Annotated in this window: 49 protein-coding genes; 6 read left to right on the top strand and 43 right to left on the bottom strand. The window is 36.4% G+C overall.

The annotated features are described in order from the left end of the window. Window positions 1-295 precede the first annotated feature (295 nt). The 12 genes from HCO57_RS14510 to HCO57_RS14460 all read right to left on the bottom strand — a co-directional run bounded on the left by HCO57_RS14510 (window position 296) and on the right by HCO57_RS14460 (window position 9,715). Window positions 296-589 carry a type II toxin-antitoxin system RelE/ParE family toxin gene (locus tag HCO57_RS14510; RefSeq protein ID WP_167989624.1) on the bottom strand — a complete coding sequence of 98 codons (294 nt, stop codon included), beginning with the start codon at window positions 587-589 and terminating at the stop codon, window positions 296-298. Next, the gene (locus tag HCO57_RS14505) at window positions 576-818 is read right to left on the bottom strand and encodes a type II toxin-antitoxin system ParD family antitoxin (RefSeq protein ID WP_136951633.1); all 243 of its coding nucleotides are present in this window, start codon (window positions 816-818) and stop codon (window positions 576-578) included. Before HCO57_RS14505 ends, HCO57_RS14510 begins: the two co-directional genes overlap by 14 nt. 127 nt (window positions 819-945) lie before the next feature. Further along, a complete protein-coding gene (locus HCO57_RS14500; RefSeq protein WP_167989623.1) occupies window positions 946-1,242 on the bottom strand; it encodes a type II toxin-antitoxin system RelE/ParE family toxin in 297 nt (98 codons plus the stop codon). Beyond that, on the bottom strand, window positions 1,235-1,486 hold the full coding sequence (locus HCO57_RS14495) for a type II toxin-antitoxin system ParD family antitoxin (RefSeq protein ID WP_167989622.1): 252 nt from the start codon (window positions 1,484-1,486) through the stop codon (window positions 1,235-1,237). The genes HCO57_RS14500 and HCO57_RS14495 overlap by 8 nt, the downstream gene beginning before the upstream one ends. A gap of 916 nt (window positions 1,487-2,402) precedes the next feature. After that, window positions 2,403-3,290, bottom strand: coding sequence for a cation diffusion facilitator family transporter (locus HCO57_RS14490; RefSeq protein WP_167989621.1), 888 nt, complete (start codon window positions 3,288-3,290; stop codon window positions 2,403-2,405). A gap of 3 nt (window positions 3,291-3,293) precedes the next feature. Further along, window positions 3,294-3,656, bottom strand: coding sequence for a DUF3703 domain-containing protein (locus HCO57_RS14485; RefSeq protein ID WP_136950343.1), 363 nt, complete (start codon window positions 3,654-3,656; stop codon window positions 3,294-3,296). A 54-nt stretch (window positions 3,657-3,710) separates the two neighbouring features. Then, window positions 3,711-4,127 carry a Fur family transcriptional regulator gene (locus HCO57_RS14480; protein ID WP_136950342.1) on the bottom strand — a complete coding sequence of 139 codons (417 nt, stop codon included), beginning with the start codon at window positions 4,125-4,127 and terminating at the stop codon, window positions 3,711-3,713. 2 nt (window positions 4,128-4,129) lie between these two features. Beyond that, a complete protein-coding gene (locus tag HCO57_RS14475; protein WP_167989620.1) occupies window positions 4,130-6,316 on the bottom strand; it encodes a TonB-dependent receptor in 2,187 nt (728 codons plus the stop codon). Between the two features lie 43 nt (window positions 6,317-6,359). After that, window positions 6,360-6,677, bottom strand: a complete 318-nt coding sequence (locus tag HCO57_RS16785) for a DUF6660 family protein (protein WP_136950340.1) — start codon at window positions 6,675-6,677, stop codon at window positions 6,360-6,362. A 366-nt stretch (window positions 6,678-7,043) separates the two neighbouring features. Continuing rightward, entirely contained in the window at window positions 7,044-7,334 is a 291-nt protein-coding gene (locus HCO57_RS14470; protein WP_167989619.1) for a hypothetical protein, read from the bottom strand. 243 nt (window positions 7,335-7,577) lie between these two features. Beyond that, window positions 7,578-8,048 (bottom strand): hypothetical protein, encoded by a 471-nt coding sequence (locus tag HCO57_RS14465; protein ID WP_167989618.1) that lies wholly within the window; start codon window positions 8,046-8,048, stop codon window positions 7,578-7,580. A gap of 11 nt (window positions 8,049-8,059) precedes the next feature. Then, on the bottom strand, window positions 8,060-9,715 hold the full coding sequence (locus HCO57_RS14460; RefSeq protein ID WP_167989617.1) for a hypothetical protein: 1,656 nt from the start codon (window positions 9,713-9,715) through the stop codon (window positions 8,060-8,062). Between the two features lie 483 nt (window positions 9,716-10,198). Here HCO57_RS14460 and HCO57_RS14455 point away from each other — a divergent pair, with 483 nt between their 5' ends. The 3 genes from HCO57_RS14455 to HCO57_RS14445 are packed head-to-tail and all read left to right on the top strand — an operon-like array spanning window position 10,199 to window position 12,982. Then, entirely contained in the window at window positions 10,199-11,995 is a 1,797-nt protein-coding gene (locus tag HCO57_RS14455) for a carboxypeptidase regulatory-like domain-containing protein (RefSeq protein ID WP_167989616.1), read from the top strand. Beyond that, window positions 11,962-12,426, top strand: a complete 465-nt coding sequence (locus tag HCO57_RS14450; protein ID WP_167989615.1) for a hypothetical protein — start codon at window positions 11,962-11,964, stop codon at window positions 12,424-12,426. The genes HCO57_RS14455 and HCO57_RS14450 overlap by 34 nt, the downstream gene beginning before the upstream one ends. 16 nt (window positions 12,427-12,442) lie before the next feature. Continuing rightward, entirely contained in the window at window positions 12,443-12,982 is a 540-nt protein-coding gene (locus tag HCO57_RS14445; RefSeq protein WP_167989614.1) for an outer membrane beta-barrel protein, read from the top strand. Between the two features lie 918 nt (window positions 12,983-13,900). Here the strand turns inward: HCO57_RS14445 and HCO57_RS14440 are convergent. The 11 genes from HCO57_RS14440 to HCO57_RS14390 form a co-directional block, all read right to left on the bottom strand. Beyond that, window positions 13,901-14,857, bottom strand: a complete 957-nt coding sequence (locus HCO57_RS14440; RefSeq protein ID WP_167989613.1) for a hypothetical protein — start codon at window positions 14,855-14,857, stop codon at window positions 13,901-13,903. A gap of 221 nt (window positions 14,858-15,078) precedes the next feature. Continuing rightward, window positions 15,079-15,582 carry a hypothetical protein gene (locus HCO57_RS14435; protein ID WP_167989612.1) on the bottom strand — a complete coding sequence of 168 codons (504 nt, stop codon included), beginning with the start codon at window positions 15,580-15,582 and terminating at the stop codon, window positions 15,079-15,081. A 53-nt stretch (window positions 15,583-15,635) separates the two neighbouring features. Further along, window positions 15,636-18,635 (bottom strand): type I restriction endonuclease subunit R, encoded by a 3,000-nt coding sequence (locus tag HCO57_RS14430; protein ID WP_167989611.1) that lies wholly within the window; start codon window positions 18,633-18,635, stop codon window positions 15,636-15,638. Beyond that, window positions 18,632-19,864, bottom strand: coding sequence for a restriction endonuclease subunit S (locus HCO57_RS14425; protein ID WP_167989610.1), 1,233 nt, complete (start codon window positions 19,862-19,864; stop codon window positions 18,632-18,634). Before HCO57_RS14425 ends, HCO57_RS14430 begins: the two co-directional genes overlap by 4 nt. Further along, the gene (locus HCO57_RS14420) at window positions 19,865-20,722 is read right to left on the bottom strand and encodes a nucleotidyl transferase AbiEii/AbiGii toxin family protein (RefSeq protein WP_167989609.1); all 858 of its coding nucleotides are present in this window, start codon (window positions 20,720-20,722) and stop codon (window positions 19,865-19,867) included. Further along, a complete protein-coding gene (locus HCO57_RS14415; protein WP_167989608.1) occupies window positions 20,697-21,713 on the bottom strand; it encodes a type IV toxin-antitoxin system AbiEi family antitoxin in 1,017 nt (338 codons plus the stop codon). The genes HCO57_RS14420 and HCO57_RS14415 overlap by 26 nt, the downstream gene beginning before the upstream one ends. 104 nt (window positions 21,714-21,817) lie before the next feature. Next, complete coding sequence (locus HCO57_RS14410; protein ID WP_167989607.1) at window positions 21,818-23,395, bottom strand: type I restriction-modification system subunit M; 1,578 nt, start codon at window positions 23,393-23,395, stop codon at window positions 21,818-21,820. A gap of 145 nt (window positions 23,396-23,540) precedes the next feature. Continuing rightward, on the bottom strand, window positions 23,541-24,149 hold the full coding sequence (locus tag HCO57_RS14405) for a recombinase family protein (protein ID WP_167989606.1): 609 nt from the start codon (window positions 24,147-24,149) through the stop codon (window positions 23,541-23,543). A gap of 194 nt (window positions 24,150-24,343) precedes the next feature. Then, a complete protein-coding gene (locus HCO57_RS14400) occupies window positions 24,344-25,189 on the bottom strand; it encodes a glycerophosphodiester phosphodiesterase family protein (RefSeq protein WP_245167608.1) in 846 nt (281 codons plus the stop codon). Further along, window positions 25,138-25,344 carry a helix-turn-helix domain-containing protein gene (locus tag HCO57_RS16695; RefSeq protein WP_167989583.1) on the bottom strand — a complete coding sequence of 69 codons (207 nt, stop codon included), beginning with the start codon at window positions 25,342-25,344 and terminating at the stop codon, window positions 25,138-25,140. The genes HCO57_RS14400 and HCO57_RS16695 overlap by 52 nt, the downstream gene beginning before the upstream one ends. 339 nt (window positions 25,345-25,683) lie before the next feature. After that, a complete protein-coding gene (locus tag HCO57_RS14390) occupies window positions 25,684-26,913 on the bottom strand; it encodes a hypothetical protein (protein WP_167989605.1) in 1,230 nt (409 codons plus the stop codon). Between the two features lie 263 nt (window positions 26,914-27,176). Here HCO57_RS14390 and HCO57_RS14385 point away from each other — a divergent pair, with 263 nt between their 5' ends. Continuing rightward, window positions 27,177-28,070, top strand: a complete 894-nt coding sequence (locus HCO57_RS14385; protein ID WP_167989604.1) for a hypothetical protein — start codon at window positions 27,177-27,179, stop codon at window positions 28,068-28,070. Between the two features lie 5 nt (window positions 28,071-28,075). Here the strand turns inward: HCO57_RS14385 and HCO57_RS14380 are convergent, their stop codons facing one another. The 9 genes from HCO57_RS14380 to HCO57_RS14340 form a co-directional block, all read right to left on the bottom strand. Beyond that, window positions 28,076-28,384 (bottom strand): hypothetical protein, encoded by a 309-nt coding sequence (locus tag HCO57_RS14380; protein ID WP_167989603.1) that lies wholly within the window; start codon window positions 28,382-28,384, stop codon window positions 28,076-28,078. 184 nt (window positions 28,385-28,568) lie between these two features. Continuing rightward, entirely contained in the window at window positions 28,569-29,825 is a 1,257-nt protein-coding gene (locus tag HCO57_RS14375; protein ID WP_167989602.1) for a serine hydrolase domain-containing protein, read from the bottom strand. A 214-nt stretch (window positions 29,826-30,039) separates the two neighbouring features. Further along, window positions 30,040-32,082 carry a prolyl oligopeptidase family serine peptidase gene (locus HCO57_RS14370; RefSeq protein ID WP_167989601.1) on the bottom strand — a complete coding sequence of 681 codons (2,043 nt, stop codon included), beginning with the start codon at window positions 32,080-32,082 and terminating at the stop codon, window positions 30,040-30,042. A gap of 365 nt (window positions 32,083-32,447) precedes the next feature. Beyond that, window positions 32,448-32,978: a DUF6933 domain-containing protein gene (locus tag HCO57_RS14365; RefSeq protein ID WP_167989600.1), complete on the bottom strand. Its 531-nt coding sequence runs from the start codon at window positions 32,976-32,978 to the stop codon at window positions 32,448-32,450. 383 nt (window positions 32,979-33,361) lie between these two features. Further along, complete coding sequence (locus HCO57_RS14360; RefSeq protein WP_167989599.1) at window positions 33,362-34,759, bottom strand: pyridoxal phosphate-dependent decarboxylase family protein; 1,398 nt, start codon at window positions 34,757-34,759, stop codon at window positions 33,362-33,364. Window positions 34,760-34,805: 46 nt separating this feature from the next. Then, complete coding sequence (locus tag HCO57_RS14355; protein WP_136952032.1) at window positions 34,806-35,108, bottom strand: ArsR/SmtB family transcription factor; 303 nt, start codon at window positions 35,106-35,108, stop codon at window positions 34,806-34,808. 1,417 nt (window positions 35,109-36,525) lie between these two features. Beyond that, window positions 36,526-37,077 (bottom strand): LysE family translocator, encoded by a 552-nt coding sequence (locus tag HCO57_RS14350; RefSeq protein ID WP_245167607.1) that lies wholly within the window; start codon window positions 37,075-37,077, stop codon window positions 36,526-36,528. Between the two features lie 332 nt (window positions 37,078-37,409). Beyond that, window positions 37,410-39,077 carry an RluA family pseudouridine synthase gene (locus HCO57_RS14345; protein ID WP_167989598.1) on the bottom strand — a complete coding sequence of 556 codons (1,668 nt, stop codon included), beginning with the start codon at window positions 39,075-39,077 and terminating at the stop codon, window positions 37,410-37,412. A 182-nt stretch (window positions 39,078-39,259) separates the two neighbouring features. After that, complete coding sequence (locus HCO57_RS14340; RefSeq protein ID WP_167989597.1) at window positions 39,260-39,757, bottom strand: hypothetical protein; 498 nt, start codon at window positions 39,755-39,757, stop codon at window positions 39,260-39,262. 166 nt (window positions 39,758-39,923) lie between these two features. On the opposite strand from HCO57_RS14340, the gene HCO57_RS14335 reads away from it, so the two are divergent. Next, a complete protein-coding gene (locus HCO57_RS14335) occupies window positions 39,924-40,124 on the top strand; it encodes a CsbD family protein (protein ID WP_167989596.1) in 201 nt (66 codons plus the stop codon). Between the two features lie 65 nt (window positions 40,125-40,189). Here HCO57_RS14335 and HCO57_RS14330 read toward each other — a convergent pair whose 3' ends face one another. The 8 genes from HCO57_RS14330 to HCO57_RS14295 form a co-directional block, all read right to left on the bottom strand. After that, window positions 40,190-41,215 carry a hypothetical protein gene (locus tag HCO57_RS14330; protein ID WP_167989595.1) on the bottom strand — a complete coding sequence of 342 codons (1,026 nt, stop codon included), beginning with the start codon at window positions 41,213-41,215 and terminating at the stop codon, window positions 40,190-40,192. Window positions 41,216-41,311: 96 nt separating this feature from the next. Next, entirely contained in the window at window positions 41,312-42,604 is a 1,293-nt protein-coding gene (locus HCO57_RS14325) for a glycoside hydrolase family 117 protein (RefSeq protein WP_167989594.1), read from the bottom strand. Window positions 42,605-42,651: 47 nt separating this feature from the next. Next, entirely contained in the window at window positions 42,652-43,782 is a 1,131-nt protein-coding gene (locus HCO57_RS14320) for a glycoside hydrolase family protein (protein ID WP_167989593.1), read from the bottom strand. A gap of 18 nt (window positions 43,783-43,800) precedes the next feature. Next, window positions 43,801-45,537, bottom strand: a complete 1,737-nt coding sequence (locus tag HCO57_RS14315) for a glycoside hydrolase family 2 protein (RefSeq protein WP_167989592.1) — start codon at window positions 45,535-45,537, stop codon at window positions 43,801-43,803. A gap of 24 nt (window positions 45,538-45,561) precedes the next feature. Then, a complete protein-coding gene (locus HCO57_RS14310) occupies window positions 45,562-48,801 on the bottom strand; it encodes a glycoside hydrolase family 2 TIM barrel-domain containing protein (RefSeq protein ID WP_209066177.1) in 3,240 nt (1,079 codons plus the stop codon). Then, window positions 48,761-50,245, bottom strand: a complete 1,485-nt coding sequence (locus HCO57_RS14305; RefSeq protein ID WP_167989590.1) for a sulfatase — start codon at window positions 50,243-50,245, stop codon at window positions 48,761-48,763. The genes HCO57_RS14310 and HCO57_RS14305 overlap by 41 nt, the downstream gene beginning before the upstream one ends. Window positions 50,246-50,255: 10 nt before the next feature. Then, window positions 50,256-52,541 (bottom strand): FAD-dependent oxidoreductase, encoded by a 2,286-nt coding sequence (locus tag HCO57_RS14300; protein WP_167989589.1) that lies wholly within the window; start codon window positions 52,539-52,541, stop codon window positions 50,256-50,258. A gap of 4 nt (window positions 52,542-52,545) precedes the next feature. Next, window positions 52,546-54,189, bottom strand: coding sequence for a sodium:solute symporter family transporter (locus HCO57_RS14295; RefSeq protein ID WP_167989588.1), 1,644 nt, complete (start codon window positions 54,187-54,189; stop codon window positions 52,546-52,548). Window positions 54,190-54,445: 256 nt separating this feature from the next. Here HCO57_RS14295 and HCO57_RS14290 point away from each other — a divergent pair, with 256 nt between their 5' ends. Continuing rightward, window positions 54,446-55,462, top strand: coding sequence for a GntR family transcriptional regulator (locus HCO57_RS14290; RefSeq protein ID WP_167989587.1), 1,017 nt, complete (start codon window positions 54,446-54,448; stop codon window positions 55,460-55,462). Window positions 55,463-55,516: 54 nt separating this feature from the next. Here the strand turns inward: HCO57_RS14290 and HCO57_RS14285 are convergent, their stop codons facing one another. From HCO57_RS14285 to HCO57_RS14275, 3 genes are all read right to left on the bottom strand, one after another. Continuing rightward, window positions 55,517-55,906: a VOC family protein gene (locus HCO57_RS14285; protein ID WP_167989586.1), complete on the bottom strand. Its 390-nt coding sequence runs from the start codon at window positions 55,904-55,906 to the stop codon at window positions 55,517-55,519. A 61-nt stretch (window positions 55,907-55,967) separates the two neighbouring features. Further along, on the bottom strand, window positions 55,968-56,408 hold the full coding sequence (locus tag HCO57_RS14280) for a GNAT family N-acetyltransferase (RefSeq protein WP_167989585.1): 441 nt from the start codon (window positions 56,406-56,408) through the stop codon (window positions 55,968-55,970). 63 nt (window positions 56,409-56,471) lie between these two features. Beyond that, on the bottom strand, window positions 56,472-57,413 hold the full coding sequence (locus tag HCO57_RS14275; protein WP_245167606.1) for an alpha/beta hydrolase: 942 nt from the start codon (window positions 57,411-57,413) through the stop codon (window positions 56,472-56,474). Window positions 57,414-57,671 lie beyond the last annotated feature (258 nt).

Genomic DNA, 57,671 nt, shown 5'->3' with positions numbered 1-57,671 from the left:
ATAGGTGTATGAATAATTATACTCGTTGTTTTTAAAGTATGTTTATTTATATTTCTTGGAAGTGATAACATATTTAGCTTGAGTGCCATGTTTCATATCAATGATGTCTTTTACATCAACTGTATCCGATTTGGGCAATATTTCAATTTGATAAGTGATTTCCCCACTGAAATATTGGGGATGGCATATGACTGGAAAGATTATTAAAAATAATACTAAGTTCTTCATCTATTGATTGTTGTTTTACTGTTTTGAGCTACTGTCTATGTTGGTCTATTTACCCTTTTTTTTGAACTCATAGGTGCTCTTCGAAATTCATTCTTTTCCCTAGAATCCTTACCACGTATATTTCGCCTGCATTATCAAATGAATAATAAATTACATGACCTTTGAAATTATAGAACTTTAATCCGTTGGCAATTGGTGAGGCATCTCTGGCGAGCTCCGGGCGTTCTGCTAGTTCTTCCAGAAAATCCTCCAGTCCGGTCAAATAACCAACAGCTTGCTCAATACCGAAATACTTTATCCCGTACTTATAAATTCCAATAATATCAAATTGCGCCCTAATGGAAAGATTATAGCTCCCCATCATCAACCTTCTTGATGATATCGCTTATTTTTAAAGGGCTTCGGCCGCTTTGCAAACCTTCATCTATGGCTTGCTTCAGTTCCAAGAGTTTCATATTCTCTGCCTGGTCTTTTCTGACAAGCTCACGGATATATTCACTGTCGTTGGTAAAATCCCCGTTTTCAACTCTTAGCTTAATCCATCTATCCTGTTGGGCCGTGAATGTTATTGATTTTCTGGTAGTTTGCATAAATATAAATTACGGTGCAATATAGTAATTATTCGCACCACATTATATTTATTTTACGTTTCCGTGAACTTTGTTTCGGGATTACACTACCCTAAAAAGGGGATTCACCCATACTTTTTTTGAACTTTTACGTAAGATGCTTCGGAAAATCCATTCGACCACCTAAGACCCTAACTATAAATATTTCATTCTCCATTAAATAATAGAAAATTACGTGGGCCTTGTAACGATAACGTAGTAACATTTTATCCTTTATAGCTACATATCTTCTACCAAGCTCTGGATTTTCTGCCAGTTCGGCTAAAACACTTTTTAGACCTGTTGCATATTTTAAGGATTGTTGCTCCCCAAATTTTAGAACCGTGAATTTGGCAATTGCTTTGAAGTCCGCTCTTGCCTTGGCACTAATAATGTATTTATTCATTGGTATTGTGCTCTTTTATGGCCTCTTCCCAAATACTATCTATAGTTGCATCTGTAGGGCCACTCTCAATACCTTCAATAAGGGCTTCGTTCAAATCAACAATCCGTTTTCTACGTTCTTGATCTTGGCGAATTATATCTCTAATATATTCGCTATCATTTGTGTAAAAGCCTTGTTCTATCAAACTTTTCACATAGGCGTCTTGCTGCTCCGTAAAGGTGATGGATTTTCTAATTACAGCCATATTGAACCAATATTATTATTTATGATTCAATTTAAGCATATATTCTGGTTTTTACAAAATCCTTTTTTTGAACTTTATATCAAATAGCACCTTATTACAAATTTTCATAGGCAACCTTACTGTAATTTGTCCATCTAATATAGAAACAATAATGAGAAGGTTACTATTATTACTCGTCATTACAACTATTTGGTGTTCATGTTCACGTTCCAGCGAATCGGACGATTTTGGAATGGAACTGTATTATGAACTCACTTCTTTGAATTCCGGAATGTCTGGGAAAATATTGGAGAAAGAAGAATTGGATTTTCGAGAGTCTATCGAATTTTTCCCCGATAGTACCTTTATCAAGCAAAGAGTATATCAAGATAGCACTTTCACTGCCTCGGGTAAATACGGTTCGTTTATTTCGGATGGAAATGATTATCTTAAGTTGAACTATTCCAAAGATAGTTACCTTATCCAAACCTGTGGAAATTCCATAGTTGAATACTTGCGTATTCTTAGCGAATCAGAAATTTACAATGGTGGATATTTACCCTGCGACGGACCAGGGTATTATTATACGAGAACTAGGAAGTAGCTCCAATTTGAACTTTTTAAATGCCACACTTCGACATTGTGTTAATCCTTTTTTTGAACTTTCAACGGTCTTGTGTATGATCAGTAGCAGATTTTTAGCAACTACTTTTCAGTTTATAATATACTTTAATTTAAGAAAATTAGCATCGATAAAGCACTCAAACTGCTATTGCTTATACACGTTGTTGTGCATAGTGCTTTTCATGTTCAGCTTGGGTTTCCGATGTTTGTTTTTAGTTCGGATTTGAGTGTTGGCAAGACATACTCTTTTACAGTTTTGGTGGTGCGCTGGCTTGAGCGACTGTAGATGTGTATGGCTTTCGGCGTTGGCATTTCAGTTGTCATCATTTAATTCGCATGTTTCTGCGTCAAGTTCCGTTTCAATGGTGTAGTGATGGAATTTGTATTCTTGCAAGATGTTTTTTACTTCTTTTTTAACCGTCAGTATCTGGTCAAATTCGGTAATGTTCTTCAATTTTATGTGTGTCGTAAAAACGTGGTTTTCGCCCTCTTGCGACCATAAGTGTGTATGATGTAATGATGCAACATTGTCCAATTGCAGTACGCTGTTTTTAATGGCATCCAGGTCAATGTCTTTTGGAACACCTTGTAAAAAAACAAATAATGTCTCTTTTAAGCGCTTAAATACATTGAACAAAATATAAAGTGTAATAAGCAATGATAATGCTGGGTCGAGGTAATTGTTATCATAAAAGTATAAAACAATCGAAACGATAAGCACAGCTACCCAACCCAAGACATCTTCAAGTAAATGCAAGGAAACTACTCGTTCATTCATAGATGTTCCTTTGCTCACTTTCCAAGCTCCATAACCGTTTACAGCTACACCAACAATAGCAAAAAGTATCATTCCCTGTGCATCAGAATGTTCAGGTTCTATTAATCTTTTTACAGCCTCGTAAATAACATATGTCGAACCAATTAAGAGGACAATACTGTTTATCAACGCTCCAAGTAGCGAAAAGCGTTTGTAGCCATACGAGAATTTATTGTTCGCGCCTTTTTTCGATTTTTGGTCCAAATACCACGATGTTCCGAGCGAAAGACTGTCGCCCAAATCGTGAACAGCATCTGAAACAATAGCAATACTATTTACGTACAAACCACCAATAAATTCAAAAACGGTAAATCCTAAATTTAAGAAGAATGCAATTTTTAAATTTTTTGATGAATGCTGGTGATGCGAATGATTGTGCGACATAGATTATTTGTTTTGAAATAACACTTCAATATCACTTGGAATCGGCATTTTTCTCAATGGTGGTACATTAGCACCACCTGTGTTACCAAGAGGAACGTGATTAATAAATGATTTCCAACCGCCAATAAGCAACCTAATAATTTGACCTATAATTTCTTTGAAATCTTTCTGTCGAAATCCAAATTTTAGCATTAACCAATGGGAATAGGTATGCTCTACTGGGTAAGATTGACCAATAATATGACTTCGCTCTAAATGATGCCAAGCACTATTATAGTCTCCATTTCTCAAATTGAACCTATAGATTTCTAACTCGCTTGAATAAGCCTGCTTTAGGTTTTTCGGAATAATGGTATTAAATTTCATAATTTAAAATTATTGTACTAATGTAAATTGAAATAAGATGCAATGGAAGTGCATTTATAGCCCGCTACATTTATGGCAAATACCTTTAACAACCAAATTTATATTTTCTGAAACAAAACCTTTCGGAACTTTAATCTGCGGTATTTTATGCTCGGTTAAGCAAACAGTTTCGTTGCAATTGATACAATGAAAATGAAGGTGCAAATCGTTTTCAATTTTACAATTACAGCCTTTTTCACAAAGTGCATATTTAGTAATTCCTGTTCCATCGTCTATCTGGTGTACGATTGCTTTTTCTTCAAAAGTTTTTACGGTTCGGTATAAAGTTGTCCTGTCAGCTTTCTCGAAATTGTTTTCAATATCACTTAACGCAACTGCGATTTCTTTTTCTGCCAAAAATTTATAAATCAATAAACGCATTGCAGTAACGCGGATATTTTTACTTTCTAAAATTTGCTCTATCTTTTTCATATTTAATCGTGGTCTTCTTTTCCAAAAGGTTTTATGATTACGCCAACGCTAAAAATAAATCCATCCGTTGGTGCGTAAATTTCAGGGTATTCTGGATTTTCGTGTGGTGGCAAAACCAATGGCGAAAATCTGCTCTGTCGTCTATCGGTAAAGTTTTCAAAGTTTACGAAAACACTACCAAATTTAAAGTTTCGCATCGCCAATAAGCCCATTGTTACAAAATCTGTTGTTTCTATTCCGTTGGATAATCTTTGCTTTCCTGTATAGAATGTTTCGTAACCAATACGCCATTTGTCAGATTCATACATTAATACACTTCCTGCATTGTGCCTTGCAGTTAATGGTTTTTGTGGGTTACCTGCTAAATAGTTCAATTTGGTATCTATAAACGCATAATTTAAAAACCATCTGAAATCTTTGTAAGTGAATTTGATGTTTGTTTCTGTACCTTTGCTTAAAATCTCTTCTGTTGCATTTTCATATTCGAAAAAGCCATCATCCGTCCTATTTAGCAATAATCCATTATTGATTGCAGTCACATAAAATAATTGATTAACCGAAAAGCCTATAGTTTCAAATAATCGAGTTTGGTAATTGAAATCAAGATTTACACCGTAAGAACGTTCTGCTTTTAGCTCTTCTTTATCGATTGCAAGGATATTTTCAAAATTGATTAATTCTGCCTCTTCGGTAAAAATATCTGGAATTTTGTAACCCAATCCGCCACCTATTCTGCTCGAAAATTCGCTATCGTTTTTATATAATAATGAAACTCTCGGAAGTGGAAAAAAACCAAAATCGGTATTGTAATCTGCTCTTAAGCCAGTTTCTAATATCCAACTGTCTGAAATATCGTAGATATTATTGGCAAACGCTCCGTAGGTTACATCGGTTTGGTCACGCTGTAGTCGTGCATTTTCGTTTTCAGCAAAATTTGAAGTGTATAAATTTGCACCGAAAATCCAGTCTGCTCTTGAATTTTCCTTTTGATATGAAATCTCCGTAAATGAATTGATTTGTTTTCCGTCAAACATGAAATCTGGAATGGTCAAATTTCTATCAAAAAACGATACGCTATTTTTAATGTTGAAAGAACTCACTGAATCTAATAGCGTTTTGTAAACCGCTTGACTGCTCAATCGTTTCGAAGTGTTTTCTTCGGTATATTGATGGATTCCATTTTTGCCATGCTCTATTTTTGTGATGTCGCCACCAATTCTGTCGTCATATGTACCATTAAGTCCAATCCAAAATGTAGTTTTTTCAGACGGATAATAAAAGAACTTTGGATTGAATGAGATTGATTTGGTTTTCGGCAAGTTACTGAAACCATCATCTTCTGGGTCATACGCTTTTTGATAATGACCAGAACCGTACATCGAAACACCAAATTTCTCGTTGCGTTTGCTGTAGAACACATTTGCTGTACTACCCAACGCTTGTGTTTGGGTCAACATAATGTCCAAAGCTGGTTCTTCGTTAGGTGTTTTTGAAACCATATTTACCAAACCTGCAATTGCACCACCACCATATAGGGTAGATGAACTTCCTTTTATGATTTCAAATTGTTGCAAGTCCAAAGGTGGAATCTGTAAAATGCTCAAACCGCTTGAGAAACCACCATAAAGTGGAAAACCGTCTCTTAAAAGCTGTGTGTAACGACCATCAAGACCTTGAATTCTAATATTTGTGTTTCCGCTACTTAAAGAGGTTTGTTGCATTTGGATTCCTGTGCTTTCCCGAAGCACCATTGAAATATTAGTTGGGTTCATAATGGCTTTTTCGCCCAATTCTTCTGCACCAATAAATTCTATTCTTGTTGGGATTTTCTTCACGGTTCTCGTATTCCTTGAAGATTGTATAACAACTTCATCGAGTTTGTTACCGCCTGCTTCGAGCTGAAATGTAAACGCATATTGCGTTTCTACTTCAATACTTGTATTTATGGATGTGAAACCAATGTATGAAATTTTAAGTTTCTGCACTCCATTTGGAATTTCTCTAAAAGTTGCGATACCATAAAAATCAGTTACCGCTCCTTTTCCCAATTCCGGGAAATAAACTGTTGCTCCCAGTAAAGGTTCGCTATCAGTTTTTGAAACTACTTTTATTTGTATATCAGATGTTTGTGCTTTTGTATTAAAGCACGCTATCATTGTGAGCATTAAGCTCAATATGTATTTATTCATTGAAAATGTAAAATTGATTAACTAAAAAATTTGGGCTATTTTTTTAGCTATTCAATTGTGGCGGTTGCCAAATGTTGGAAAGAAAATCGAAACGATAGTTCGATTGATAATTTGAAAAAACCTCTGTTGAGATTTTTTCGTTTAGATTCAACCTGAATGTTTTGACTGGCACGTAGGATATAGCCATTCCACAGCAATTGCAAAGACAAGTTATTGGGCAGGAATCATCATTATCCTCTTGATGGTTGTGATTTGCGCTTATTTCGTCTTTATGTAAATCTTCCGCATTGTTTCCATCTGAACAAGGTTTTATAGATAGAACAAGAAATAGAATGGATAATAAGACTGCGATGTTTTTCACTTATGCAAAGGTAAAATTTTTTACGTGCAATGGTGTTGCAAAAGTCGTTTCCTAATTTTTTTATTCTGTTTTTGAGCGTTGGCAGAAACAGCTCTTTTATTTTTTAGGCGTTGGCTCTTTGTGGTTAGAAAAAATAAATGTGCTGTTTGTGCGGTTGGGATATTTTGTTCTAATGTTGAATTTCAGTACGATTATCGCATTATGCACAACAATTGGATATCCGTAATAACGGATATCTCTTTTGTATAAAACTACTAAATCTTAGACGAGCAGAAAATCCTTTTTTCGAACTTTATCCTAAGTTACTATTTCTTAATTATCAATTGTAGAAAACGAAGAAGGTTACGTTTTTAGGGAAGGCTTCATTTAAATTTGATTTAATTGTGAGTCCACGGTAAAGCAATCAAAGCAAACGAATTGGTGGATAACCATGCAATCTGCTAAGTCAAAATCATCTCCGATTGAGTCGATTTGAGCGTAAAAAGTCATTTTCTCATCACAATCTTTACATTTTGGATAATCCGCCGGGGAAATTCCGTCCGCATCTCCTCCGAGTTTATGACGAAATCCAGCTTTTTCATTCCATTTGTATCCGACTGCCGATTTTGCTTCTTCAGTTTCGGGAGTTGGGGTAAGTTTTATTTCTGGTATTTTCATTTTATAAATTGTAACGAACAATTAAATTACCGTCTTGTGACGCATAGCTCTTTCGTATAAAACTACTAAATCTTAGACGGGTAGAAAATCCTTTTTTTCAACTTTCAGCAGCAATGTATAAACGCAATGGCGGGGCTTTACAGGTTTAGCCTTTCAATTTAGTATAACGGCTAGCTTTAAAACAAAGCGGCTCGGTTTAGCACCGGAGCCGCTATTTCGTTTATACCGTGTTGGCAAAAGTGTTTATTCGCAATTTCCGTTGCAGTCCTCCGCATTTTCAAAATCACTTTCGTTGATGGTGAATAAAAACTTGTCTCCACCTATTGACGTATAATCTGTATCTCTAAGCAGATTTCTTTCTGTTGGAGAAAAAGTCAGGGGAATATATGTTATTTTGTAAGTTATGATTTTTTCGTTATTAAATATTAATCTAACAGAATCTGATTCAAATGACGCCGATGGTCTATCCAATAATTGTTCAGAGCTTAAATCTGTCCATGGTCCTCCGCTTCTATCAAGTTCTAAACCTGCTATTCGTTCTTGATTTTGAAGCAGTATAGTCTCAAACCCCAAGCTTAACGACCCGTCTCTATAAAATTGAAGTTCGACTGGAACACCTGTACCATTTTCGATTACGTACTGCCTTTGGAACATCTCGGCTTCTGGGCCACAAGAGGCCAAAATCAAAAGTAATAGATAAACTATGTATTTCATGTCTTAATTATTTAATTGGGCCAATTGTCAAAAAGCTCGTTCAAATTACCTTCTGTTGAATTTGTATAACGGTTCCTTATGTTGTCTCGCCAGCCCCACCAAGACCTTGCGCCTTTTAAGGCCTGTTCCAATTGAACAATAGTGTAACCACTAACCCTATCAATTGGAAAAGCAGCTCCATACACCGTTCTTTGGTTTACATTATCAATCATGTCCCAACCTGCCGAAGTATAGTGGTTTTCATCTGCAATTCTTTGATTTTGAAGGTTATTTAGGTCATATCCATAAGTAGTTCTGCCAAATTTGTTTCTGTATCTATGGGTTGTAAACAAAATCTCGACTGTAGTAGGCCATGTTTCCAACAATCTACGATTGTTGTTCCCTGTAGGGCCTAAGTTTTGACAACCGTTGAACGAGGTACAAGGCCCAGTATAGGCATCCCAAACCACATCGTTGTATGCGTTCTTGTCCACTTGTCTATGGGCTGCATGCGCAAGTTCATGGATAATTGTGCCATATACCCGGTCAGAACGCCTGTTCCATGCTTGGAGCGAAATGTCCGCACCGAACCAAATCCGTCTCGCTTTAACGTATGAAGATTGTCCGTTTTCTGTTCTTGCAGCTATTTTTAACTGTCTCTTTAAAAATGCGTTACGCGGTGGTGAGGTAAGTCCAAACCTACCACCATAGTAGTAATCCAATGCCCCTTGATGGATTAGGGCATAATATTGTTGTTTGTCATTTACAATCGTACTTGTACTGCTCCCTAAATCTTTATTCCAATCTCCTCTTCTTTTTGGACCGTTCAAGGTAGCCTGACCGATGGTTCCCGAACGTATGCTATATTCATACCTGTCCCATTTTATACTGTAGTTTGCATCCCTTCTGAACCGGCCATCGCAGGAATACCTTCCGTTGTTGTCGGTAAAGCCTTTGTGGGTGGTGAACCACCTTCTTGCCCTGACCTGCACACCTGAAACGCCCACGAACGACCTTGTTACGTGGTCATAAACTCGTATCGTTCCTGCAGGTCTCCATTTGCTCTTTGCCGTTAAAGAACTTCCAATCTCATCATTCTTAAGGTTGCCAGTCAACCTCAAAGATTCATCAACAAGTTGGTAAATGGTCTCTTTGGAAGCAAAGTTCTTCGAGGTTTCTTCATAATCTCCATCCTCATCGGGTATAAAGAGTTCTTCCAATATTTCATATTCCACTCCCGAGGGCAGTTCCTTTTCTATGGGTATTGCGGCATATTGGTACGTGGGTCGGTCTGTAGGTACTTCGGGGTCATGGTAGAAATCTCCGTTTTCATCTAATTCAAAATCCAATGGAATTTCGTAAAGGACAAGGGTAGAGTCTCTTTTGAGTATTCCAAGTTCTTCTTCGCTTTTAGGGCTGAACTTTATGTAAAGGTGGGTTGTTTCAATATTTCCGTTTTTGGAAACTTTGGAGCTTGCTTTTAGACTTTCCCAAGCCTTTCTCATGTTGGTAACGGAATATGGATTTTCAAGTCGCTTACCAAGTTTGGTCATTCCCGAAAGGTCAATTTGTTCCGTTTCAACCTGTTCTGTTTCAATCTGCTCGGGTTCTTCTTTTTGACAGGAGAAAAAGATTCCGATTAACATGGTTGCCAATAAAATTGACCGATAGTGTTTAAAATGCTTCATGCCAATGCTTTGTTTAAATTTTTTTCCAAATGTAGCTTGCTTCTTGTTAAACAAACGTTATGTCAGTTTTGCATTTTTGCTAACGGTCTCGTGTAACCATAAGTTTCGGGTTAATATCCTTTTTTTGAACTTTTGATTACCTCAGTTCTTTATTGTGTGTAGTTTTTTCGTGCTATTTTCACCTTTCCTCATTTGAAATATAGCGAATAAAGTTAGGGTTCATCATCCGATATCTATTAGTGAGGGTCAATCCGTAATAAGTGAGAATTGAAAGAAACTCCTTTATTTGAACTTTCAATATAAGACATCAATAAAAGCAGAAATCAAATAGTGCCGAAAAAGGTTCGTTTTAAGACACTATGAAAATTAATATCTTAAATATTTATTAAAACTTTACAGTTATTTAACACGTATTTTCTTTTCTAAAGAGATGATTTATTACATTTATCTACATAAGCTTCACTAACAACTAAACCAATAACCATGGAAAATTTCCTTTTAAAATTAAGATTTTTTGCCCTTGCTGTTTCAGTTCTCCTTGTTCAAAGTTGTGCTAAAGATGACGACTATCTTAACAAACCAGAAGAAAGATCGGCGGATGAAGAACAAATCACATTAACAGGCAATATTCTAGAAAATCCCTATGAGATTTCGAATATGCGCAAAGCATATATAAAGGTTTTGGAAAAACTTGAAAATGAGGATTTTAAGGTTGGAAAGGGATTTAGGTTATCTTCTAAGGGGGATACAATGGAAATCGAACCAAATTATCTCTATATTCGTTTCGACCCCAAGAACAGAAACCAGGAGCACAGACTAAAGGAGAAAAAAAGGTTTACGGTAGTTGATTATCCTCTTGAGTACGAAAACCCTGAAGATTATAGAAAAAATGTGAAGAGAAATGAGGAAGAAATACCTTCGTATTGGACAAGCGTTCCGATTGACAAAAAAATGCCGAAGAAAATACCTTACGAGATTCTTCAGGAAATGTACATTCCAGAAAAAGACCCCAAATATGACAATGCTGAAGGGGAAGGTAAGACGGCCAGAGGAAAGATAAATGACGAAATTGATTTTATGAATCATTTATTGGAAGAGGCCTATGCGGCAACAAATAATGAAGATTTACTTCCTGAAGCTCCTAAAGATAAAAAAGGTGAGAGCTGTGAAACCTGCTTTTTGGGCATTAATCTTAGAGGAAAATGGAATCCTAGTGGAAGGATTCAAATTTGGGATGATGAAGTCGGTCAAACAACCACAACAATAAGAACAAATTGCCGAACCGTTCAAGTACCTGATTATTCCACTTGTGGTACTGGTGGCCCTTGCCCAACCTATAGAAGCGAATGGCGATGTGATGAAGAAACCAGAGTGATAAGGGGGAGCTATGTCCCACTAGTGGGAGCGCAAATTTTGGTTAGAGACACGTGGACCCTAGGTAATGCAATAACCGATAATAACGGTAGATACAGATTTAGCAGTGTAAGAGCCAAAGTACGATACTTGATACAATGGGAACGTTATCAGTATAGCATTCGTGATAATGGTGGTTTATTTCAGGCGGAAGACAAAGGACCCAAATACTATAAAAAGGAATGGAACCATAGTATTAGTAGCGGTAGAGAAAAATACAGAGGTGAAATCCACAAGGCCGCCCACAATTATTACTATGGAAACATAGTGGGATTACGCCGTCCGCCGAAGAATTTCACCAATAGACAGACCAAAATCAGAGCTAGGGAAACCTGTTGTGATGGAACCAACGAGTTTTACCTTCCCTATCTTACCTCTGGTATATGGCCAACAATAACTATAAAAGAATATGGAGCACCTTCAAGGGATGTGTTTGCCACAACAACACATGAAATCGCACATTCAACCCACGCTGCGAATTCAGTCGTAAACTTTCCTTTAGCTACAAAACGCCACAGGGAAAGTTATGCAGAATTTATCGAGACTGTTTTGACAAATAGATATTACCAAAATCTTACTGGTAATGCTAACTATGAAATAAACGGTTTTAGACAAGGGTTTACTCGCGCTGAAGAAAATGTTTACACTTCTTTTTTTATAGATTTGTGGGATGATTTTAATCAACGACAAAGATTGGAAGACAACGCCCTTCCCAACGATTTGGTTGAAGGATATACTTTTCGTCAAATTGAGGACGCGGTATTCAAAAGAACCGATTTTTCTGGAGTTGTGAGGGAATTGCAAAAGTTGAACAATCCAACTGAAAACAGATTATGGGAATTAAGAAATCATTGGGGTTCCAACTAATAACAATTATTGCTTTACTCAGTTCCTGTGGCCCTGATTACAATGAGGAATTTATCGATTTTGTAATAATTAACGAATCAGGCGTTGATATTGTCTTGAATCCAAACCCACCTGTGGGTGAGCAATTTCCGAATAATGAAAGGTCTTCGCTGATGATTGAAAATAACGATGCTTTTTCCGAGTTGATGGAGATAAGTACCAGAAATGCCAATTTTTCATTTCAAACTTTTTTTGGAACAAATAATGTCGAGGTGATATTCGGGAACGAACGAAGAACGCTTTATTCCTGTGTGAATAGCGACCTTAACAACAATTGCGATAATCCGAGAAATATATTGACTTTTAGAGCTGATTCAGATAACCGAGCCGAGTATACTTTTATAATAAGTGACTTTGAATCGGCAACGCCTTGTGACGGCCCTTGCAACTAAATTTAAATAGCCAAAAATGAGAAAATATTGGTACTACGCGATATTCATTTGTATATTTTCAAATCAAAATTTCGCACAGGATAAAGATAGTTCGCCAAAGTTTGGAGTACATTTGGGTTATGCCCTGCTAGACATTAATTCCAATGTTTTTGTTGGAGACACACAATCAGGATTCTTTCTAGGAGCTTCATTGGACTTTAATCTTTCAGAAAGTTTATCGCTTGCTCCAAAGGTTCTATACGCAAATTATAGTGATGTGGGTTTTTTGCATGTACCCATATTTTTGAACTATAATTTGAACGAGCAAGTCTATTTCGGAGCAGGCCCTCAAATGACCTTTGTTTTAGATGACCCTTTCAACGTAAACAAAGAGCTTGGTATTGACTTGGGAGCAGGATTGGGATACAATTTTTCTGAGAAAGTATATATTGAAGCCAGATATGCGATTGCTCTTACAAATAGAATCAATGAGGATGTAGATTTTGATGAGGAAGCCATAAGCGACCCAGATTTAAAATACAATGGATTTATGCTAGGGTTTGGATACCGATTTTAAATCAAACTTTATTTTTGAGTAATTCCTTCAAATTGGTCTAATCGACTTAAGGATTTGATTATGCTTTTTATGGAATACGTTTTTAAGTAGCTCATTAACCCTTCTTGTGGTTGTCTATATTTTCAAATAAAAAACTTGAGTTTCAAAAAACGGCCGTTTTACGAAACTACCTAAGGATTCTGAACAAGAATCAATCACCAGTTCCATTTCCCGTTCTTATTAGTAGTTTCATTAATTGACGGTTTATGGGACTAATAATGGTTGTTAATTCCAACTCTTTTGGAAGGTTGTGTTACGGCAAATTGGGTAGGAAGGAATCACCCATAGCGTAATTACTATATAATCACATACCAATACTCGCCTAAACGATAATAACTGACATTGGATAGATATTTTCCAGCAAGTTGAGGGTTAGGAATATGCAAGCCTCTTTGTTGAAGCTGCTCAATTTGCTCTATTATGGTAAGTGCCTTTTTGCTGAACATCTTTATTGTAGTATTGTATTACTAAAAACAAAAAGGGCAATAAAGCAAAAGACACACCCTGGGACGCTGTTCTTAAGGGTAGCGTGGTGTGTACTGTTATGTCTAAAACTACATATTTTACTACTTATTATATTACTTTTTAAAATATTTTATTTGTGAGACTATTCAAACATCTGTTGAAACAAGCCTTTTTATTGGTTTTGGTATGCTCTAATTTACTGGATTTTTCATCCTTTTTTTAAACTTTCAACGGTTTAGCTATGAACAGTACGGGAGCAAACTAGCGTTTGCTTTCCGCCATGCACATAGCGAAATCTTTTTGTTTTGATATATTTTTTCTTATCCAGAGCAAAATCCAAAAGATTTTGCGGACGTTATAAAAATATAAAAACCTTGAATTAAAGCCCAAAACCCGTATTGTTTATAGGTTTTGTTATATGCTGCCTTTTTTTAGCTCTGATATTTGATTTAAAAGTTTAATAGTAATTTCTCCTAAACGAATTGAGTCAGAAGGTTTAATTATGATGCGTTCTCCCACTTGATATTTGTTGTCTCCAGTTTTTTCGATATACTTTGAGTCTACAATTCCACCTTTGTGTTCTAACAAATGTCTTTTTTGTGTGTAAAAATGGAGATGCTTTATTTCAGATTGTGTTAACCAATCCTTGTAACCCTGTCCAAGCAACGAAACCCATAGTTTATTGCTTTTTTCAACATTCTGAAATGCATTAAATGGAGCATTTTTTTCCGATAATGAGTTGTAGATTGACTCACTATAATTTTGGAGAGTACCTACTATTTCTGATATGGATTTTTCAACAATAGACTTGGTTATAATTGTTGCTTCATCTTTATTCAAGCTCGTCTCCAGAGTTTCTTGGATTATTGCTATGTTATTAGCATTTGATATTATTTTTTCAATAGCTTTTCTAGCATTAACTTCAATATTATTATCCCCACAAGATGGACAAAAATAGGCAGAGCCAACTACTGAGTATCTGCAATTACATTTTTCACATTTTATGTTTAATTCAAATTCGGGTCTTGGTTTTATGGAAATATTTTTTCCAGTTGTTGAGTAGCCATAATCCCAAAGTTCTTTTATTGATTTTTTTAAATCGCCAATTACTTCATTGTTTTGTTCAATAGTTAAATAGCTTTTAGCCTCTGAGTTATTCTTGCAAAAAGGACAAAAAACCTCTTCATCTCTTACAATGTTTAACCAATCTTCTTTGTGTATTTTAAAAAGAGATTCACATTCACTTTTGGGACATTGCCTATCAATCATTCCATTTTTGTCAGGGGTAATTGGGATTGATATTTTGGATATATTTTCAACGTCTTGTTGAAACCTTTCCAATTTTTTTAGCATATCCTTTATTGTGCCCATTTTCTAATTATAGTTCTTTTTTTAGGTTGCATATAACAATTGAATATCTGTCACATAACGGATATGTACTATTATTTCTGGATACCAGTAATAACGGATATCTCTTTTGTATAAAACTACTAAATCTTAGACGGGCAAAAAATCCTTTTTTGAACTTTCCTTTAACTTACGATTTATGAATTAGCATTTGTATAAAATGGAAAGGTTCCAATGATATTCTCTTAATGAAGAGAGATAATTCTATTAATTTTATCAATATCCCTTTCGTTAAAGGATACATCATCTCTTTTTAATAAAAAAACATAATCTAGTAGTTCATTTACAGTCAAAATCATGGGCTTTGAAACATGACTTCCAGTCATACCCATAATCGAATAATTTTCCCTGACAGTAATTGCAATGAAAAATCCGTTCCTGGTTTTATGAATCTTAAGACCGTTTCTCTTAGAAGTAAAAACGGTCATATTGTTAGGAGCATTAAATTTATCTTCAAAATCAAAAACTTTTAAAAGCCATTCTTCAGTCAAAACCGGTATTCTAAAATTTGACTTCTTTTCTGGCTCAACAAGTTCTGATTTAAGAATTTCTCCTAATAATTCATGATCTACAAGTCTGATACTTTTGAGTAATAAATCATAAACTAAATGTCCTAATTTGAGTCTTTTAGAAATATTGTTGTAAAGACCCCAAGGATTGGTATAGTTCTCAATTTTGTAATTCTCCATATATATGGCTTTCGTGAGTTAAAACAACGATAAAATATTTTGCAAATCCAGTACTACCCCAACAAAGGCCATTCCGCATACTGCCCTTCCGCTTGTTCTATAACTTCTTTTAAGAGCTTATCCAATTCTGAAAAGGGTACTTTTCCTCTAAGTTCTTTTTTGACTGCTAAACGTATGGCGGCTTTAGCATCTTCTTTCTTGGTCCAGTCTAATTGCAAATTTTTCTTTACGGATGCCACTACAGTATGTACCAAATCCTGTATTGGCCCAGCCTGATTAAGAATGGCCGCATTTTCTGAAAGCAAATCGTAGAAAGCGAGTTCGTCTTCGGTAAGCCCTAGTTCTTTTGTTCGCTTATCGTCTTCTTTCATCTCATTAGCAATATCTAGCAAATGCTTTATGGCGGCGATGGAATCTAAACTGTTCTTATGATATTTGCCCAATACTTTCTCTAGCTCCTCCTTGAGCTTTCTACCTTTTTTGATGTTTTTGCTCGTTCGTACTTTCAACTCATCATTAATGATACGGCGTAATAATTCTATCTTAATATTTTCTCCGCCCTTGTCTTTTACAATGGCTTGGAAAGAATCATCTACGATTGAAATATCAATCTTATCTAAATTGTACATTGCCGCTAGGTCTACAATGGCTTGCGATTCCAATGATTTGCTGATAAGGTCTTTGATACGGTCGTTTTTGGTACGTTGTGCTCCTGGCGGATATTTTATCTTTCGTATTTGTTCCCTGAACTTTTGAATAATAGCTACCTCTTCTTGAATCTCCCAAATCCTTTCATCTGAATTGGTCATTGCCATTAGTTCGCTTAATTTTCTTTCTTCTTTTAGGTAGCCCTCTGTTGTAGCATCATCTTTTAATAACCCATTTAAGACGCTGGTGGTCCATTTCATTTTCTCTGTTTCCGGCATGTCATTAATGTCATCCAATTCAAAACCACCTAATAGCGATTTGACTATGCTCAGTTGTTCCAAACATAACTCTACTGCTGCATCTAAATCTATAGTGGGTTTTCCTGCTCCACCACTACCGGTATATTTTTTTGTGGCTTCTGCCAAAAAGCCAGATATCCCAATAAAATCAACTACCAGTCCATTTGGTTTCCCTTCAAAAACCCGGTTGACACGGGCAATGGCTTGCATTAAATTATGACCTTTCATAATCTTATCCACATACATGGTATGGGCACAAGGAGCATCAAATCCTGTGAGCCACATATCTCTTACAATTACCATCTTCAGCGGGTCTTCAGGATCCTTAAATCTTGACTTTACCGCCTCCATAGCATCTTTGGTCCGCATATGGGCGTTCCATTCTTTAGGGTCTTTACCAGGGTTGCTGGTCATAATTACCGCAATTTCAGGGCAATCTTCTAAAGCTGTCAAAGCATCGTACATTTTAACGCAATTACGGCGACTCATACAAACCACCATAGCTTTGCCATCTAAAGTTGCCGTACGTGCTATAAAATGTTCTAAAATATCCTTAGCCACCGTCTTTACACGGTCTTCGGCACCTGCTGCATCTTCCACGGCTGCCCAAACGCCAACAGTAGTATCTTCTGCTTGTTCTTCAACTTCTTCTAGTTCTTGGGTGTATTTTGCTTTGATATTTAGCGGTACCATTTTTGGTTCATAGTAGATTGGTACCGTGGCACCATCTTCTACCGCTTGTTTAATATCGTACGTGTGTATGGTGGTACCAAAAACCTGTTCCGTATCGGCATCTTTGCCATCTACGGGTGTACCGGTAAAACCAATAAAGGAAGCATTTGGTAATGCTCGGCGAATGTTCTGTGCAAAACCGCCACTCTCAAAACCATATTGGGTACGGTGCGCTTCATCTGCCATAACAATTATGTTAGAACGTTCACTCAAAATGGGGTGTTGCACTTCTTTACCGCTTTCTAAATCTTTTAACCTGAATTTCTCAATGGTTGTGAAAATAACGCCTCCGCCATCTGTACTTAATAACCTTCTTAAATCATCTGTACTTTCGGCATGCTGCACATCACCTACTAAATCTTTGGCAAGTATAAAATTGTCATAGAGCTGTTGGTCCAAATCAGAACGGTCTACCTGTATAACAATAGTGGGATTCTTTAATTCTGGTCGCTGGCGTAGAATGCCTGTTAAAATTGCCATACTGATACTCTTACCAGAACCTTGGGTGTGCCAAATAACCCCTAAACGCCCATCCCCATTTGGTTTTATGTTCTTTAGGCTGCTTTCTACAGCACGGCGGATACCCCAATACTGGTGGTACTTGGCTCCTTTTTTTATAATCTTGCCATTATGGTCTTCATGAAAGATAAAATGCTGTAAATAATCTAAAAGCGTTTTTTTGGGGAATAGCCCTTGCAATAGGGTTTCTAATTGCAACTCTGCTTTTTGCTCGGTATCGTCACCATCCAAACTTTTCCATGGGGCGAACCATTCTAAAGCGGATGAATACATACCGTGTAACGCCTCTAGACCGTCTGATGCTATACAAATGGCATTGTAATCGAATAACTGTGGAATATCCAACACATAATTCTGTATTTGCCGATGTGCATTTTCTACCCCTACGGTGGAGTCAAACGGGTTTTTAAACTCAAAAACAATGAGTGGCAACCCGTTGATAAAGATAATGAGGTCTGCGCGGCGGCTGTTCTTGCCTATAATTTTTACTTCGTCTGAAACAATGAAACAATTGTTTTCTGGATGGACGTAATCTATAGGATATAGGTGCTTTGCCTTTTCATTGCCCTGTGCATCTTTCCAAGCAATGTCTATACCTTGGATTAATTTTCTATGAAAATCTTGATTGCGGTAGGCGACCTCCATACCTTCATGTTGGATAAACTGGGCAAAAGCCTCATTACGTGCGGTTTCTGGTACGTTGGGGTAGGTGTTTTTTAGAAAGGTTTTAAGCTCTTCCTCTAAAACTACCTTTTTAAGGTCTCGTTCTAGGGCATTGCCAGTAATATGGGTATAGCCTAAATCTTGTAACCAAGCTATGGCAGCATTTTGGGCGGTATGTTCGTTTAGGCTCATAAGGCTGCGGTTAATTTCTCCTCAAATTCTTTTAGGCGCACTTCTCCTGAAATAAGTTTGGGGAGTAAAGTGTCTCTTAATTGAGTTAGAGTTTCAATTTCTAAAAGATTACTTTCAATTCTTTTATAACTATTTGAAACTTCTAATTTATATTCCTTGATTTTAGCGCCAGTTAAAATTGGAAGTGCTCTAAAATTTGTTTTACTAATCTCTTTAAAAGTGCTTCCATTGGCTTTTGAAATAATTAAGTTCATATTATCAACTGCCCACCCGTGAAGTTGGTAAACACAAACGTTTTCATTTGGAATCATAGTAATAAAACCTTGATTAGTACAAGCTTCTTTTCTATTTATAGTAAGGGCACCAATTGTAGCTCTACTAGACATTAGTAAGGAGCCTTTTGGAAATAATCTTGCCGAACTTTTCTGAAGACCTAAAGAAGTTATTTTTTTAGCCGATTTATTCGAATATAGAGAATTACTCTTTGTTAAATCAGTTGGTGAATACCAATTAATTGTACCGTCTTCCCAATATTCTTTAGTTTTAGTTTTAGGAGTGCCGCCACCTACGGTATCTATTACATCTCCTATTGGCTTTACCTCCCATCCTTCAGGAATCAAGCCTAATTCAGAGTCGATAAACTTACCATCTTTAAATGGTCCAAAATCTACAAACCAATGTTTGTACAATGCCATTGCCATGTCTTCAAGCGTTTTGTTCATGGCAAGGTTGTTCTCTATTTTGTCATCTATAGCAGAGAGAATGCCGGCGATGGCTTTTTGTTCTGAGATGGATGGGATTGTGACTGTAGAATCAGTAATTACTTTTGGTCCAAAAGCTGGGTAAGCGCTACCAGTACAAGATTGAACTAAATATTCTATGTAATTGTCATTCGTAGTTAGATAATAGAGAAAACGTGGCTCAATTCTTTTAGGTGTTAAAACGGCGAAGCCTGTCGATGCGATGGCATTTTCGTCAAGGTTGTTGGCATAAAAGAATGACTTAAGATTTGGTCTTACAGAAGATATTACAGTATCTCCTTCCAGAAGTAATCTTCTTGCTCGCGATGGTGCATCCTTGAAATCAAGTTTTGTTGGGCTTTCATAATAGCCAGACCCAACTGATTTAATATCAATATAATGTATCCAATCTAAATCTCCTTTTCGAATTGAATTTGAATTAACTTCGACCAAATCACCAAGCTTATATGTTTTCCAGGTTTTGGGCATTTAGAGTGTATGGTTTTTGGTAATTCCTTTATGTATTGCTTTAATAATTTTTTGGACAAACTCAATATTTTGGTCCATGGCCTTGGCCATAGCTATGGCAATAGGTCCGGTTTCGGTTGCCAGTTCCGTTTCGAGCATATTTAATATTGCAGCTCGCAATGCTTCATTTAATTGTAGCACCTCTTGCATTTTTCTACCCATTACTTCGGCAGCTGCAGTACTGGTGTCAAAATCTTCGGCATCGAACAAATCTGCATATGCTGAATCTTCTTTATATAGTTCTGGTTCGTAAAGTGACCAGGCAGTTTCAAGCAATGCTGCAATATCACCAAGGTCTTTTGTACGAGACGGTTTTTCAGACCATGCAATGAATTTTAAAATAACCAAACCATGAGATGGGCTAACGGGTATACTAAAACCTTCTGGATGTTTAAATTCTTCAGTAGCGGTGGCAACTTCAGTCATGCCAACGCTAGATAGCACTATTTGCCGCTCTGTAAAAGATACGGTATGGTCCTGTGCAATTTGACCAAAAGGTAAAAGGTCTATAACGGTATTTGATTGGGTATGAAACAAACGGTAGGGTATTTGCCCCTTGGTATCTTCAAAACCGTGCTGCTTTATTTCTGTTTTTAGGGCTTCAAAACTGGCAAGGTCCGGTACCATTACCGCAAAATCAATATCCGCAGTTGCCCTACTAGGCTTAGCACCCGCTTTGTATAATGCTACATCCCTTGCGTTGGCACCAATGAGGTAATATCTAATGCCATGAGCAGCAAAAACGCCCTCCAAAATTTGGTACACCTGGCTATGCTGTGCAAAAGAATATGCTTTAAAGCTTTGCTGCGATGTGCTCATTATAAATAATTTGTGCGGTTTCTATATTTCTTGGGTCACCTGAGTAAGTAAGCTGCGCATAGATTAACAGGGGGTCTACGGTATTTTTACCATCCATAGTAATTACCTGTCCGTATTCCCAAAAAGGTTTATAAACGGTTAGTTGCCCGTTAGAGTCTGGAACTATTTTTAGGGTTTTTAAAATTTCTTGTTTATTGAGTGTGGTAAACAAAGTAAACTTCTCTGGATATAAGTAATCGGTTAAAAGGTGCGCTGCGGGTTCGCCAGCCCATAAAACGTTAGGAATCAAAAATTGGGTTTTCCAATTTTCTTTTAAGCCTTTTGTAAAGGAATACCTACCTATTATTTGTTTAGGGAGTATTTTTTCGTTTACCACTGGTATCCACCGGTCTAACAGTTCTTGCTTATTTATTAATTGATATTTTTTTTGGGCACCATGTGGCACTAAATAACCTTCATCTTCTAAACCATTTATTATTTTACTTACACTACCTAAGGATATTTTACTTATATCTGCCAGCCTTCGAACCGTTTCGTTTACTTCCTCTGGGCGCTTTAGTAAATGAAATATTAATTGAGCACCAGCTTGTGTAAAAACTTTGGTTGTATCTGGTGTTACAGGCTTCCCATTGCCATGCTCCGTATATATTTTAAGTTGTGGTAGTTCTATATAAGCATTGCCGTAACTATCTAAGTAATTGATTTTATTTTCCTTAAGCCCCTTTTTAGCTTTAGGTGTTATGTATTTGGAAGCGATTAAAAAAGGATGTTCCGCTTGCTGATTTAAAAATACAGGCACATTATGTGGTCTTACTTCATTCTTGAAATAGACACTTACCTTTTCGCCGTTTAAGGTATAAACGGCTATCTTATTAGCCTTTGGGGGCTTAATACATCTTGCCTCAATATCTAATTCGAGGTTATCTATGAACTTCATAAATTGAGTAAAATCTATCTCCATGTTCATTTTTTTAGGTTGTTCATGAAACATGAACAATCAAATTTAGTGAACAAAATCTATAATTAATTAAATATTGTTCATTTTTTTATCCTGTTCACGTTTCATGAACACTAATAAATAGTGAACAAAGAATTTCAAAACCTATCAAAATTATCTAGAATTTGTTTTTTTAAGGCTTCTCCTTTCTCAAACTGTTCCAACAAAGTAGCTTTGAGCGTCTCCATCTTTTCTTCAAAAGGGATACCATCATCTTCTTCCGCTTCGGTGCCTACATATATACCAGGTGTAAGCTTGTAATCTTGTTTTTGTACGTCCTCTAAAGTGGCAGCTTTGCAGAAACCATCAACATCTTCGTAGGTTTTGCCAACAGTTCGCCAGTTATGGTAGGTATCCGCAATTCTATCAATATCGGCATCTTCAAAAACACGTAGTTTACGGCTAGCCATTGTACCCATCCTTGCAGCATCTATAAACAGAATCTCATTCATCCGCTCGCGGTGCTCACCATCTTTACCATCCCGGTTTTTACTGAGTATAAACAAACAGGCAGGTATACCGGTAGTTAAAAAAAGTTTGTCTGGCATACGTACAATACAATCAATCATACCATTGTCTACCATATACTGACGCACATTTTTTTCTCCCTTTGTGTTGGAAGTCATGGCTCCGTTTGCCATAACAATACCTGCGGTACCTGTATCACTAAGGTGGTTCCAAAAGGTTTGCATCCACATGTAGTTGGCACTACCGTCTGTCGTAAATTCATCCCTGGGACCAAAAAGTCTAGGGTCTTTTTCAGATAAGTCTTCAGGGTGCCAATTACTCACATTAAAGGGTGGGTTAGCAATCACATAATCTGCCTTAAGGTTAGGAAACTTATCGTCTAACAATGAGTTACCTAACTTAATATCAAAAGAAAGGTCACGTAATAAAAGATTCATTAAACATAAGCGTAATGTTTGCGATGTCATTTCCTGTCCGTAGATGGAAATGTCGCTTTTATTACCACCATGTTCTTTTATGAACTTTAGACTTTGTACAAACATACCTCCACTACCACAGGCAGGGTCAAAGATTCTACCTTTGTAGGGCTCTAAAATCTCTACCAATAAACGAACAATACTACCAGGAGTAAAGAATTGACCCGCACCAGAACCCTCTGCCATGGCAAAACGACCAATGTAGTATTCATAAATACGGCCTAAAATATCACTCTCGGGATTTTCCTTTTCAGAGAACTTAGGGTGAGATAATAGATTGATTATACCGCCAGTCTGTTTTGCCGATAATTCGCTTTTTACAAATATTCTAGGCAATAGATTATTTAACTGCGGGTTGTAGGCAGATAGTAATTCTTGTATAACATCAAAAGCATCATCAATAATAACTTTGATATTATCCTGTTCCGCATTATCCTTAAAATACTGCCATGAAGCCGTTTCCGGTATAATAAAAGTATTTCGCGAACGAAATTCATCGGGGTCAGATAATACATATTTCTTTTCCTCTTCATCCGTAGTATAATATTCAGAAGAAGGTTCATTCAATTTATTGGTAAGTTCTTCTTGAACTACTTCAAAACGTTCACTTAAATGTTTTAAAAAGACAAGTGGTAAAATGTAATTTTTATAGTTGTTTTCAGAAACCGCACCACGCAGTTCATTGGCGGCGTCCCATAACTCTTTTTCAAAATCAATATCTGCTTTTGCCATGTGCAATACGTACTAGAATTTAAATAGGGGGAAGAATCAATATTAATCAAATTTAAGAAATCAAATTAGAATGAAGGTGGCTATAAAAGTTTCATTAATTAAAGAATACCTGAAAAGAAATAGTTTACCAAATAAGCCTAGAAACTTAAGATTTATAAGGCCTTAACTTCCCTGCAAGACCCCGATATCTTAGGTATTTATAATAGGTGGCCCTAGAAATGTCCAGACGCTCACAAATTTCGGTCACCGTAAGCTTCCCATCTTTAAAATACTCTTCGCAAAGTATGGCTTTTTGTTGGTTCTTTTTACTTATACCTTTAGGAGCGCCAAGTATTTGTCCACGTCTTTTTGCAGAGGCCATCCCAGCTTTTGTTCTTTCTATAATAATGTCTCTTTCAAGTTGTGCTAGAGAGGCAAAAAGATTGATTATAAATTCTGAATGACTAGACCTCTCGGTGGTGTCTATAAACGGTTCGGTGATACTTTTGAACTTTACACCCTTTTCATCAAATTCCGTCATCAATTTTGTAAAGTGAATTAAACTTCTGGCCAAGCGGTCCAACTTCCAAACAATAATGGTATCACCTTCCCTTACAAAGTTGAGTAATTTTGATAAACTTACTCTTTCTTCTTTAGCACTAGAAACCTTATCCGTGTAGATATTCTTTTGTTCTATACCTTCTTTTAAAAGTGCATCTAATTGTAAATCTAAATTCTGTTCTGCAGTACTTACTCTTGCGTATCCAAAAAGCATCCTTGAAGTTTATTTAAAGGTAAAAAATTAAACTAATTAATTTATACAGTACTTTAAACTTTATGAAAATAGAAAAAAGGCAATTGTATAAAAGTTCAAAAAAAGGGTGGTTTAATTTTTTATTAATTCGTAAGAAATAAAAAACCCAGTATAACTACTGGGTTTCTGCTGAATGAAAATTAAACTACACTTACCTAATTATGCAATCCTCTTTTTCTTAAATATTGTAATAATAATTGGGGGCGGTCTGTTTGTATCATATCTACATGGTTGTTAATAAACCAATCGTACACCCTAGGGTCTAGATTTGCTTTTTCATCGTCATGCCCGCTGTTATGCTGTGGCCATAAAGAGTTTACCCAAACAGATGCTCCTTTTTTACGTATTTCTGGAAATTTAGCCACCAAAGAAACGGAGTCGTCTGGCACCGTAAATTCAAAAGCTACAGGTACTTCTTCGTTTAGATACGCTTCTACCATTTGTTCTGCTTCTGGCTTGCTTGTTCTAACAATGGGCATAAAAAAAACTTTGTCCAAATAGTGGCCAAACTCCTTTTTTACTTGCTTATACGGTATTGCTCCCTTGATAACTACTTGTCTTGTAGTTCCTGTTTTTTCAGCAATTGCAAAACATTCTTCAAAGATGTTGTAACTCTTATCCAAGTTCACTAAAATCTTTCCTTTGGCCACCATCAAAGCCTCTTCTAGTGTGGGTATTTTATGCGCTGTTGTATGGCCAATACCATCTTTTAAATGTAGCGTTTGTATATACTCCCAAGTAAGGTCTTCTACTTTTCCAGAACCGTTGGTGGTACGGTCTATAGTTTGGTCGTGCATTAAAATTAACTGACCATCTTTGGTTTTGCGTACATCCAACTCCAACATATCTACCCCCGTAATAAGTTCCATATCCGCAATTACGTCTTGCTGAAAGTCCTTAACAAATTCCAGTTCCGCTATTTTTCCTTGAGCTTTTTGATTTCGTCTTTCTAAGCCATACCTGTATTTATTTGCTCCAAGGTACTGTATTTTTTTATCCAATAGAAAATGGAACTTCTGGATACATCATACTTTTGAGCAGCATGATTGATAGAAATCTGTCCGTTATGAATTTGATTAATGATGAAAAGTTTGAGTTCAAAACCCACTTTTTCATACTTCTTTTTTCGACAGGGTGTTTTTTTTGATTCTTCCATAGATTACTAAATATGATAACTTTTTTAGTCAACCTATTTCAGGACGATGCGTGGATATTTCTGCTAATGTTTTTTGTATATGATTAGCGACGTATTTAAGAACCTAATTTAGCAAATAAAAACCAAATAGGATGTAGAGAAGAACACTCATGAATACTTTTATGACAATAGTACTTTCATCCTTCCAGATATTTTAGTCTAAAAGAATAAAATATGAAGGCAATTGAACAACAGAGGTAGCCAAGTACCTGTAACATAAACAGTGCTAAAGATGGGTAGTCTTGAATCCACAAAAAAACCGGGCATTACCCGGTCTTTTTTACAATAGCTATCTAGCTTTTAATGCTCTAAATCATAAGCCAAAACCTTAAACTGATAAGGAGTTATGGAGAGCTCAAATTCTTGTTCCACTTCCATTTCTTCTAAGTGGTATTGAACAATTTTGTTAGAAGAAGGTACAGATATGTATAGAAATTCTTCAAAATAATCGATTACACTTGTTACCGAACCGTGACCTGAAGATTCCGTATCCATGGCTACCGCTAAGGTTCCGTTATACAAGGTTTCGTTACTCGCTACAGCAACTATCTTAAATTCTCCAGTTTTAGTAACCGCTACCACTTTTTCCCCATCTTTAGACACCATGCATTTAAATAACTCTTCCGTTTCTAATATTGGCGTAATTTGTTCACTATCTATATCAACAAAATATACTCCTTTGCTTCCTGTATAGCCAACAAAAAGATTGGACTCGCTGGTAGCCAACAAACTGCCAAACCAGACATCTTCCTCAAAAGTATCTGGATAATTAATTAGCTTTTGTTCTCCATCATCCTTTACAACCAAGACACCTGTGTTAGAGCCAAAAATTGCTGTATCATCATTACCAGCACTTCCATGAATTCCTGATGTACTCAAACTTTGTTCTTCTTCGGAAACCACCTCTCCTTGTTGGTTGATGATATGTACTTTTTCTGGCAAGCCAGCTCCTGCTCCAAGATTAGTGACTGCAATGGTTCCGTTTTTAAAAATAACCATGGCTCCATGATGTGCTGTAGTACCTGTTGTAATGGTTTCTACTTCTGTAGCGCTATCAATGGTGTTTTCTTTAAACAGACTAAGGGTAGCGTCGCCGTCATTATATACCGCTACTATACCCTGTTCTGACTTAAAATGGGTAGGTTTTTCACTTTCAAAACTAATGGCAGCTAAGCCAGTTTCCCCCAAATCGTGACTGTGGTCACCATGGTCTATTTCTCCCCCTAAATTAAAAGTCTCCGTAAAATTGTGATTTCTATGCGTAATAACCCCATATCTTCCAGATTCCGTAACATAAACACTCCCTTTGGCATGTGAAGCCTCAAAGGTTTTAACTTCTTCACTAAAGGGATTAATAAAATTAAGGGTAGTAGAATTTACATCTGTAACCAATAAGGATACATTTTCTATTTCCTCATGATTGTGGTCGTGGTCAGCATCTGCGTCCTCTACAATGCTATCGTCTTCACTGCTACAAGCTGCTAACAAAGAAAGTGCAACTGACATAAATAAAATACTGATTTTTTTCATTGGTGTATTTAGATTGTTATTTGGGTAGTAAAAATAAACAAAGATTGCATAATTGCAACCAAGTTGCAATTAAATAATGAAAAACCTTTTTACGCTACCATACAAGTTTCAGCACTATGAATTAGAATAGCATATTTCTACCCCACAATTTGTGCGCGAATAGTTTGTTTTAGTACGCTTATTCTAACTTAACTTGAACAAAAGGCATTAAAATTTTTAATAATTGTATTTTTAAATTGCCCTTTCAAGAGCGTTTAAATTTTATGAAGAATATCGTAATTATCTTATCCTTCACAATCCCTTTGATAATTAGCTGCTCCGGAGAACAAGAGAAACATATGTCTGCCAAAGACATAGATTCTGTTCACAAGTTTGTAAGCGAATTGAATACGTCTCTAAATAGTTTCAATTATAGTTTTATAAAACAACATTGGAATCATAGTGCTTTTAAAAGCAGGATAGGTAAGCTAGATAATACTGGCAAAGGCGTTTACAATCACATTTATGAAACTCAATTAAAAAGTAATATTGTAAATGCCAATTTAAACCTCATAAATTTAGTTAAACATCATAATGCCAAATTGTTACATCTTAACACGAATATTGTAGCAGATTATGCAGAGACTACCTATTTAATACTTAAAAACGACAATACCTTTAACATTACGAAGTATCGTATTGATGTTAAAAATGGCACACTAACTCTTACGGATTTTTTCAATTTTAGAGAAGACCAATGGTTTAGTGAAACTATGAGAGAAGTTTTGCTGTTAAATCTAAAACATACTACTGCATCCAGATATAGGCTAGAAGCTAACCAGGCTTACTCTAACTACATACAAGCGCAGCAAGAACAAGACTTTGAATTAGCCTATAATTATTTGGAACAGATACCAGAAACCCATAGGATTTTAAATGACTACAAAATTGCTAAACTATTGACAGCATCTAACATTAATGATTCTGTTTTGCAACATTCCATAAATCAAGTTAATGACACCGTAAACGGCAATACTATTTATATCGATTATCTTTTATCGAACTACCATACAGACACCGATTTTAAAGAAGAAGTACAAGCACGAATGCGAAAGGAATTGGGCATAAATAAAAAACTCTTAGATTCCTTAACCCAAGCCAACACAATTTGGTGGTAGTACACTCAAGATTTAGCTTGATTACCAAAATACAACACCTTATACTTATTTAGGTTTTCTTCATCCCTTTCTACAACTTGTACCGGAGCTTCTTGCCATTGGGCAAACATGGATTCTGTACTTTTAGACAACGTTATTTCTCCACGGGTACCTTCTACACTTACCTTAGCCCATGAGTCTGCAATATCTTCATGACTTGTTCCAAACTGGTTCGTAATCTCTGCCAAAACAAGAATTGCATCGTAACCCTCTAGAGCTACAAATGAAGGTTCTTCTTTTAACCTATGACGTATTTCTGTAAACACGTATTTCATTAGTGGTATTTCTTTATTGGGCATGTAGCGCAAAAAAGGAATTGAGCTACCCATGGGGCCAAGTGCTTTTATCCAGCCATTAAATTTCCGTATTTATAGCTGCCGTACACGATTCAGCAAAAAAAACAAATCAAAAAGGGTGTAGTAGCTAGTATTCACCCACTCTTTTGATTATTCTTAAGCACTATTTCAATTTGTCAAAATACGCATTCATTAAATCCCAGATGGCATAATACTCTAATTCCTTTGCCCTATTGTCATTTCCCATATCGGTATTTATGACTATGTATCTGCCCGTTTTTTTGTCCGTATCAAAATACATCCAAGTACCAACACCTGCATCGCCTCCAGAGTGCCCAACATAGCCTTTGGCACTGTAACCTATAAACAAAGCAGGGCTATAATCTCCATTGTAAGGATTAGAAGCATTTCTATGCTCAAAATTATCTTCTTGGAGTTGTTCGGTAAATAATTCGCTATAGCTTTCTTTACTTAAAAGTGTTCCTTTTCCGGCATATCCTTTGACCAATTCTGCTAGATATTTCGCCATATCGGTTGGTGATGATATGAGCATACCATCTGGATAGGTCATTGCGGTGTAAAAAGGCAATACAGAATAGTCGTTCCTATAGAGTCTTGAATGTTTTGACACATCAATAGCTTCTAACGACCAACCCGAAGCATTCATACCTAAAGGTTTTAGTATGTGTTCTTTTGTAAACACATCAAATGGTTTACCCGTTGCTTTTTCAATAACAAGTGCACAGAGCGTTGCCCCAATATTTGAATAATTGTATCGTTCTCCCGGATTAAAGTCTATATAATTGTTCTTGTTGTAGTACGCCCCATTTTCTTTTAAATATCCCCTTACATATTCCTCCATTGACACTTTACTGCTGTTTGGGTTTAACTGTTGTGCTGGATAATCCGTTCTTATACTAGACAAGTCTTGGTTCTCCGTTAAGTACCAAGAGGTGTTCATGTAAATTTCAGAATCATTGATTCCAGATGTGTGGGTTGCTAAATGTCTAATGGTTATGGTTTCTTTAGGGCGATAGGGATTAATTACCTTGAAAGGAAGGTAGTTGTTAACCGGGTCATCAAGTTTTAATTTACCCAATTCTTGAGCTTTCATTAAGCTGATTCCTATCAATGTTTTAGAGACGGAAGCTATGTGCTGAACCGTATTTTTTGTATATTTTTCTTTGGTCTCAATGTTAGAAAATCCAAAACCTTTCTCATAAACAACGCCATCCTCATTTACCATTGCAACCCCAAATCCTATAATTTCCCCATTCTTTTGAATAGAATCTAATTTTGCCGTCAATGAATCTTTAGCCGTTAGCGCTTCGGTTTTGTTTTCTGGGGTTGTTGATTTTTTTTGGTTACAGGATACGATTAAAACACCAAAAAGAAAATATAGAATAGCGGTTTTGTTCATTGGTTCTATCTTTTATTAGGCTAATTTAAGCTAATCGACGCAACGCCAAATTACGGGAATCTATGTTGTTTAAAACGACTAAATATCAAAATGGCAGAAAAGGAAATAGATAAACTAAAATTAGATAAATATACTAGCTGATATAAACTACATGGTAAGCTTTATCATGTGCCTTAATTAATCTTTTTTTGATAAAACACAAGAAATAATATACTTATAGTTCGCTTTCTAGAAAAAATATTGCTTTTATGAAAGCATCATTGGGAAGATAGTGACCTTCATCTTTATATTTTAGATACAAATAAGGATTTGTTGTTTTTGAATTAGAAGTTTGCAAATGAGCTATATATTTAGCGGATGCTGAGTTTGGAACCAAATCATCTTTTTCACCAACCATAAGTAAGGTTGGTGGATATTCTTTTAAACTATTGAAATGAATTACCGGGTCCATTTTATAAAGAGCGGACACACCTTCTTCCGTTTCTACATCACCAAAATCATAAATTTGGTCAGACTGGCTATAATTCTCGTGATTGGTTAGTCTTAATGGATTCATCCCAGCGGAAAGGCCAGCTGCTGCTGAGAACCATTCTGGTTTCTCGTTTAATGCCATTCCACAAGAGATTCCACCTGCACTTCCAAACAATAAACCAACACGTTCTTTGTTTACTAGATTAGAATCTCTTAGGTGTTTTACTGTGGATAATACATCTTTCCAGGAATTTTCTTTTTTATCGAGGATACCATCAAAATACCATTGTTGTCCTTTTTCAGCTCCACCTCTTACATGTGCGATTATAAATTGATTACCGTCTAGTATAAACTTCTGTATTGCATCCTTATTAAGGGGGGTGGCATTTATACCATATGCTCCATACGCATAAACAATGGTTTTTGTATCCGGATTTAATTTGAAGTCTTTCCTGTTTACTATAGTTACTGGTACTTCCTTATTGTCATGTGATTTTGCAGATATAACTTCATAGGTTATGTTGTCATACTCCTTAGGATAAGGATCTGTAAGTAAATTGGTATGGACCCCTTTTCCATTGACATTATAGAAAGCCGTTCCTTTTCCCCAATCTGTGGTATAGAATACTAGGTTATCAATATCGGCAAAGGAATTATATACCTCAATATTTACTGTTGGATAATCAATGTCTACAAGCTCGTTACCATTATTAGTTATTTTATAGAGTTTTGAGTCAATGCCGTCCTCGTTAACTACAACGTAAATATCTTCTTTAGTTACAGCAATTTCGCCTATGTTAGAATCGGTTTCAGGAACGAATAAAGTCTCCTTGTTGGTTAAACCATTTTCAGTAATGTCAGCTTGTTGAACGACTAATTTATTATTGATATATGTTCTATAAATGAATTTTCCATTTCTTTCATCACCAAAATATGTAGTACTATCATGTATGGCAGCAAGTCTATTCCATTTTGGATTTGGTTTAGTAAATTCTTCCCTATTGATATAAAAAGATTCATAAATATCTCCAGCATTTGCCACGTAAGCCTGCAGGATAGGTGAAGAGCTACTTGAGGTTATTGGAATGAGCCAATTTTCATTATTAGCATTAGGGTAGTCTTTGTGAGAAAAAATTTTGGATATCTGTTTATTCTCAAGATTAACCGATGCTATATAAGAATCCGTAGCATTATCCTGATAGGGAAACGCAATGTAAGCAATACTATTTTCTCCAAACCAAGTAGAACTCAGGTAAAAATATGGATTTACACCTTCGTTGGTAGAAAATAATAATTCTTTTTTAGGATAAGAATAGACAAATAATTTGTGTCCTTCATCAGTTTCATTATAGAAGGATAACGCTTTTCCATTATAATTAATATTTATTTCGGATGCACCTTCTAACTCTGGAAATTCAATTTTATTAATAACATCGTTCGTTTTGTAATTGTATTTGGCTAAAAAAGTGGTTGAATCTTTTGAAATAGTAACAAAAGCAATGGAATCATTTAGAGGTCTATGCTTTCCATATGAAACGAAGTTACTTTTAGTTAGATTATTTATATTTTCTTCAAAAGCTTTATAGGATGGTTTGTCAAAATAGTTTTTGACCAGACTATCTTGATACTTAGTAAACTCATTGAGTTGGGTACTTTCAAAAGTTTCAAAACCTGTATAGTGATTTACATATTTTAATCCTTTTGAAGACACATTAATGGAATCGTCGGTAAATAGCCTATAGTTATAAACTTGTCTTTTGGTTTCTTTCTGGCACGATAGAAACATTAAGCTTATTAATGAAAAAAGGAAATATCTCACAATTAAAAAAAGATGTTAGTTAGTTTTTTGAATAGCACTAAATACGAAATAAATAAAATATAAAGTTGTAATCATATCAAATATTGTAACTAAAAGTATTGTGTTGATTACATATTAAAATATTCATTTTGTGATTTAGTCATATTGCACATAACAATACCATCCACAAAATAAGGAATATCGCTTTTGTATAAAACTACTAAATCTTATCCCGACAGGAAATCTTTTTTTAACCTTCAACGCGTTAGCTCCGTACAGCACACCAGCAAAATAGCTTTTGCTTTCCGCTATGCACTAGAACCTCTATTATACAGTACCATTGTAAGCCTTTATTATATGTGGTTTAATATTTTTTTCATTTCCCTGATTGGGTCAGTATAGTCAGCCATTTTCTTTCCTTCTCCTATGTGTATTACAGTTGTATTCAATCGGTTTGTTAAATCTTTGATAGGCATATTTTCTAAAGGGCCGAATTGGTATTTCCACCATTCTAAAGATTCTAGACTATGATTCTGAAATCCAGTCGTACTTCGGTCGTTATCCGTAGAATAAAAGCCAATTTCGCCTACCAATGTGTTTAGATTTTCAAATTCAATTATTATTCCATCATAAATCAGTTGTACGTAAAACGCCTCCTTAAAAATTGTTTCAATATCTTTTAAATCAGATGCCTTTATATCTGTCACAACAACATTATATTTAGTTAGCGCATTGGTAATTAGCCAGCACTTTTTTCTATTTACATAAAATACTGTCGCCTTCCATTTACCTAGGATTCCATCCTCAGTATCGTGGTTGTTAGAAATTAGTTTCTTGACTAATTTTTCAAGTTTTTTGGTGGTATGTATTCTGGTTCGTTTCACATCTTGTACCCTATAATAAATTCGAAATTGTAGGTATAGCTTCTATAAAATTACTAAATAAACCAACTCATATATAAGTTCCATAGCCCAGTTCCTTGTAATTTATAGCATGGAGTTGCAACATAGAAAGATGGCATCTACACCAGACTTTTCTAAATTATTGGAAGAAGCTACAAGAAATGCTACCTGCACTTGGTAGTTTACTGTTACAGTTCGTTGTTGTACTTCTTCAAGATTCAAAGAATCTATACTATATTATATAGAATTTAAGCTGCCTAAACTTTGGTGTGATAGTTATTTTGCTCATCATAAAACATGGTAGATTTCCAACTTATACTACCTATTTAACCTACCTTTTCAATATAAATGTCAGTTTAATTTTTTTAGTGAGAAATCATTTTTAAAGCTTTTTCAAATGACTTTACGGATTTTGTAATATCTTTTGTAGTTGTTGCCCAAGAACATACACTAACCCGTATAACTTTTTTATCATGCCATTGAGAACCTCCCAACCAGCATGTTCTTAGTGCTTGTATCTGCTCTAAGACATCCGCAGTAAGTTTATCCGTATTACAGCGTACTACCACTTGGTTAAAAACCACTTCATTTTCCACATAAAATCCTTCTATTTGTTCTATTTCTAGAGCAAATTGTTTTGCTTTCTGGTGCATGGTAAGTACCATACTATCTACTCCTTCTTTACCTAGATATTTTAACACAGCCCACAATTCAACTATTCTGGCTCTGCGAGACATTTCTGGTGTATAAAACATACCGTCTCTTTCTTTACTTTGTACCAGATAACTACCAGACATATGTAATGCGGCCGTCATCGCATCTTTATCTGCACATAGAATTATACCAGAATCATAAGGCGTATTTAAGGTCTTGTGGCCGTCTACTGCCCAAGAAGTTGCCATCTCTATTCCTTTAGTTAAATGTGTTAACTCTTTTACAGCTCCTGCCCACAAACCAAAAGCACCATCTATATGCACCCAGCTATTCGCTTTTCTTGCTTTTTCACATAGGACTTCAAAAGGATCAAAAGCACCACTATTTACATTTCCTGCTTGTAGAATAAGTATGGTATTAGCATCCAATTCTGGTATTAGTTCTGGAATAACTCTACCTTCCCTATCCACATCTACCCACTCAATATTATCTACCCCTAGCCCTAAAATTGCTACCGCCTTTAACACCGTAGAATGCGCCTGCTTACCAGTTACAATTCTTATTTTGGGAGAACCATTAAGCCCCTTTTTATTGATGTCCCAATTATTTCTTTGAAGTATTCTATAACGGGCGGCGGCTAACCCACACAAATTTGCTGTAGACGTTCCGCTTACAAAACCTGCAGATGTATGTTGCGGTAATTGAAACAAATCCCTTAACCATTTTTCTACCACACTTTCTAATTTACTGCCTATTGGAGAAAGCACATGCATAGCTGGGGCTTGATCCCAATAAGTAGCTAAGTTTTTTGCTGCCAAACCCACAGGAACCGCGCTACCACAAACAAAACCAAAATACCTACCTCCTAATGTAGCTGTAGTTGCAGGACTACCATATTCATGCAATTGTGTAATCACATCTTCTGCCTTACTAGAACTCTTAGGGAGTTCCTCATCAAACACAGTTAAATTGGCGATGGCTTGTTCTGTTGGATACACATTTCTTTCATAAATAGTATCCAAATAAGCGAATGAAAACTGTTGGGCTTGGTTAAATATTTCTCTCGCTTTCATTTCTTGAAACATGCTATCCTGTAAATGATTTTTCATACTATAAATTTATAAATTGGTAATTGTCGATTTTTTGTTGTAAAATTTAAAGTTCGTTTCTAAGTTGATTAAGGTATTTTTCTATGTTCTCCTCATTTCTTTTAAAATAAGTCCATTTACCAATTCTGGTTGCCGATACCAGACCAACCTTCTGTAGTTGAGACATGTATTGAGATATGGTTGATTGGGATAAATTCGCTTTTTCTTTTATGAACACTAGGCAAACCCCATAATCAAAGTGACCCAGTTCTTTATGCGGCGGAAAATTATCCGCTGGGTTCTTGAGCCAATTTAAGATATTTACTCTTACGTGATTAGATAGTGCTTTGTTGACCTCAATTAGATTCATACCGCTAAGATAACAAATCTATAAATACCGATTTGATATTGTTACACTCCCATAGCGACTTTGTAACGCGATGTAAACTACATTCTTATTATGGATAAAAACACGAGATCTTGCATAGAAAATAGCTTATGAAATGCCTGAATTTTACATCAAAAAGAGCTTTAAGCAATGCTGAGACACTCAGCTAACAGAGTATATCTCTAAAGTAGCCCTTTGCGCTAATTTTAGCCTTGATTAAGAATCTAAAATTAAGCGTCAGTATTCATAACAAAAAAACGATAAAAGCCGAAAACCTTAAAATTGCCAAGCTATTCAAAAGGAGTTGGGCAATGGTTAGCCGTTGTTGTAAAACGTTTTTTACTAAGAAAACAAAAATCCGATTATAAATAACAATAGAAAATAAAATATTGGAAGCATACTTATCAATCCCCAAATTATATTTCTCTGTCTGCTACCTTTTTTTCTTAGATATAAAAATAAAGCATTGAAAAATGAAAGTACTGGTGAACAACAAATCATATAAAGGGAGATTCTTTTGCCTTTTGCATAAATCTGCCAATCAGTTAGATTGAATCGGAATTGCTCAACGTAAATATTAATAAAAATTCCTATAACTAAGAGTCCGCAAATCGAAATCGCTAGAATCTCAAATAGGTGTAAATCTTTAATCCATCGAACAATTTTCAAATTCATAATTTTCAATATCATGTTTTGTCTCTTTGATGGTAAAACCCTCATTATAACCTGTGTTAAATATAACTTTCCATATAGTGAGTTCTATCAATCCATAGCAAAAAATGGTATAACCTCTTCTATTTTCGTTGTTACAATTTGTTTTAATCCATATACTATTTTGAAAATTTTATCAGAATTATCAAATCAAGGAGACCTAGAGAATCTGTCTTTATATTGTTTTGGTAAATGTTTTATATCAGCATTAGAACATTTTTTGTCAATCGTTACCAAAAAGTTGCTGTCTACACCAATAGAAGTGAGAAAAACGTCATATTCATAGTAATTGCAAATCAACGGTTTAGACAACATTGCAATCACCAATGTAGGAATGATAAAGTCACCGATAACATTTTTATTATCTTCTATAGTCAACATATTAACCCTTATTTACCATATCGTATTATCCACTTTTTTGAGATATTGTGAACGAATAATCAAATCATCTTCTAATTAGACGGTGAAAGAGTAAATAAAAATCAGCATCATGGCTGTCATTACCTTCATGAAGGATGTTTCAAAAAATACTATACAACCAAACAATAGCCTTCTCTCAACACAAATCTATCATACATAAAACTACAAAATAAAGTTGTAAAAAACTTATTTTGACGTACGTACTTCATAATCTTATTAGTAGATTGTTTTTTTTTAAACGAATAGCTTATCAAAAAAGCTAACAGTCTTACTTTGCTTTGGTCAATGCCATTTTAACGGCAAGACCTTTTAAAACAGAGGCCATAAACCATTTCTGAATTCTTAGCCATATGAGCTTTTTAGAGAACCAGGAGGCCATCTTAGCCGCAGAGACTACAATTAAAAAGTTTACCGTAAAACTAATTACAATTTGTAATACGCCCAATTGAAAACTTTGGCTTAGAATTGAACCATTTTCTGGTTTTATAAATTGCGGAAAGAAAGACAAGTAAAATACGGCCATTTTAGAATTTAAGACATTGGTCATAAGCCCAATATTAAACAATTTAAAGCGCTTATCTGCCTTTAAACTTTTATCTGCATCAAATATTCTAGTATCAGATTTAACAGCATTGTAGGCCAAGTATAACAAATACGCTACTCCAAAAAATTTAACTACCACAAAAGCGTACGGAATTGCAAAAAATATGGCCGTTAACCCAAAAGAAACCATAAGTATATGGAATAAAAAGCCACACATAACACCAAACAACGAAATAATTCCAGCATTCTTACCTTGAGCTAATGACCTTGATATCAAGTAAATCATATTAGGCCCTGGAGACAACACCATAATTAAGGCTGCCACCAAACAAAAGAAGGTCGGTAAAGGGTATCATATAAATTTAATTTTAAGTATAAAGACTTTTTAGAACAGCTTCACCACCCTTTGCATTCTAATCTGGCAAAACTACACCGATTCTTTTTATGATACTGAAAGCAAAGCAATGTATTTTTTTATAGGTATGTTTTAAAAACAGATTTCTGCCATTGGTGTAGATCAGAACAGAAACCAGCTAGAGGCTATTCTAAAACAAGCAAAAAAAGAAATTAAAATCTTGGTAGAAAAAAGGCACGTATAGTCCTGTTTGCTTAAGGATTAATAGCAAATGGCACTTCCGTACTAATAACCATTTCTTTTTGAGTCGTGGGGTGCTTAAATGTTATTTCCTGTGCATGTAAGCAAAGTCTTGACGCGGGTGTACCATACAAATTATCTCCTAAAATTGGTGCTTGTAAACCTAGCTTGTGTGCACAGTGCACCCGTAATTGATGTGAACGCCCTGTGATAGGATGTAATTTGATAAGCGTTTTGCTACTTGTTTTTTGGACCACTTTGAAATAAGTTAATGCAGGTTTGCCATGCTCATAACTTACCTTTTGCATTGGCCTATTATTAATGTCTAAAATTAAGGGTAATTCTATTTTACCTTCCGTAGCTAATATTGCCTTTTCTAACAACGCCATGTATGTTTTGCGTATGGTTCGTTCTAAAAATTGCAGCTGTAGCGCTTTGTGAGCCTCTTTGGTCAATGCCACTACCATAACTCCAGAAGTGTCTTGATCTAACCTATGTACAATTAAAGGCCCAGTTGCCTTAGGATAACGGTCCTGTATTCTTGATTTTACGGAGTCCTTAATGTGTTTTCCAGGCACAGACAACATTCCAGAGGGCTTGTTTACCACAACCAAGTTTTCATCTTCAAATAGTATTTCTAGCGTTTTGTCTGCCCCAAAATTTGTCAACAAAGGATTTGGTTTTACTGGTGTTCCTTTGAGCATGTGAGCCAAGATTGGCTTGCATTTGCCTTTGCATGCAGGATAATAATTGCCATGCACCCGTATTTCTGAATTGGGAGATGCTCCCCACCAAAACTCCGCCAAGGCTAATGGTTTTAAATTGTTTTTAAAGGCGTACTGAAACAATTTTGGAGCTGCACATTCTCCCGCTCCAGCTGGCGGTACCTCAACCCCAACGTCTAAGAAGACTGATTTTACATCCTTTGTTTCTCCCAATGCATTTGTAAACACAAACTCAGCAAATATTGCGTCTTGCAAAGCGGCAGATTTGGCTTTTCTTAAGGCTTTTAATTGCTTCACTTTCTTATCAAAATATTGGGCTTCCTGTTTTGCTTTTTCCAATCGCTGATTTTGCGAACGGGTAAAACGTCTTAAATCCATCCCTGCAATTGCTCCTTGCCTATTCAATTCTTCTAACAAGACACTTTGTTCGCTGTCTGGTAATAAAGCTGCTGCCTTGCGTTTTTTATCACGGTCTTTTTTTGCTTGTTTGGCTGCTAGCTTGGCAGTTTTAATTGCTAAAGCAACTTCTGCTGTAACCTTTTGTAACTGTTCTTGCGCGTTTGCATATTCAGCACTATCCAACAAAGTTTTCAACGCTGCACTAATGGCATTGATGCTAGCCATTTCTGGAAAATCTTCACCTTTTGGTAATTGATGTACTGGGGGAACAAAGGGTAATCTCTCCAAGGCAGGCTGCAATTCTCCGGAATATGCGGCTATATAACCCAATTTGCCGTCTTCGTCCTTTACCACAAGCACACCCAGCATACGTCCTTTGGCCTCCTTTGTTAAAAAAGGAAGTTGATTCTTGAGCTTTTCCTGTAAATGCTCTGCAGCTTGTTGCGCTAGGTTGATGGGCGTATAAAAATGAGGATATTCCAATGCCTGCGGTAAGGTATTTACCGTAGGCTCAAAATATACCAATTTGTTTGCGTGATTAGCGGAAGTTACTGTCAATTACTTTGGTTTAACATGTTAATTAAAGTCTTAGAAAGACTTTCTATTTTAGGCAAATTTATAACAGGAACCAGGAAAAATGGGTGACTAAATTGTGTAATTCTTTGCCACACTACTAATAGGTTTAGACGATGTTCCCCATATAAAAATTAGGAATAAGAATAATAGAAATCTCTATTTTTTTACTTTTCTAAACTAAACCTACCTTCCACTTCTTTATACACGGAACCGCTGTCATATCCAAAATCTATTTCTACATTAAGTTGAATTTCCCAAGTGTCTTGATTCACCCGTTGCCCTTGAATAGTACCAGAGGTAATTGCAATACTTTCTGTATTTACACAAAAGCAAATTTGCCGGTAATACATGTTAAGTTGTTGCAAATCTTCATCTGAATAGGAAAATTCATTTAAAGCTGCATCAAGTTCAAACAGAATGGATTCTGAATAACCAGAGTCTGCAAGGTTTGGGTCTGCTTTTTTAACAAGTTCATACGTAAACATCAAGTTAGAACCTTGGCCAACGGTAACTACAAAAAAATCAGTTTCAGCATCTGGTATTTGTAGCCTTGCATTTTCTGTATAACTATAGGATTTGGTGGTGTCTTGGTCTTCATCATCACTTTTAGAGCAAGAGAGTACCAGCATGCAACATATAATAGAAAAAATAGTAGATTTCATTGGTGGCTACGTTTAATAGATAGATACCTAAAACTATAAAAAGTTGCGGTACCAAGCTAAAAACACTGCCGATGCTTTAGCACTAAAAACAAATTGATATGCATTAAACTTGTCCCTGTTATCACTTTACTTTTAGCATATAATTTTTAAACTAAAACATACAGATATGTCAGCACCTTGGAAAGATAAAGCAAAAGGAAATTGGAACATTGCAAAAGGAAAATTAAAGCAAGAATGGGGAGAGTTAACAGATGATGACTTGGATTATCAAGAAGGTAAAGAAGATGAGCTTCTAGGCCGTATTCAAAAGAAAACTGGCGAAAGCAAAGAAAAAGTAAATGAATTTTTAAACAGTCTTAAGTATTGATTTTGATTGATTGACCTAAACTGAAAAATCCCGCCATTGCGGGATTTTTTTATTGGTTTTAAATATTATTTCCAAAATTGCCACCATTTTTTCGCATTAGAAGAATTGTTATTACTATTAACCCCGCGCTTATCTGGTGTTTCTACTCCTCTTTTTTTATACTGCTTTAATAATTCTGACATTTTGGTCAAAGCCTCTATATTAGTTCTAGCATTTGGCATTTGTACTATGCTAAAAAACTTTGCATCCAATTCTTCTAAAGTATTAGAATCTAAAGAACTATCTCCTTGTATATTCTCTCCTTCTTTTTTCTTTTCAAAGATGCACTTATTGTTATAAGTAGCTGTTATAAATATATCTCTGCCTGTTTTTTTTCTCCATTGTTCTACTCCTACATCGTTTAATTCTTCCTCAATAGCATTCTTTACTAAAAAACTTAAGAGGTCTTCATTATTTACACAATTATCTGTAATCTGCAATTTGAACTCACCATCCAAATTGGAAGAATTTTCATCATTGAATTTTGCACGTAAAAATCTTTTAATTGTATTTGCTATTACAGATGGTGAATTGTGAGTAAACACCCCCAAATATTTTTCTAAACCACTTTCTTCACTGCCGAATCTTACGGCATTAAATCCTATCTCTTCCACACTATAGTCTGGATTTTCTGTAGGCTGTACAGCAATGGGAATATCAGGACTTCCTAAGTATACAATTTTATCCAATTTTTTGAACGTACCTTTCTCCATTGGGAGAAATCGTTGTCCTAAAGAAACTCCCTTAGGTTGTGTAACATCAAATCCATGTACTATGATGGCATCAGTACCTTCACCTTGCTCATTTCTAAGAATTCCTTCAAAACCAATTACTATTTGTTGATAAGGTTTTTCCTCACTTTCCAAAACTTTCTTTGCATACTCCATTGGATTACCATCAGTCATCAAAACCCGTACATACTGAGTGTCGCCGTTCTTTAAATACATAAATGGAGCTATTGGAGCATCAGAGTTGTGTCTTAGATAAACACCCCAGTCAACTCCAAATAAAGTTAACTCTTCTAGTTTTCTATTACCATTGAAAATATCCATAGTTTATTAAGTAATTTGGTTAAGATTTAATTGTATAACTCCAAATTACGCAACGGTATTGTATAAAAAGCCTAATGTGTTACTTAAATAATAAATCTATCGTCCTTCTGGGTGCGCACCTTTGCTTGGTGCTTGTGCAAAATAAACTTCTGGTTTATGCCAAACCCCTGTTTTTTTATACTCTGGTATGGAGTGGTCCAGACTTAAGTCACAATCAAACCTAGCAATAATAGAATATTGTTTTTTAGGCTGCCCTGCATTGATAAAATGAGACAATCCCCAGGTAAAACCACGTCCATTGCCATTATCTGAAAACATATCTGCTGCAAACGGACCTGCTGCTATGGGAGGTAAGGAAATTACCGAAGCAATTTCAAAATTTACGCCATCCTTTGCAAACTGTATGGTTTCGCGCTCATTGCCATCTTTTATGGTAATATTTGCTATACCTTCCTTAAATGGAAAATAAGTAGTTTCATGCCCAGAGGTCATAACTGGATTTAGCGGATGTTTGGTAAATGGTCCCAACGGATTCTCTGCAATGGCCAAACCATGACCAACCGCATATTTATCCCTAATATCTGGCCATTTATTATAGGCAGCTTTGTAGTACAAATATATTTTACCGTTAAAAACTAAGGGCTGCGGATCATGGGTAGCATCTTGGTCCCATTCTCCCTTTTTACCAAACGGAATAACAGCGTCCCCGCCGTGAATCCAAGGACCTGAGGGTGAATCTGCATAAGATACCGATACTGGGCACCAATCTCCCCTTAATCCACTCGGCTCATTAAACGCTTGGTAATACAAGTAGTATTTCCCTTTCCAGATTAAGATATCTGGTGTGGCCACAGAGCGCCAACCGGGCGATGCTTTTTCTGGTCTTTTTATGGCTACGCCTTGTTCTTGCCAGTGTACGCCATCTTTACTTGTTGCATACCAGATTTCTGCTAAGTCCCAATCGGTAGATGGAATTTCATCTGTAGCTTCTTTTGCTCTGCTCCACCCTATGGGTGGTGTTTTTGTATGGCGCTTGGTATAGTACACATAGTAGGTACCATCTACTAATATTGGTCTAGATGGGTCCCTTCTAGAAATGGTTCCATCACCACCGTTATAATCAAAACCATCTAGTTTTGTGTATTTAAAAAGGGAATACAACTCGTTATCTTGCACGCGAGGTGTAGGATAATTGAACATTCGCTCTGCAGAAGCACTCAACGGAAAATTAGGTTTCTGTTCTGGCATCTTATGCGGAAACACTTGATGTTCTGCCTTTAAAACATCTTCCTTAGCTGTTTTTTTTGTCTGATTTTGATTGTCGCAACTTGTCCACAAAAGACTTGCAAAAACAACTTGCAGAACTGGTTTTTTTAGTATTTGTTTCATTTTCATGCGTGTAAAATAGTTACAAGGCTACTTAGGGGTTTTGTACCTTATTTGCCTATAATTTTTTCTATGTGTAATGGTATTTGAAGATTGAAGGATTCTCGCGCACCTGCTGCATTTAGCGTGTCTGCGGCACATAATAACGCTACAGGCCTACCATCTTCTACAAACACCTGTGGGCGTTCTAAATGGACAAATTGTTGCTCTCTACCGTCTTCCCAAGTAATTTTCCGTTCAGAAATATTGAAAAATGTGGCTTTATCCCAGTGTATACCATCTTTAGAATCATAATGAACTAAAGAAAATAAACGTTCCCCATTTACGTGTTTCATACGTTTTACGATAGCTCTATACCTGCCATCTTGGTACCAGATATAGGGATCCTCAGCAGGAAATCGTTCGCCCTCAAAGGTAAAAACAGGGTCTGGATATTTTTTAAAAGGACCTGTAGGGCTATCCCCAATAGCCACCATGTGGACTACTGGACCACCAGCAGGCAAATCAAACTGCTTTCCTACCGCCTTATATACCATTAAAATTTTACCATCTGGCATTTGGCATACAGAAGGGTTGCTCGTCATTAACGCATCGTGGTCTGTTTCTTTATTGCCCACGTCTAAAACGGGTTCATCCATTCTTAGCCAAGGACCTTCAGGAGAATCGGCAACTGCTACCCCTATTCGTTGCTTATTGCGATGTTCCCAGTTCAAAGCAGGTTTTCCTGGTTCACTCACAATTTTTTTATCGCCTGTATTCCCCATATAATACAGGTAATATTTACCGTTAAACTTATGTACCGTAGGGTTGTGGGTACAAGAACCGTCCCAATATTCCTTACCTCTATCTGGTAAAACCACGCTTTTGTGTTTAAAAGGGCCGTATGGCGTGGGAGCTACAGCATGGGCAATTTCTGAATATGTAACCCACTCCCACCCTATTTTTTTTGGCCAACGAGCGTAAAGCATATGATATCTATTATCATCTCCTTTTACCAAAGAACCTCCCCAAATACTAAGGCTATCATTCCGAAAAATAGCTGTCTTGGCTACCTTACCAAAAGATATTTTATAGTCCACGGAGACTTTTTCGTTCGCTTTAACATCCTCTTTTTCCGTTTCTCTACAAGCTCCAAAAAATATTAAAAAAACAATGCTTAGTACGTTAATTAAGTTTTTCATTTTAAAATTGTTTTTGGTCTACTTATTGGCTGTGTATATGTTTTGTATTTGCTTGTAGGCTTTTTTCTTTTCTCGCTTTTCACTCACCACTCCCCATTCTCTAAATCCGGAGGTGGGTGTACCTTTGTAATCGCTACGGTAATCATTGTAACTCCACAGTGCCGAACCAACAACATAGGGCAATTCCTTTAGTTCTTGCAACTGCATTATTAAAGCGCTATCTAAAGTGGCTTCTGGTGCAGGTCCTATTTGTTTTAATCCAATTTCTGATACAAAAATGGGTTTCCCAGGAAACTTTTGATGCGTACGCTTTACCGCTTCCACAGCATCGCCGTAACTGTTTAAGCACATTAAGTCTAATTTTTGGTAAGGCTCGTTTTCCAAAGAAGCATGTTCTTTATAAGAAGTAAGACTTACATAGGTTTTTAACCGTGTAGTATCTAATTGGACAATATAGTCTAGCATGCTGTTTATGTATCCAAATTGTGCTTTTGTAAGGGTAATGTTTGCCCAATCGTTAACAGAATCTCTTAGCTCATTACCAACACTCCAACCCACAACACTTGGATGATTGTAATCTCTAGTAATCATTTCTGAAAGCCATTTTTTAGTTTGGGGATTATCAGGAAACGATTGTGGGTCATCCGTTCCCCATACTGGAATTTCTTGCAGCAACAAATACCCGTTTTTATCGCAAAACTCCAATACAGACTTGGCTAATGGTGCGTGCATCAACCTAGAAAATTTACCTCCTAAGGCTTTGATGTCTTCCATGTCTGCATTCACTTGTGCTTCTGGTTCAGTATTCCCATAGTTGGGGTGGTCGTGTACCCGATTAAATCCGTCTGCGTACAAAGGCTCATTGTTTAAAAATAACTGTTCTCCTTTTACTTCTATTTTTCTTATTCCAAAATGGTCTGTTAACTCGCCGACCCTCTTATCTTCTTGCAAAATAGAAGTTGTTATTTGATATAAGTATGGGTGATTAACATGCCATAAATCGTATTTTTTTAATGCTTCCTTAAAAACTATTTCTTTTTCTACGCTACCTTTTTTGGACAATGCCACCTCCGTGTTTTTTTTCCATATCGTATCCCCTTCAGAATTGGTGATAGCACTTTGTAAGAGGATATTTTTTTCACTAAAAGTATAATTATCTAAAGCATATTTTACGGCAAAATTGATTGTTCCTTTAGCGAAATTTGGCACCGTTGTAATATGTTGGTATTTTAATCTAACAGCATCATAAATTGCAATACGTACATCACGACTAATACCTCCCCATGGCCACCAAGCGCCTCTGTGATAGCTATTATCCGCACTTAAAATGATTATATTTTCCTCTCCGTACTGTACTAGGTCTGTAATATTAAACTCAAATGGTGTGTAACCCCCCACGTGTTTTCCCAGTTTTTTTCCGTTGCACCAAACCTCAGCGGTCTGGTAAACCGCATCAAACTGAAGTAGCAACTGCTTGCCTTGTACTGTTCTCGGTATTTTTATTTTTCTGTGGTAATAAGCCTTTCCCCTATAGGCACTGTATCGTTCTCTGGTATCCCAATTAGCAGGCACTGCAAGGGTATCCCAAGCTATTTGGGATGGGTCAGCAATGATACTATCTTCTGATAGGTCTTTTTTTATACTAAACTCCCATGTTCCATTCAGTGCTATTTGCTTAGGAACAGAAGCCTGTTTGCAAGCACAAAAGGCAAACAAACCTAAGAATCCTAGTATTACACGATAAAAAGCAATCATTTTATAATTTTTTAGGTTGATATTTTAATGCTCATCCTGTTTTGTAGCTTTCACCACCTGAGACCTTATACTTTTTACTCCCTCAATCTCTCGTTGTAATTGAAAATACTGTACCTCTTTATCCAATACATCAATAGAAAGCATACCTCTAACATTAGTAACAAATTGATGCTCTAATGCTGTAGGGGAGTCGCCATAAAAAACGGTATAATCACCATCTTCAAAATCACTAGAATAGCCTATTACCAATTTATCATCCGTGATAAAAGCATCCCAGATTACGGGTGGCAAGGGTTTATTAGTAGTGGTAACAAATACCTCATCAGACGCGTTACTTTCCGCTTTATCGTTTAGTGCATACAGCTCAAAACCATAATTAGTTTCTGGTGCTAAACCTTCTATATCTATAAAATCAGCAATTGTTCTTGCAGTAATCTTTTTAGATTTTGCAGTAGCACCATAGCGTACAAAGTAAGCGGTAGCATTAGGCACCTTGTCCCACACAACTCTAACATTGGTATCCCCAGCCAAAACTTCTTTAATTTTTGGGGTAATGGCTTTGTTAAATGAAACGGTAGTTGCCCACCTGGTATGTTTTGTTGGTGCCACCAAACGCAGGTTAAGGGCTAAGACCGATTTTGGAAGTTGACCCCAAGAAATTTCTCCTACCCATAAACTATCTTCTGGGTGTAGGATAGGTAATTGTTCGCTATTCTTGTAAACTGTTTGTCCTTTCTGGTCTACAAAATCATAAGCTAACTGATACCCCTTTAGACTATAGCTAGGATAATCGCTTCTAGATTTTATAGGGATGCGTAGCTGTGCCAACCGTTTTTTAAAATCTATTGATGTAACCTGAATTTCATGTACTGGAGCATGCTCTTGTTGTATGCGCTGAAAAAGTTTTCTTTTATCACGCCATGTAGTGACAATTCCCCAGACTCTATTTTCTTCTGCAGTAGTGCCAGCGTATCCGCTACGGTAGTCGTTAAACGTCCACATACTAGTGCCAATCACAAATTCGTTTTGATGTCTAAAGTGATTCATCCACTTAGAAAACACAGCCTTATCGCCATCAATAGCCGTTGTAGAAAATGGGTCAAAACCATACTCTGAAATGAATATGGGTTTATTAGGCCATTTTCTTCTTAAAGCATCTAAAATCTCCTGTGGTTCTCCTTGCCAACGATACATGTTATGCATAATTAGGTCCACAAATGTATTAGGGTCCGTTTCTGGAGTGTATTCTGGTTTTTGGCCAGAATTGCTAACACAAGTCACCAAACGGTATGGGTCTAAATTTTCTTTTACGTAAGCTATAGCCGCTTTACCATAATCAAAATGATTATTGAGCTCATTACCCACACTCCAGCCAATAACACTAGGCCTATTGGCATCTCGTTCTATCATACCCTTTAACCAATATTTTGCCAAAAAGTAATTCTCTTCTTTTACCTCAAAATTGTGCGCAGGTCTAATTTTGATGTAGGCTTGGTCTAGATGCAAAATTTCTTCCTCTTCAGGGTTTATGTCTATTCCTGTTGCTTTTTTAAATTTTTCTAAAGGATAATACTGTGCCCTAAATTCATCGTTATCTAAATCCCGCACATTAATTTCTTCAAATAATAAAATACCAAGACTATCACATATTTTAAGGAGGTTTTCATTTTGCGTTCCGTGCATAATACGCATAAAATTAGCGCCAGCTTCTTTCATTAAATGCACGTCTTTTAGCAATACCAATTTAGGTTCAGAAGAGCCCCAAAATCGACTCTCACTCACTCTATTAAAACCTGCTAACCTAACTGGCTCTCCATTAAACAACATGCTAGATGCTGTTAATTCTACTTTACGAATACCAAAATAGTCTTCCTTAGCATCTATCACTTTAGAATCCTCTGCTATTTCGGTCTTAAAATCATACAGAACAGGATGGTCAAAATGCCACAACTCCACCTTATTCTTTGGCAACAAAGTTTGCATCGCTACCGTTTCCGTACTATTGGCTCTTAACGTAACCGTACGTACCATCTCTGCAATTTCCCCTTTTTTAAACAATTTTGTTTTTAGTGTGATGCTCCGAGAATCTTTGGAGGTATTCTGCAATTTTACCTTAATGTTTACTGCAGCGTCTCCAGTTTCTAGATTTGGTTCTGCGTGTAAGTATTGAGAAACAATCCTAATACTATTTTTTCTTGTGAGTGTTACAGGTCTAATAATGCCACCCCAATTCCAAGTTGCGCCCACTACAGCGGTATTATCTGCTTCTACTGCAAGGGTATTTTCGCCATTAAAATTTAAATATGGGGTTACATCAAATTCAAATGGAGTGAATCCGCCTCTATTCATCCCAACATATCGGCCATTTAGGTATATTTTGGACAGATGGTACACCCCTTCAAACTTTAAATAGTACCGGTCTTCTTTTTTTTGCCGCCATTCTTTTGGTAATGCTATTGAGCGGCGATACCAACCCTTTCCCGTGTAATTAGAATATGCATTATTAGTTCCCCAATGTCCTGGTACTTTTACCTTAACCCAGTCGGAATCGTCATACATGGTTTTGTAAACCAAAGAAGGTTCTTGTTTTGCCTTTAGGTATTTTTCTTTAGGTATTTTTCTAAACAAAATAGCATCTGCCGCCACAGCGCCACTTACGATAGCGGAAAGTTCCACATAATTATCCTCAGTACTGTTAAAATTATAAATACCTAGACTCACCCACTCTCCACAATATGTACGCTGACTTATATATTTAGTAGTTACCCCTTTTGCATGCTTAATACTATACTGGGTGGTTAAATGCGATGAAAATGGAAATTGCGTAAAGACTTCATAATATCCAGATTTCTTGAATTTAGGGCGGTACCTTACATAACTGCCATCCTTCTTACTACCCCCATTTATTTCGGTTAAGGTATAATTATGCTGCAAATAATTTTCACCGTAAAAAGTAGATGCTCGTTCTCCTTTGGTTTTTGTTATCCAATTCCCAAAAACTTCTACATTGCCATTGGTATTATCTAAAACGATGTCTTTTTCCGTTTCTCTTATATTTAGGTAATTAGAACCTTCGCCATAAATGGCGTAAAACTTCCAATCGCCATCTAAAGAAATCTGGTCTTCTTCTTGTGCTTTTAGGGTTGTGGGTAAACCTATCCAAAACAAGTATAAAAACAAGATGATATTTTTTGCAGTCTGTTTTTTGGTCGTCATTGTTAGTTTATTGTTCTGTGGTAGAAAAAGGGTGTGTTCCAGGGTCATCTGGAGCTCTATTTACATAGGATTTCCATGCATTATAACGCGCTCTCCACTCCTCTAAAGTTCTTGTAGGATAGTTTGCCGATAATCCACCGTTTCTAAATTCTTCTGTAACTCCTTCATCCTTAATTTCCTTTCGCCATAACTCTAAATCGGTTAGCAATTGCGTTTTTATATCCGCATATCCTTTATCATCTGCAAGATTTTGCAGTTCGTATGGGTCTTTTTGAATATCGTACAACTCATATTCTGGCTTGGTTGGCGCAAAGAACTTTGCTTGGTCTGCATTTAACTTTCCTTCTAAATACAATACGCTCATTTCTGCTAATATGGGGTAGTTATCTTCCTTATAACCGCTATACTGCAACCAAGCCCTTTCTGGCATTAAATTGTGTATTAGTTTATATTTTTTAGAGCGAATGGTGCGCATAGCATCATGTGTTTTACCCATTCTGTCTCTTGCAGCGTAGATGTAAGACCTTTCCTTTCTGTTCTGGTCTAAAAGCGAAGTGCCATGTAGCGGCCTAGCGGGTTTTATACCGGCCACATCTAAAATAGTGGCGGTAATATCTAGCGTTTGTACTAATTCTTTTTTTACAGAACCCTTCTTAATTTTCGCAGGCCACCTCATGATAAGTGGCACTTGAATACCGGGGTCGTACAAAAACTGCTTGCCACGTATGTGACATCTGCCATTATCCCCGATTAAAATTACTAATGTATTTTCTGTTAGGTTTTCATCCTGTAATCGTTGCAATATCTCTCCGACTTCCTTATCACATAACTGCATTTGCTCCAAACCATTTGCCCAATCGCGTCTTGCAAATGGCGAGTCTACGTAATAGGGAGGAAGTTCTACTGAATCTATCGGTATTGGATTATCAGTATCTCTACGCCACCTTCTATGCGTTCCGGTAAGCGTGATTTGCGCAAAAAATGGCTGATTATCCTTACGGTTGTCCCAATCATCAGACTGAAAACCCAAGGCATCTCTAAAATTAGTATCGGTTTTGTTTGATTTCATCAAGGCTGTATGGTAGCCCGCCTTCTGCAACAACACAGGAATGGGAAAAATGCCTTGTGGTAACGGTTTTTTATCTTCTTTAGCCGTACGATGCATTTGCGCGCCAATATAATTTTGGTGGTAACCCGTTATCATTGCCGAGCGCGATGTAGAACACACTGGTGCTGTACAAAATGCATTAGTATACCGCACGCCCTCTGCGGCTAATTGGTCTGTAAAAGGGGTATGGATTCCTTTGGTTCCATAACAAGATAAATCTGGGCTCCAGTCTTCTAAGAGTATCCAAACAATGTTAGGCTTAGCTGTTTCCTTTGTATTTTCTTTTATCTTTTTACATGCCGAAAATGCGAATACCAAGCAACTAAAAATTAGCAGTACCTTGCCTTTATTAGTCAACACACCTAATACACACTTTTTCTGCATACCCATTAATTTAAATAGCCCAAATCTTAAACAAAGACACAGGAATAGTAGCATTACATTGTTTAAATTTTATCACAAGCGTATCCGTAGTTATGCCGTTTTCCCAAACGTGCGCATTCATTGCTTGATGATTCCCTACAACCTTTTTAAGCAAGTTGCCATTACCATCTAAGATGGTATAATCACTAACTACAAAGGGAATTTCACTTTCTGGATGCCCCATTAAAACAGACTCTAACGCGTGGTCATAATCGCAATCAAAAAACAAGCGAAGTTCATGAATCTTCTCTGGTGATGGCCAACTAATAGTTACTTGCGGCTGCTCATCTTCCCAAGAAGCTACCCAAGCATGAGTTTCCCCTGTTGGCTCTGGTCTAGTAAGACCATCTTTTAAATTATGAACCGCATAAACATTTAAAGGATTATCCCAAGAAAGCCCTAAATTCTTACCCTTTGGCCTCCGTTCTGGCGTCCAAAACTCAAAGCTATCTATTGCTATCCCAGCTGGCGGGTCTTGCCTACCGTAATTAGATACTGCTTTGTTTATTTTATTTTGAACCGTCATCACGCCAGTTATTCTATCGTCAGAAAGTTGTAGCAGTACCTTATCATTCTTCATAAAACAGAGATACGTATAAGTAGCATCTGGCAACTTATTAAGGTTCGAAAAATGAATACGTTGCTGCCCTTTTTCTAAACTAATTTGCTGTTCTTCTACGATTACATCTGGTGTAAAATGCTTAGTGCTTCCACTAATTTTGAAAACGACGTGTAGCACTGTTTTTTCTAAGGCATCAACCGTAATGGAAAAGTTATATAAAGTATTGGCTTGCAAGGGTAGCAATTGGGCCGTGCTAAAAATCAAATGTTGCCATTCACTATTTGGTCTAAATCCCTGCAATTGTAGCGTGGAAGATGCCTTGAGTTGTGCGCTTTGTATTTTATCGTCCTTATCTACCATAGCAACTCTGGGAATTCCTTGACCATCTCTATTGAGTCTTAGTTGTAATTCCGCAACATAACCCTTAGTATAAATCTCTTTTGGCGTGCATTTTTTTTCCAAACTTAGAGCTACCGCTTTACCTACCGCTTGTCCTCCATGGGCACAGGTAAGCATAACCCTAGAAGAACCAAAAGCTACATGGGTAGCACTGATGATTCTACCCGCCAAAAACAGGTTATCTAAATCCTTGGCGTAATAACTACGATAAGGAATGGTATAAACCCCTTTACTATGCCATTGTGTACACGAGCTATGCTTGGAGTACACCCCATCTGCAGGGTGCAAATCTAATGCCCAACCACCAATAGTTACCGCATCTTCATAGTCTCTTTGCGCTACCACATCCTTTTGGGACAACATAAAATCGCCCTCAAATCTTCTACTTTCTCGTTTTCCAGGAATGGTACCTACCCATTCTAAGGTTTGGTTGGCAGCCTCTGGAAATTCACCACTATTTTTTATATAGTCCCAAATTCCATAAACCACTTTCCAAAGTTGAAATTTGATATCTTCTGATTGGTGTATGGTATCTAATCGCCCACCATATTCTACCCACCACAACTGACAACCATGGTCACCCAAGGTGTAGTTTTTAATTCGCGGCAGCTCGTTAGCATTAGTAATTGCAAAAGACGGTGGTGTATACGCTACCGGCTTGTCTGTATTCTTTGTGTAGAAATATAAAGAATGCCCTAGAAGGTTACCGTAATCGTTTATGTTTGGCGCAAAACCTTCATCAAACTCCTCTTTATCCTCTGCACCCATTCTAAAAGAGGCTCCTGCCATAAAGGCCACTATACCATCTCCAGAAGCATCGCAGAATATGGGTGCACTAACCGTATAGGTGGTAGAATTTTGGCTGCAAAACCCTGTAACGGAAGCTATTTTAGCATCTCCCGTTTTATCTACCTGATAAACCGCTGTATTTAGTATTAAGGTAATGTTTTCCTCATTGTATACCTTTTCTAGTAAAATGGTATCAAAAATCAAGGGGTTACCCTCTTTATTTCGCTTTAAATTATCTAATAGAATCTCGTTGATTAAACCACCTTCCCTGCTCCATCTATTATTATTTCCCATGTGAGAGGTAGCTCCCAGACTCCATAAACGAACCTCTGAAGAAGCATTACCCCCGAGCACTGGTCTATCTTGTAATAGCACCACTTTAATTCCAGAACGTGCGGCCGTTATCGCTGCACACACACCAGAAAGACCGCCTCCTACCACAGCAAATTCAGTTGTTAGCACTATCTGTTTTGTTTTTCTAAAAGCTGTCGCTTGTTCTTTTATCATGTTATTATGCTTTGCTAATAATTTTAACTGAAGGATGTATGAGTGCAGCAACTACCAATATTAATACGCCCATGCACGCTATTAACACAGCACTATTATTTCCAAAAAATGCCAGAACCACAATTAAAAAACCTACCGCAGCTAGCGTATTGCCTAATATTTTGAGTCCAAATTCGTTTTGACCTGAATTTGATTCGGTTACAAGGGTATTCTTCTCTTGTAGTAGTTGGTATTTTTTATACTCCAGACTTGTCTTTTTACCTTTTTGAACAAGGTATCCTTCATACAAACCCAGTAGTAGAAACGGCAGTACAGCCCCTAAAAGCATTTCATTAGCTCTATTTAAAGGGGAAATTAGTAACACCAGTATATTTAGGGCTAAACTTATCAAAGTGATGGCCAAAACCGCCCTGCCTGTAATACGTTTAGAGAATAGTGCCCAGATGGGTGGACCATACAAGGAACAGCCTGTTACCGCTCCGACACTCAAAACTACATTTACAATACCACCTAGAGAGGGAACCAACAAAGCTACTGCAATAGTACCCAAGCCAAACAACAAGGTAGAAATTTTAGCTACTGACATTAATTGTTTGTCACTAGCATTGGGTTTCCATGGTTTAAACACATCATTAGTGATAATAGACGCTGCCAAATTTAGGGTTGTATTTACACTACTTGCGGTGGCAAATACCATACCGCCAAGCATTAGGCCTAACATCCCCATGGGTAACACCTCTTTGCACATAAGCATATAGGCTTCTTCTGCCCCCAAACCACCTTCTAAATTGGGATTTATAATTCTGTAAATCATAGGTGGAAGCATCCACACTAAAGGACTCACCAAATACAACCAACCAAATGTTAACCCTACTTTTTTGGCATCTTTTGGCGTTTTTACACTAGTATAACGTTGCACATACGCCCAATTACCCCCAATAAATACGGTATTATAAACGGCAAATGCCAACATAAACTTCCAACTATACTCACCCCCAGTTAAACTCCAAAAATCTTCTGGTGCTTTAGCTATAAAACCGCTAATACCGCCCACATTATTTAAGGCTAGGATTACTACTATGGCTACTACTACAGTTAGTATTACAAATTGTAATACATCTGTGATAATCACTGCCCATAGTCCGCCCACTACCGTATACAATAATACCAGCAAGCCCAAACCAATAATACATGCATTAATAGGGCAATTGGTAGAAACTGAAACGATTTTTGCTACTGGATAAAGAAAAGCTCCCGTATATGCCAGAGAAAGTATTAGAATAATTATGGTGTAAAGTTTTTGCGTGCGTTCTCCTAATCTTCTACGTACAAATTCTGCAGCGGTTAAAACATTTGTTTTACGCCATTTAGGAGCTATAAAATACGCTACTAAAAAACCTCCCAGACACATTAAGGATTGTATGGTTATAGCCACCCAACCCATTTTATAGGCAATTGAACCCCAAACTACAAAGGTTCCTGCAGAGAAGAAACTCATATACAAAGAAAGTCCACTTATAGACCAAGGCACAGCACCTCCTGCGGCAAAATAGCTTTTCATGTCTTTGCCACTTTTACCAAAGGAAATACCGGCAAGGACTACCAAAAAGGTAAATACGAAAATAACTACGTAGTCTAAGGTTGTCATGGTTTAAGGTATAAGGCTAGCCTATTTAATTAATCTGGTCTGGCCTAGTCTGGTTTTAATACAAATAAATGCTATATTTGTATCAATTCAAAACTAAAAACAAATAAGTGTCAATAATTAAACCATTTATTTTAATATCCTTCAGTACAGAAGAGATATATCAATTTAGTTTTTGTTTCAAAAGGTCCTAAAAAGCATTATCATCTTTTACTCTTATTTTTGAAGTCCATAACGGCTAAGAAATCCCAACGTTTACATGGTAGACATTACACTAGAATCTGACTCTAAAAAACCCAAATATCTTAGGCTGGCAGAGGCTATTACCAAACAGATACAGGATGGTAAATTGAGCATGAATCAAAAACTGCCTTCTGTAAACAAATTATCTAAGGAGTTTAGCTTTAGTAGAGAAACCGTATTTAAAGCACTTGCTTATTTGAGTGAAAAAGGAATTGTGAGAGCAGTTGACAAAATTGGCTACTTTGTTACCGATGTAGTTGCAGAACAAGAGTATAGCATATTTCTTCTATTGGATAAGTTTACCCCCTTTAAGGAAGATTTGTACAACTCTATGCGGCTAAAACTGGGTAGTAAGGCCAAGGTTGACTTATTTTTTCATCATCAAAATCCACAGGTATTTGCAAACCTTATAGCACAAAATGCTAAAAACTATAGTCATTTTGTTATCACTACCTATTTGGACGATGCTAAGCTCCTAAAAGAAACTTTAAAAAAACTGCCAGAAGAAAAAGTTATTCTTATTGATAAGCATGAGCCATCTACACCCGATAATTCCGGAATGATTTATCAGGATTTTCAGAATGATATTTACAATGCCCTAAAGGACAATCTAGTATTAGTGCAAAAGTATCAGCGTTATATTCTTATTACCCATGAAAATGCGCCTCATGCTCCTTTTATCACCGCTGGTTTTAAAAAGTTTTGCAAGGATTATCAATTAAAATCAGAAATACATCATACGGTTGACCCTGTAGCTTTTGAAGCTGGCAATTTGTACATAACTATAGATGCCTATGACCGAGATTTGGTAGAAATTATTAAGCTTGCCCGTGGTAACGGATGGCAATTAGGTAACCAAGTGGGACTTATTAGCTACAACGACACCACTACAAAAGAAGTGTTGGATGGTGGTATAACGGTAATTTCTACAGACTTTAAAAAAATGGGGGTAGATACTGCCAATATGATATTGACTGGTAAAATGGAACAAAAACCAAATACGACCAATGTCATTTTACGCAACTCGCTTTAGGCTATACCTCCTGAGCCTTCTAAAAAACTACTGTATTTTTTTATGTATTGGCTATCACTCTTTATTATCTGTTATTTTCCAAGGCGGATTTATCCTATTTTCACCTGCATAGTAGAGAATTATTTGGTTGCCATCTACATCTTTAAGTCGCGCTTCTCTCCACAACCAAGATTGGTCTACTGGCGCTACATCAAAAACGAAACCCCTGTTTATTAGACTAGCCACCTTAGCGTCTAAATCATCACACTCAAAATAAACATACACCCCTTCTCCTTTGGGCATTTCCGTTACTAAATGCAATGAAAATGTGGCATTGCCAACTGGACAGACAAACCGGGCATAATGCGGAAGAGCTTTTACAATTAACTCTAATCCTAGCGCTTTGTAGAAGGGAATGGACTTGTTTAAATCTAAAGAAGGGACCGTTATTTGGTTAAGATTCATATCAATAATGATTGCATAGCTGTTTTGTAATTCTCATGTTTCTCTCTAAAGCATGCTTTGTTTACTTTAATTCCATATGTAATATGGGATAAGGTTTTCCCGAGGCATCTAAGGGCGACCTTTTCACAGTTTTGAATCCAAATTTTTCATAAAAACCTACCGCCTGGGGGTTTTGTTCATCTACATCAACTTTAGTTGCCTTGAAATATGTAATTGCATGTGTAAGTAAAGCTTTACCTATGCCTTGCCCATGATATTCTGGATGCACAAACAACATTTCTATGCCATCAGCTGCAACTCCCAAAAAACCTACTATTACATTCTGACTGTTTCTAACACAGCTTACCTCAACAGCATCTAGATAGGTGTTTAAAATTAATGGCTTAAAATAAGCGATATCTTCCTCTTTAAGAAAATGGTGGGTAGCCCTAACAGCGGCTTCCCACACCCTTACCACTTGGCTATATTCCGTCTTAGTTATTGTGGATATGGTATGCTTCATGCCTTATATATTTAAACCATTTTACCGTATTATTCTAAACCGACAACACCAAGCTGAACCAAACTAATTCTTCTCGTTTGTTCCTAACATAAACTTCAATGGAATTGAAAAACGCTTTTGCCATGCATCTTCGCTATGATTTTCTCCCGGAAAGTAACGGGTTTGCCAGTTTTTCGATTTATAGCCATGTTCTTTCATTACTACATCTACTTTGGCTTGTATTTCTGGATATAGGGCATCTAAAGTTTTATCGCCACAATCAAAATAAATTTTATGCTTTCTAGGATTAGGAAGATTTTCTTTTAAATAGGATAAAAAAGCCCTTGGCATGGGATTATTATCCAAATTGAACGTCCCTACCCAATGGGTAGACATGCAGATGGCCCCACCAAATACTTTAGGATACTCACTTATAGCATACATAGAAATTAATCCACCCATACTACTACCGGCAATAAAGGTGTTTTTTCTATTAGTTTTTACCGAAAATTTTTGGTCAATATAGGGTTTCAATTCTTTTACAAGAAACTTTAAATAATTATCAGAATTAGGAGTGAAGTCTCCAGATTTTACGTGAGTAGACGCCTTTAATTGTGCCGTAACGGTATCTTTTTCTGCAATGCTTAGCGATTGATAAGGCTTTTGAGGGAAATAATCTGGGTGCCTAGTGGCACCCCCATTATGAATGCCCACCACAATAAATGGTTTTACCTTATTCTCTTTTAATAGTTCTGATGCAATATCATCTACATTCCAAGTTTGTTTATTCCATGCCATATCTGCATCATACAACATCTGACCATCATGCATATAAAGCACTGCATATTTATTCTTATTTGAGTAGCCTTTTGGCAACCAGATATCTACATTTCTTGCTGTGACGTATTCTGACTTAAAATTCTCTAATCGTTCTAAGGTGCCACCAACTACCTTGGGCATTTGATTCTGCGCCAATGTGGTACAAACGTTTAAAATAAATGCTGCCCCTAATACGAAAATTTGCAAAGAATGGCGACTTTGGTTTTGAGACTTCATGCGATAAAAAAATGCTATTAGCACCGCAATTTAAAGCATTTACAAGGGATAGAGGGCAAAGCAGTAAATTTTAATACCGATTAAAACTAAAAAACCCCGGCTTTTAGCCGGGGTTCCCACAAACTGAATAAATTAACTAAAAACTAAACTGCTTCGTGTTAGAACTGTAGCTTATTTTACTACTACAGTTTCTTTAAAAGATTTTTGGTTGTCTACAACTACTACAGT

This window comes from Croceivirga sp. JEA036 (assembly GCF_011882165.1).
Classification (GTDB): Bacteria; Bacteroidota; Bacteroidia; order Flavobacteriales; family Flavobacteriaceae; genus Croceivirga.
This window is presented reverse-complemented; position numbering and strand designations above follow the sequence as displayed.

Excerpts from the sequence above, each read along its gene's own strand:
- HCO57_RS14380 (WP_167989603.1), bottom strand. The coding sequence starts at position 28,384 with ATGAAATACGTGTTTACAGAAATACGTCATAGGTTAAAAGAAGAACCT.
- HCO57_RS14375 (WP_167989602.1), bottom strand. The coding sequence starts at position 29,825 with ATGAACAAAACCGCTATTCTATATTTTCTTTTTGGTGTTTTAATCGTA.
- HCO57_RS14495 (WP_167989622.1), bottom strand. The coding sequence starts at position 1,486 with ATGGCTGTAATTAGAAAATCCATCACCTTTACGGAGCAGCAAGACGCC.
- HCO57_RS14430 (WP_167989611.1), bottom strand. The coding sequence starts at position 18,635 with ATGAGCCTAAACGAACATACCGCCCAAAATGCTGCCATAGCTTGGTTA.
- HCO57_RS14435 (WP_167989612.1), bottom strand. The coding sequence starts at position 15,582 with ATGGAGAATTACAAAATTGAGAACTATACCAATCCTTGGGGTCTTTAC.
- HCO57_RS14405 (WP_167989606.1), bottom strand. The coding sequence starts at position 24,149 with ATGCTTTTTGGATACGCAAGAGTAAGTACTGCAGAACAGAATTTAGAT.
- HCO57_RS14460 (WP_167989617.1), bottom strand. The coding sequence starts at position 9,715 with ATGAAGCATTTTAAACACTATCGGTCAATTTTATTGGCAACCATGTTA.
- HCO57_RS14285 (WP_167989586.1), bottom strand. The coding sequence starts at position 55,906 with ATGAATCTTAACCAAATAACGGTCCCTTCTTTAGATTTAAACAAGTCC.
- HCO57_RS14370 (WP_167989601.1), bottom strand. The coding sequence starts at position 32,082 with ATGTTTCTATCGTGCCAGAAAGAAACCAAAAGACAAGTTTATAACTAT.
- HCO57_RS14335 (WP_167989596.1), top strand. The coding sequence starts at position 39,924 with ATGTCAGCACCTTGGAAAGATAAAGCAAAAGGAAATTGGAACATTGCA.
- HCO57_RS14470 (WP_167989619.1), bottom strand. The coding sequence starts at position 7,334 with ATGAAAATACCAGAAATAAAACTTACCCCAACTCCCGAAACTGAAGAA.
- HCO57_RS14330 (WP_167989595.1), bottom strand. The coding sequence starts at position 41,215 with ATGGATATTTTCAATGGTAATAGAAAACTAGAAGAGTTAACTTTATTT.
- HCO57_RS14295 (WP_167989588.1), bottom strand. The coding sequence starts at position 54,189 with ATGACAACCTTAGACTACGTAGTTATTTTCGTATTTACCTTTTTGGTA.
- HCO57_RS14280 (WP_167989585.1), bottom strand. The coding sequence starts at position 56,408 with ATGAAGCATACCATATCCACAATAACTAAGACGGAATATAGCCAAGTG.
- HCO57_RS14320 (WP_167989593.1), bottom strand. The coding sequence starts at position 43,782 with ATGAAAAACTTAATTAACGTACTAAGCATTGTTTTTTTAATATTTTTT.
- HCO57_RS14355 (WP_136952032.1), bottom strand. The coding sequence starts at position 35,108 with ATGAATCTAATTGAGGTCAACAAAGCACTATCTAATCACGTAAGAGTA.
- HCO57_RS14325 (WP_167989594.1), bottom strand. The coding sequence starts at position 42,604 with ATGAAACAAATACTAAAAAAACCAGTTCTGCAAGTTGTTTTTGCAAGT.
- HCO57_RS16695 (WP_167989583.1), bottom strand. The coding sequence starts at position 25,344 with ATGGAAGAATCAAAAAAAACACCCTGTCGAAAAAAGAAGTATGAAAAA.
- HCO57_RS14410 (WP_167989607.1), bottom strand. The coding sequence starts at position 23,395 with ATGGCAAAAGCAGATATTGATTTTGAAAAAGAGTTATGGGACGCCGCC.
- HCO57_RS14475 (WP_167989620.1), bottom strand. The coding sequence starts at position 6,316 with ATGAATAAATACATATTGAGCTTAATGCTCACAATGATAGCGTGCTTT.
- HCO57_RS14310 (WP_209066177.1), bottom strand. The coding sequence starts at position 48,801 with ATGACCCTGGAACACACCCTTTTTCTACCACAGAACAATAAACTAACA.
- HCO57_RS14480 (WP_136950342.1), bottom strand. The coding sequence starts at position 4,127 with ATGAAAAAGATAGAGCAAATTTTAGAAAGTAAAAATATCCGCGTTACT.
- HCO57_RS14440 (WP_167989613.1), bottom strand. The coding sequence starts at position 14,857 with ATGGGCACAATAAAGGATATGCTAAAAAAATTGGAAAGGTTTCAACAA.
- HCO57_RS14415 (WP_167989608.1), bottom strand. The coding sequence starts at position 21,713 with ATGTTTCATGAACAACCTAAAAAAATGAACATGGAGATAGATTTTACT.
- HCO57_RS14490 (WP_167989621.1), bottom strand. The coding sequence starts at position 3,290 with ATGTCGCACAATCATTCGCATCACCAGCATTCATCAAAAAATTTAAAA.
- HCO57_RS14360 (WP_167989599.1), bottom strand. The coding sequence starts at position 34,759 with ATGAAAAATCATTTACAGGATAGCATGTTTCAAGAAATGAAAGCGAGA.
- HCO57_RS14450 (WP_167989615.1), top strand. The coding sequence starts at position 11,962 with ATGGGAATTAAGAAATCATTGGGGTTCCAACTAATAACAATTATTGCT.
- HCO57_RS14390 (WP_167989605.1), bottom strand. The coding sequence starts at position 26,913 with ATGAAAAAAATCAGTATTTTATTTATGTCAGTTGCACTTTCTTTGTTA.
- HCO57_RS14420 (WP_167989609.1), bottom strand. The coding sequence starts at position 20,722 with ATGAGCACATCGCAGCAAAGCTTTAAAGCATATTCTTTTGCACAGCAT.
- HCO57_RS14505 (WP_136951633.1), bottom strand. The coding sequence starts at position 818 with ATGCAAACTACCAGAAAATCAATAACATTCACGGCCCAACAGGATAGA.
- HCO57_RS14290 (WP_167989587.1), top strand. The coding sequence starts at position 54,446 with ATGGTAGACATTACACTAGAATCTGACTCTAAAAAACCCAAATATCTT.
- HCO57_RS14445 (WP_167989614.1), top strand. The coding sequence starts at position 12,443 with ATGAGAAAATATTGGTACTACGCGATATTCATTTGTATATTTTCAAAT.
- HCO57_RS14305 (WP_167989590.1), bottom strand. The coding sequence starts at position 50,245 with ATGCAGAAAAAGTGTGTATTAGGTGTGTTGACTAATAAAGGCAAGGTA.
- HCO57_RS14455 (WP_167989616.1), top strand. The coding sequence starts at position 10,199 with ATGGAAAATTTCCTTTTAAAATTAAGATTTTTTGCCCTTGCTGTTTCA.
- HCO57_RS14340 (WP_167989597.1), bottom strand. The coding sequence starts at position 39,757 with ATGAAATCTACTATTTTTTCTATTATATGTTGCATGCTGGTACTCTCT.
- HCO57_RS14385 (WP_167989604.1), top strand. The coding sequence starts at position 27,177 with ATGAAGAATATCGTAATTATCTTATCCTTCACAATCCCTTTGATAATT.
- HCO57_RS14485 (WP_136950343.1), bottom strand. The coding sequence starts at position 3,656 with ATGAAATTTAATACCATTATTCCGAAAAACCTAAAGCAGGCTTATTCA.
- HCO57_RS14510 (WP_167989624.1), bottom strand. The coding sequence starts at position 589 with ATGGGGAGCTATAATCTTTCCATTAGGGCGCAATTTGATATTATTGGA.
- HCO57_RS14465 (WP_167989618.1), bottom strand. The coding sequence starts at position 8,048 with ATGAAATACATAGTTTATCTATTACTTTTGATTTTGGCCTCTTGTGGC.
- HCO57_RS14425 (WP_167989610.1), bottom strand. The coding sequence starts at position 19,864 with ATGCCCAAAACCTGGAAAACATATAAGCTTGGTGATTTGGTCGAAGTT.
- HCO57_RS14315 (WP_167989592.1), bottom strand. The coding sequence starts at position 45,537 with ATGATTGCTTTTTATCGTGTAATACTAGGATTCTTAGGTTTGTTTGCC.
- HCO57_RS14300 (WP_167989589.1), bottom strand. The coding sequence starts at position 52,541 with ATGATAAAAGAACAAGCGACAGCTTTTAGAAAAACAAAACAGATAGTG.
- HCO57_RS14500 (WP_167989623.1), bottom strand. The coding sequence starts at position 1,242 with ATGAATAAATACATTATTAGTGCCAAGGCAAGAGCGGACTTCAAAGCA.